This window comes from Paenibacillus mesophilus (assembly GCF_005938385.1).
Lineage (GTDB): Bacteria > Bacillota > Bacilli > Paenibacillales > NBRC-103111 > Paenibacillus_AB > Paenibacillus_AB mesophilus.
The window spans coordinates 1-55,775 of the sequence record NZ_VCRA01000042.1 but is presented as its reverse complement, the minus strand read 5'-3'; the positions used below and the strand labels follow the sequence as shown (position 1 = coordinate 55,775).

45 protein-coding genes, 1 rRNA gene, 1 other RNA gene, 2 pseudogenes and 1 riboswitch are annotated in these 55,775 nt (G+C 54.5%); of the genes and pseudogenes, 32 read left to right on the top strand and 17 right to left on the bottom strand.

All coding sequences use genetic code 11. The features are described from left to right. Nucleotides 1-288: 288 nt before the first annotated feature. Nucleotides 289-4,251 carry an FIMAH domain-containing protein gene (locus tag FE783_RS34805; protein ID WP_138884001.1) on the bottom strand — a complete coding sequence of 1,321 codons (3,963 nt, stop codon included), beginning with the start codon at nucleotides 4,249-4,251 and terminating at the stop codon, nucleotides 289-291. Between the two features lie 285 nt (nucleotides 4,252-4,536). Continuing rightward, entirely contained in the window at nucleotides 4,537-5,268 is a 732-nt protein-coding gene (locus tag FE783_RS34800) for a hypothetical protein (RefSeq protein WP_138884000.1), read from the bottom strand. 191 nt (nucleotides 5,269-5,459) lie between these two features. On the opposite strand from FE783_RS34800, the gene FE783_RS34795 reads away from it, so the two are divergent. Beyond that, nucleotides 5,460-7,016: an MDR family MFS transporter gene (locus FE783_RS34795; protein WP_238403365.1), complete on the top strand. Its 1,557-nt coding sequence runs from the start codon at nucleotides 5,460-5,462 to the stop codon at nucleotides 7,014-7,016. Nucleotides 7,017-7,085: 69 nt separating this feature from the next. Here FE783_RS34795 and FE783_RS34790 read toward each other — a convergent pair whose 3' ends face one another. Beyond that, on the bottom strand, nucleotides 7,086-7,424 hold the full coding sequence (locus tag FE783_RS34790) for an antibiotic biosynthesis monooxygenase (RefSeq protein ID WP_138883999.1): 339 nt from the start codon (nucleotides 7,422-7,424) through the stop codon (nucleotides 7,086-7,088). Nucleotides 7,425-7,477: 53 nt separating this feature from the next. Beyond that, complete coding sequence (locus FE783_RS34785) at nucleotides 7,478-7,924, bottom strand: DinB family protein (RefSeq protein ID WP_138883998.1); 447 nt, start codon at nucleotides 7,922-7,924, stop codon at nucleotides 7,478-7,480. 195 nt (nucleotides 7,925-8,119) lie between these two features. Here FE783_RS34785 and FE783_RS34780 point away from each other — a divergent pair, with 195 nt between their 5' ends. Next, nucleotides 8,120-9,391, top strand: coding sequence for a beta propeller repeat protein (locus FE783_RS34780; RefSeq protein ID WP_138883997.1), 1,272 nt, complete (start codon nucleotides 8,120-8,122; stop codon nucleotides 9,389-9,391). A 58-nt stretch (nucleotides 9,392-9,449) separates the two neighbouring features. Here the strand turns inward: FE783_RS34780 and FE783_RS34775 are convergent, their stop codons facing one another. From FE783_RS34775 to FE783_RS34745, 7 genes are all read right to left on the bottom strand, one after another. Beyond that, nucleotides 9,450-10,046, bottom strand: a complete 597-nt coding sequence (locus FE783_RS34775) for an ABC transporter ATP-binding protein (RefSeq protein WP_138883996.1) — start codon at nucleotides 10,044-10,046, stop codon at nucleotides 9,450-9,452. Beyond that, nucleotides 10,036-10,956 carry an ABC transporter ATP-binding protein gene (locus FE783_RS34770; protein ID WP_138883995.1) on the bottom strand — a complete coding sequence of 307 codons (921 nt, stop codon included), beginning with the start codon at nucleotides 10,954-10,956 and terminating at the stop codon, nucleotides 10,036-10,038. Before FE783_RS34770 ends, FE783_RS34775 begins: the two co-directional genes overlap by 11 nt. Before the next feature lie 109 nt (nucleotides 10,957-11,065). After that, nucleotides 11,066-11,926 carry an ABC transporter permease gene (locus FE783_RS34765; RefSeq protein ID WP_138884006.1) on the bottom strand — a complete coding sequence of 287 codons (861 nt, stop codon included), beginning with the start codon at nucleotides 11,924-11,926 and terminating at the stop codon, nucleotides 11,066-11,068. A gap of 11 nt (nucleotides 11,927-11,937) precedes the next feature. Beyond that, nucleotides 11,938-12,927, bottom strand: a complete 990-nt coding sequence (locus FE783_RS34760) for an ABC transporter permease (protein ID WP_138883994.1) — start codon at nucleotides 12,925-12,927, stop codon at nucleotides 11,938-11,940. A 52-nt stretch (nucleotides 12,928-12,979) separates the two neighbouring features. Continuing rightward, complete coding sequence (locus FE783_RS34755) at nucleotides 12,980-14,539, bottom strand: ABC transporter substrate-binding protein (RefSeq protein ID WP_420799796.1); 1,560 nt, start codon at nucleotides 14,537-14,539, stop codon at nucleotides 12,980-12,982. A 250-nt stretch (nucleotides 14,540-14,789) separates the two neighbouring features. Beyond that, a complete protein-coding gene (gene nikR / locus FE783_RS34750) occupies nucleotides 14,790-15,281 on the bottom strand; it encodes a nickel-responsive transcriptional regulator NikR (protein WP_138883993.1) in 492 nt (163 codons plus the stop codon). A 65-nt stretch (nucleotides 15,282-15,346) separates the two neighbouring features. Continuing rightward, nucleotides 15,347-16,897: an alpha/beta hydrolase gene (locus tag FE783_RS34745; protein WP_158302195.1), complete on the bottom strand. Its 1,551-nt coding sequence runs from the start codon at nucleotides 16,895-16,897 to the stop codon at nucleotides 15,347-15,349. 275 nt (nucleotides 16,898-17,172) lie between these two features. Here FE783_RS34745 and FE783_RS34740 point away from each other — a divergent pair, with 275 nt between their 5' ends. The 7 genes and pseudogenes from FE783_RS34740 to FE783_RS34710 all read left to right on the top strand — a co-directional run bounded on the left by FE783_RS34740 (nucleotide 17,173) and on the right by FE783_RS34710 (nucleotide 25,396). Next, on the top strand, nucleotides 17,173-17,340 hold the full coding sequence (locus FE783_RS34740; RefSeq protein WP_138883991.1) for a carbon storage regulator: 168 nt from the start codon (nucleotides 17,173-17,175) through the stop codon (nucleotides 17,338-17,340). Nucleotides 17,341-17,554: 214 nt separating this feature from the next. Then, a pseudogene (locus FE783_RS38520) lies at nucleotides 17,555-17,968 on the top strand (flagellin N-terminal helical domain-containing protein); the annotation flags it as partial. A gap of 3,594 nt (nucleotides 17,969-21,562) precedes the next feature. Continuing rightward, a pseudogene (locus tag FE783_RS39080) lies at nucleotides 21,563-21,838 on the top strand (flagellin); the annotation flags it as partial. Between the two features lie 148 nt (nucleotides 21,839-21,986). Then, nucleotides 21,987-22,196 (top strand): carbon storage regulator, encoded by a 210-nt coding sequence (locus FE783_RS34725; protein ID WP_138883990.1) that lies wholly within the window; start codon nucleotides 21,987-21,989, stop codon nucleotides 22,194-22,196. Between the two features lie 140 nt (nucleotides 22,197-22,336). Beyond that, a complete protein-coding gene (locus tag FE783_RS34720; protein ID WP_138883989.1) occupies nucleotides 22,337-22,585 on the top strand; it encodes a DUF7662 domain-containing protein in 249 nt (82 codons plus the stop codon). A gap of 191 nt (nucleotides 22,586-22,776) precedes the next feature. After that, on the top strand, nucleotides 22,777-23,340 hold the full coding sequence (locus FE783_RS34715; protein WP_138883988.1) for an NAD(P)/FAD-dependent oxidoreductase: 564 nt from the start codon (nucleotides 22,777-22,779) through the stop codon (nucleotides 23,338-23,340). Nucleotides 23,341-23,500: 160 nt separating this feature from the next. Then, nucleotides 23,501-25,396 (top strand): GON domain-containing protein, encoded by a 1,896-nt coding sequence (locus tag FE783_RS34710; protein ID WP_158302194.1) that lies wholly within the window; start codon nucleotides 23,501-23,503, stop codon nucleotides 25,394-25,396. A gap of 49 nt (nucleotides 25,397-25,445) precedes the next feature. On the opposite strand, the gene thrC is transcribed toward FE783_RS34710, so the two are convergent. Then, nucleotides 25,446-26,711, bottom strand: coding sequence for a threonine synthase (gene thrC / locus FE783_RS34705; RefSeq protein ID WP_138883986.1), 1,266 nt, complete (start codon nucleotides 26,709-26,711; stop codon nucleotides 25,446-25,448). Between the two features lie 127 nt (nucleotides 26,712-26,838). Between thrC and FE783_RS34700 the strand changes: the two genes are divergently transcribed. Next, nucleotides 26,839-27,741, top strand: coding sequence for a LysR family transcriptional regulator (locus FE783_RS34700; RefSeq protein WP_138883985.1), 903 nt, complete (start codon nucleotides 26,839-26,841; stop codon nucleotides 27,739-27,741). A gap of 232 nt (nucleotides 27,742-27,973) precedes the next feature. Here the strand turns inward: FE783_RS34700 and FE783_RS34695 are convergent, their stop codons facing one another. The 3 genes from FE783_RS34695 to FE783_RS34685 all read right to left on the bottom strand — a co-directional run bounded on the left by FE783_RS34695 (nucleotide 27,974) and on the right by FE783_RS34685 (nucleotide 31,565). Next, nucleotides 27,974-28,444: a C40 family peptidase gene (locus FE783_RS34695; RefSeq protein WP_238403363.1), complete on the bottom strand. Its 471-nt coding sequence runs from the start codon at nucleotides 28,442-28,444 to the stop codon at nucleotides 27,974-27,976. A 3-nt stretch (nucleotides 28,445-28,447) separates the two neighbouring features. Continuing rightward, nucleotides 28,448-28,584, bottom strand: a riboswitch (cyclic di-AMP (ydaO/yuaA leader). A 162-nt stretch (nucleotides 28,585-28,746) separates the two neighbouring features. After that, complete coding sequence (locus FE783_RS34690; protein WP_138883984.1) at nucleotides 28,747-29,568, bottom strand: hypothetical protein; 822 nt, start codon at nucleotides 29,566-29,568, stop codon at nucleotides 28,747-28,749. A gap of 14 nt (nucleotides 29,569-29,582) precedes the next feature. After that, nucleotides 29,583-31,565, bottom strand: a complete 1,983-nt coding sequence (locus FE783_RS34685; protein ID WP_138883983.1) for a M1 family metallopeptidase — start codon at nucleotides 31,563-31,565, stop codon at nucleotides 29,583-29,585. A gap of 127 nt (nucleotides 31,566-31,692) precedes the next feature. On the opposite strand from FE783_RS34685, the gene FE783_RS34680 reads away from it, so the two are divergent. Beyond that, a complete protein-coding gene (locus FE783_RS34680) occupies nucleotides 31,693-32,184 on the top strand; it encodes a YwhD family protein (RefSeq protein ID WP_138883982.1) in 492 nt (163 codons plus the stop codon). Between the two features lie 250 nt (nucleotides 32,185-32,434). On the opposite strand, the gene FE783_RS34675 is transcribed toward FE783_RS34680, so the two are convergent. Continuing rightward, complete coding sequence (locus FE783_RS34675; protein ID WP_138883981.1) at nucleotides 32,435-34,525, bottom strand: transglycosylase domain-containing protein; 2,091 nt, start codon at nucleotides 34,523-34,525, stop codon at nucleotides 32,435-32,437. Nucleotides 34,526-34,774: 249 nt separating this feature from the next. Between FE783_RS34675 and speE the strand changes: the two genes are divergently transcribed. From speE to argS, 4 genes are all read left to right on the top strand, one after another. After that, nucleotides 34,775-35,602 (top strand): polyamine aminopropyltransferase, encoded by an 828-nt coding sequence (gene speE, locus FE783_RS34670; protein WP_138883980.1) that lies wholly within the window; start codon nucleotides 34,775-34,777, stop codon nucleotides 35,600-35,602. A 103-nt stretch (nucleotides 35,603-35,705) separates the two neighbouring features. Then, complete coding sequence (locus FE783_RS34665) at nucleotides 35,706-36,977, top strand: AGE family epimerase/isomerase (RefSeq protein ID WP_138883979.1); 1,272 nt, start codon at nucleotides 35,706-35,708, stop codon at nucleotides 36,975-36,977. A 152-nt stretch (nucleotides 36,978-37,129) separates the two neighbouring features. Continuing rightward, complete coding sequence (locus FE783_RS34660; RefSeq protein WP_158302193.1) at nucleotides 37,130-37,543, top strand: YwiB family protein; 414 nt, start codon at nucleotides 37,130-37,132, stop codon at nucleotides 37,541-37,543. Beyond that, complete coding sequence (gene argS, locus FE783_RS34655; protein ID WP_138883977.1) at nucleotides 37,540-39,213, top strand: arginine--tRNA ligase; 1,674 nt, start codon at nucleotides 37,540-37,542, stop codon at nucleotides 39,211-39,213. The genes FE783_RS34660 and argS overlap by 4 nt, the downstream gene beginning before the upstream one ends. Before the next feature lie 22 nt (nucleotides 39,214-39,235). Here argS and FE783_RS34650 read toward each other — a convergent pair whose 3' ends face one another. Continuing rightward, nucleotides 39,236-40,396 carry a S8 family peptidase gene (locus FE783_RS34650; RefSeq protein ID WP_238403361.1) on the bottom strand — a complete coding sequence of 387 codons (1,161 nt, stop codon included), beginning with the start codon at nucleotides 40,394-40,396 and terminating at the stop codon, nucleotides 39,236-39,238. Nucleotides 40,397-40,956: 560 nt separating this feature from the next. Here FE783_RS34650 and rpoE point away from each other — a divergent pair. The 17 genes from rpoE to FE783_RS34565 all read left to right on the top strand — a co-directional run. After that, nucleotides 40,957-41,532: a DNA-directed RNA polymerase subunit delta gene (gene rpoE / locus FE783_RS34645; protein ID WP_138883976.1), complete on the top strand. Its 576-nt coding sequence runs from the start codon at nucleotides 40,957-40,959 to the stop codon at nucleotides 41,530-41,532. 215 nt (nucleotides 41,533-41,747) lie between these two features. Further along, nucleotides 41,748-43,382 (top strand): CTP synthase, encoded by a 1,635-nt coding sequence (locus tag FE783_RS34640; RefSeq protein WP_138883975.1) that lies wholly within the window; start codon nucleotides 41,748-41,750, stop codon nucleotides 43,380-43,382. A gap of 314 nt (nucleotides 43,383-43,696) precedes the next feature. Then, nucleotides 43,697-44,089: a response regulator gene (locus FE783_RS34635; protein WP_138883974.1), complete on the top strand. Its 393-nt coding sequence runs from the start codon at nucleotides 43,697-43,699 to the stop codon at nucleotides 44,087-44,089. Between the two features lie 180 nt (nucleotides 44,090-44,269). Continuing rightward, entirely contained in the window at nucleotides 44,270-45,124 is an 855-nt protein-coding gene (gene fba, locus FE783_RS34630; RefSeq protein WP_138883973.1) for a class II fructose-1,6-bisphosphate aldolase, read from the top strand. 91 nt (nucleotides 45,125-45,215) lie between these two features. After that, complete coding sequence (locus FE783_RS34625) at nucleotides 45,216-46,496, top strand: UDP-N-acetylglucosamine 1-carboxyvinyltransferase (RefSeq protein ID WP_138883972.1); 1,281 nt, start codon at nucleotides 45,216-45,218, stop codon at nucleotides 46,494-46,496. 72 nt (nucleotides 46,497-46,568) lie between these two features. Further along, complete coding sequence (gene rho / locus FE783_RS34620; protein WP_138883971.1) at nucleotides 46,569-47,846, top strand: transcription termination factor Rho; 1,278 nt, start codon at nucleotides 46,569-46,571, stop codon at nucleotides 47,844-47,846. Between the two features lie 29 nt (nucleotides 47,847-47,875). After that, nucleotides 47,876-49,129: a radical SAM family protein gene (locus tag FE783_RS34615; protein WP_138883970.1), complete on the top strand. Its 1,254-nt coding sequence runs from the start codon at nucleotides 47,876-47,878 to the stop codon at nucleotides 49,127-49,129. 115 nt (nucleotides 49,130-49,244) lie between these two features. Continuing rightward, nucleotides 49,245-49,442, top strand: a complete 198-nt coding sequence (gene rpmE / locus FE783_RS34610) for a 50S ribosomal protein L31 (RefSeq protein ID WP_138883969.1) — start codon at nucleotides 49,245-49,247, stop codon at nucleotides 49,440-49,442. Between the two features lie 79 nt (nucleotides 49,443-49,521). Next, nucleotides 49,522-49,914: an Asp23/Gls24 family envelope stress response protein gene (locus FE783_RS34605; protein WP_138883968.1), complete on the top strand. Its 393-nt coding sequence runs from the start codon at nucleotides 49,522-49,524 to the stop codon at nucleotides 49,912-49,914. 63 nt (nucleotides 49,915-49,977) lie between these two features. Beyond that, nucleotides 49,978-50,243: signal recognition particle sRNA large type (gene ffs / locus FE783_RS34600), an RNA gene on the top strand. 162 nt (nucleotides 50,244-50,405) lie between these two features. Further along, on the top strand, nucleotides 50,406-51,827 hold the full coding sequence (locus FE783_RS34595) for an ATP-binding protein (RefSeq protein ID WP_138883967.1): 1,422 nt from the start codon (nucleotides 50,406-50,408) through the stop codon (nucleotides 51,825-51,827). A gap of 154 nt (nucleotides 51,828-51,981) precedes the next feature. Further along, complete coding sequence (gene dnaX / locus FE783_RS34590; RefSeq protein WP_138883966.1) at nucleotides 51,982-53,712, top strand: DNA polymerase III subunit gamma/tau; 1,731 nt, start codon at nucleotides 51,982-51,984, stop codon at nucleotides 53,710-53,712. Between the two features lie 21 nt (nucleotides 53,713-53,733). Continuing rightward, a complete protein-coding gene (locus FE783_RS34585) occupies nucleotides 53,734-54,045 on the top strand; it encodes a YbaB/EbfC family nucleoid-associated protein (RefSeq protein ID WP_138883965.1) in 312 nt (103 codons plus the stop codon). 26 nt (nucleotides 54,046-54,071) lie between these two features. After that, nucleotides 54,072-54,671: a recombination mediator RecR gene (gene recR / locus FE783_RS34580; RefSeq protein ID WP_138883964.1), complete on the top strand. Its 600-nt coding sequence runs from the start codon at nucleotides 54,072-54,074 to the stop codon at nucleotides 54,669-54,671. A 149-nt stretch (nucleotides 54,672-54,820) separates the two neighbouring features. Next, nucleotides 54,821-55,096 (top strand): DUF2508 family protein, encoded by a 276-nt coding sequence (locus tag FE783_RS34575; RefSeq protein WP_138883963.1) that lies wholly within the window; start codon nucleotides 54,821-54,823, stop codon nucleotides 55,094-55,096. Between the two features lies 1 nt (nucleotide 55,097). Then, nucleotides 55,098-55,361, top strand: a complete 264-nt coding sequence (locus FE783_RS34570) for a pro-sigmaK processing inhibitor BofA family protein (RefSeq protein ID WP_158302192.1) — start codon at nucleotides 55,098-55,100, stop codon at nucleotides 55,359-55,361. A 312-nt stretch (nucleotides 55,362-55,673) separates the two neighbouring features. Continuing rightward, a 16S ribosomal RNA gene (locus FE783_RS34565) occupies nucleotides 55,674-55,775 on the top strand; the annotation flags it as partial.

The window sequence follows — 55,775 nt, the reverse complement described above, 5'->3', positions numbered from 1 at the left end:
CGATGTGTGCATGAACCTTGCGAAGCAGATGATTTTGCGGAACGAGGTCTTCCAAACAAACGAATTCGTAGCTGTTTTGTGCATGTGGATTGGAGCGAAGCATGCAATCACCGCCTAAATAGGATAGCTATATTATACCACATTAACGCGGTGAATAGATAAAGAAACCAAAAAAATAGCCTGTTGAGGTTAATCAACAGGCTGAAGCCGGGCGATGCCCGGCTTTCTTTTTAGGAAATTATACGAAGTCAATTGTGTGGATAACGGGGGAGCTGTTCCCCTATATCGTCACATCAGTCTTCGGATACTTTCGACCGCCTCGTTCAGCTTCGTCCTCGCCAACTCCGGAATAAAAGACCGCAGCGACGGGTTGTTCAAATGATCGAGAAACCTTTGAAGATGCTCTGCCGCCTCGCTGACAGAGCCTTTTTCCCATTGATGCAGCGCTTGGCGGATAGCGTTAACCAGCGGCTGTGCCATCGGTCCTTGCAAACTTTCGGCAGCAATTAGCGCGTCAGTTTGTTCAGCCAAAAAGACGAGACGTACGTCATGCCGCCCGGCGGCCAGCGAAATCTGGATCGTTCCGGATACCGGATCGATTGTGTAGCTTCCCGGCGCGAGCAGTTGGCCATCCACGATCACCATGGCATCTGCCGCAGGCGCATGGATGCGGATCATTTGCGCTGCAGGCGTTTCTACGACGCCATACGTCTCCATCGTCACGGTGTCGGTGTCGAACGAAGCGCTGAACGGGTTGCTGCCTGCAAGCATTACCTTTCCTGCGTATTGGAGCGAGGTGCCCCGGGTCATTTTGTAGCCGATGACCTCATTGGCCCCGGTCAAGCCGATGACCGCTTGTTCGGCGTCGCCCGTCGCCTGACCGACCGTGAATGGTGCGGCTCCGGTCCGGAAAGCGACCAAATCGCGGGTACCGCTGTCATCGTTTCTCTCGACGAGAGCTCCGATGCCGTTCGTACCGGTCACCAGCTCGGCATCCACTGTCAGCCGGGACGGTCCGTTCGAGCCGACAGGGAGAAGCTGTACGGCATCAAGCCCGATGTAGAAGTTGCCGGATTGGGCGTTTTTGCCGGTTATCTCGTAACGGATCGTATGCGATCCGGCCGTCAGCGGAATCGTCCCGTGCTCGAATGGCGCAGAGGCCGTTACCTCGGGAGCATACCCGTCGTACACGCCGCCGACCGCCTGACCGTCTACGTAAGCTTGTACCATCCCGTAAAGCGGGGATTTCAGGAAAAAGCTCTGAACTTTGTAATTTCCGGCTTCCGGTACATTGACCGTCACGGTCATATAGTCGCCGGTCTGAGCGCCGCGATAGAAAATGACCGTACTGCCGGCGAATTGAATGAGCTTCACCTCCCGACCGGAGCTGTCGGTCAGAGGCATCAGAGCGGTTTCCTCCAACAGGCCGATCGGCGTGTAAGGCTGCACCTTCATCGCGGTCAGGAACTGGTGCCCGGTTTTGGCCGTTCCGCTTCCTATCTTCGAATAATAGCCGTATTGTTCGGCGCCTGAATATTGGGTTACCGTCATTGGGAGCGGAGATGCGCTAAGAAACTTGGCTGCCAATTCCGCGCCGCCGCTTCGCAAATACAAGTCGTTGCCGGCCGTTGTCGCGCCGGCTTGGACCGGCTGCCCGTCGATTTCGAATTGCTTGAGCGCTCCGCTGTACAGAATCCAATCGTAGACATGAGGCGCATCCGCCTGAAGATCGTCAAGCATGACGAATGTATCCGGCTTCAAGTAGACGACATGGCGATCGAATTTCGTCAGCTTGGGATTGCCGTAAGCGCCGGCAGCCGAACCTTTTATATAGTCGTACGTAGGAGCGAGGAGCCCTTTCGTAAGCATTCCTTTGCCCAGTATGCTTTGTCCCTGGCCGTCGACTTGAATCGTGCTGTGACCCATACGTACCGTGAAATCGTGCTCCGGGCCCGCTACATAATCTTGATAGCCTGGGTCTGAGGCGATCCAAGTGCGGTTGGTCGCGATTTGGAAACTGTTCTGGTCGTAATGGTTGTGCCCCAGATTCGAAGAGTTGCTGACCATCGAGAATAGGACGTCGTCGCTTCCCCAGCCGCTGCGGAGCATAGCCCATCCGTTCTCATCCAATACGGTGGAGGCCGGCCATGCGTCCGGGGAGGTGACGGTCGCGTTCGGACGGAAGTACAGGAACCCGTTTACTCCGCCTGCCGCCGATTTGGTTTCCTTCAAATACCATCCGGCCTGTCCGTTGTTCAGCCAAGCGTTGATGACGTTCATCGTGAGCCCGAAATAATTGGCAACCCCCGAATCCGAGAAATTGGCCAGTCCTGCGCCGCCCGGCGCCAGCGCGTAGACGACCCAACGTACGAGGAAGTCGTTCAGAAACGGATGATCCGCCAGCTCGCGAACACCGGTTACGCGGTTGATGTGGTCGAACGCTTTGATCATATTGTCCGTAGCGTAGCTCGTATAGAGGAGTCCTTCTTGCTTGCCGGACGTCATGCGCTCGTCCAAATACCACTGATAGTAGTTCATCGCTCGGGTCAAGTAGGCATTCGCATTCGGACTATGGCCGAGCAGAACCGCCGCTCCGCTGCCGAGCGCCGCCGCGCGCAGCGACTGGATATTATGGTCGGTCTTGCTCTTTGAATCTTTGTAAAGAGGAATAAGGCCTTTGTTTTCCAGAGCGTTCATAACGGTCGTCCGTTCTTCCGCGGTCAACCGGTCGTACAAAATATCGAACGCCATGCTCGCCCCGAACGTTAGATGGGCTGTATCCAGACAAGTGTAGCCGCCGCACGAATAGGTCGGTTCCGTCCAGGAATTCCAGCCGGATACGGACAACAAATACTGCTTCGCTTTGTCCGCATAAGCGGTATCATCGGATATGGCATAGGCCAGACTAAGCGTCTCCAGACGATCTTGCACGGCTCTGGTCATCATCGTCCAATACGGATATGACGTGAAGCCGGGCGGACTCGGAATCGGTTCGGGCTGAACCGGCGGCAGCGGATAAGTGACGACTTTGCCCCCGTAGTAGGTGATCGAGAAGCTCGTTTCCGTCATATAGTTATTGGCGCTGGTTCTGATCGAATCCCACAGCTGCTTGCCGGTCGTGCCGAACGGAGCGTTTACCGTATCCGCCGCCCTCGCCTTCAAATCGGGCACGTCGGAGGAGGTAAAATAAAGCCGCGGATGGCTTGCCGTCAATAGCGGAAACTCCCGTACCGGCTCGGGCGGCACAAGCTTGAGGGAAGCGTCGTCGAAATAAGCTATCCCGATATTCGCTTTGTGCTGATACAGCAGCAGTGTTGCATAGGCGGCGCCCGCAGGAGCGTAGGCATCGATGGATATCGGACTCCATACGCCAATTGAAGAATTCGTACCGATCTTCGTCTCGATCCGGACGTTGGAGCTGTTCCAGAACTCCAGGTATAGCTGAGAGTTGCCGGACTCGTTATACGATCGTACAGTAGCCTGGTACGCTTGATCGGGAACGACCGGGATTTGCCCGCTGCGCAAGCCCGGTCCGCCGTTGGAGCTCGGATCCTCCATCCTCACGCTGTACGCGCCGCCGTAAACTTTGGAGGTGACCGAGGCGTACACGTCTGCGGCTCCGAGGCTGGTCCAGCCGACAGGCTTGCCGCCGGACACTTCTTCGAAGTCGCCGTTATACGGATAGGCCAGCGGAATTTCAGTCAGGGCGGCATCGTCGAAATAGGCTACCCCTACATTCGTCTGGGGCTGGTACAGCAGAAGGGTAGCATAGGTGGTGCCAGCCGGGGCTTCCCCGATAACGTTCACAGCTTGCCACTGCTGCCCGGCGGGAATCGTTCCCGTTTTTACACTGATCCGCGTGTCCGAAGCATTCCAAAATTCCAAATATAGCTGCGAAGAGCCTGACGCGTTCATTCCGTATACCGATGCTTTGTACAAATGCCCGGCTGCGACCGGAACATGGCTGCTTCGCAGGCCGTTCCCCGCCTGGGTGCTGGAATCGGTCAGCTTCACGCTGAATCCGCCGCTGCGAACAGGCTGATAAACCGATTCGTAGATGGTGTTCGCAGCCAGTCCCGTCCATCCGGTCGGCTTGCCGCCCGCGATCTGCTCGAACCCTCCGTTGACGATCGTTTCGACTGCCGACGCACTGCCGCCTTGATCGGCCAAAGCCGTTAAAGGAAGCAGGGACGAGAGCAAGCCGATCATGACCAGAAGGCTGAGCAACCTTTTGCGCATTGTTGCTTTCATTAATACGCTCCTCTCCAATGCTTGATTAAGACAGACGGGAGTGAATGTAGGCAGTATATACAAGGAGTATACCTGTATGTCCTTTGTATACTATAACAACACGGAGAAAGCGTTTCCATAATACTTTGGAACTATTTCCCACCCCTATCCCATTGTTTTTTTTGGCGAAGAAGCGGGAAATATGCAGGTTTTTGTTGGAATACCGACCCGAGTCGGTAAAGCTGTCTCGGAAGCGGCTGACGGGCTGCAGAAATTGTCGCTCGCGATGGGGAAGGCTAGTTCCGGCTACTTCACTTCGACCGAAAATTCGGTCCGCAACTTCATGGGCTCCATGCTATCACCTACAAGCAGCTGAGCAGAGACGCCCACAGTGTACATCCCTTTCTCTAACTGCCACGGTTTTTCAAAGGATTCCAGAAAAGCTTCCAAATCCATTCCACTTTTCAAGTAGTTCAGGCTAGTTGCTGTATCCCAAGAAAATACCGAAGTGTACTCCGCACCTTTACTCATCGTTCTTTTACGTAAGGAAGCCTCCGCGAAATCGCCCGTTTTATTGTCATGGGAATCGATGATATAGAACAACAGCACAGGATTTCCTTGCCCGACGACGATATCTTCCTCTCCCAAGTACGTAAGAGTTCCCCATATATCCAAAGGTTCATTGAAATGATACGTTTTTTTGGAGGAATGGATAGAAAGAACAAAATCGCCCTGTTTGTTCATCGAACTTTGCTCGGATTTTTTGTTGAACGCAGAAGGGATATGGATTTCGATTTTTCTTTTATCTTCCGTATAGGATACGATCCCGTTAATTCCATCAACCAGTTCTCTTACGGGCAAATAAGCTTTCCCCCCGTAGTTCAAGACCGGACTATTAGAGAAAGTCAGATCCTTATCGTTTACTGAGACGCTGACGGGAAACAGGCTGGCTTCAACTAGATTTGAAGTTCCGACTTTTTCAGGGAGCGATACGATCGAGAGCGCGATGATCGTGCCGGCGAGGAAGAGCTTTCTCATAAAATCCCAACTTTTCAAAATGGAATAGAAAGATAAGTATAATATATTCCTAAACTACCAATAACAGATAGAGTAAAGTAGCCGAGCTTCACTTTTGAAAATACAAAAAATGTTTTACATATTGACTGACATAGTGCTGTCAGGGGAGGCGTATACAATAAAGCTATACAAAATGAAGGAGAGGTAAACGGATGAGTACTGCTATGCAAAACAAAACCGGGGTAGTCGTGGCGGGGCTTCTGCTCGCGATCCTGATGGCCTCGATGGACAATACGATTGTCGCGACCGCAATGGGAACGATTGTCGGCGAGCTGGGAGGACTCGACAAATTCGTCTGGGTCACTTCCGCCTACATGGTCGCGGAAATGGCGGGAATGCCGATATTCGGCAAGCTGTCCGATATGTACGGACGCAAACGTTTCTTCGTCTTCGGTATTATCGTGTTTATACTCGGGTCGGTTCTTTGCGGAACCGCCGATTCGATCGTGGAATTGAGCATTTACCGCGCGATCCAAGGAATCGGCGGAGGCGCCTTAATCCCGGTTGCCTTTACGATTATGTTCGATGCCGTCTCGCCGGAAAATCGGGGCAAGCTTGGTGGATTGTTCGGAGCCGTATTCGGCATGTCGAGCATTTTCGGTCCGCTGCTCGGAGCCTACATTACCGACTATATTCGTTGGGAATGGATCTTCTACATCAATCTCCCGCTCGGATTGCTGTCCTTCGTCCTGATCGCGTTTAATTACAAAGAATCGCACGAACATTCCAAACAGCGGATCGACTGGTGGGGGGCTGTCACGCTGGTCGGAGCGATCGTCTGCCTTATGTTCGCAATGGAGCTCGGAGGCAAGCAGTATGCTTGGGGTTCGGTCCAAATCGTAAGCTTGTTCGCAGGCTTTGCCGTACTGGCCGTGATCTTCCTGTTCGCCGAATCGCGCGCGGCGGAGCCGATCATATCGTTCCGCATGTTCCAAAGCCGTCTCTATGCAAGCAGCAATGCGATTGCGATGCTGAGCGGAGCCGCGTTTATTATCGCATCGGTGTATATTCCGATCTTTATTCAAGGCGTGCTCGGCGGTTCGGCTACGAATTCCGGCCTCGTGCTGCTGCCGATGATGCTTGGTTCGGTTGTGACGGCGACCGCAGGCGGTTTCCTGATCACGAAATTCTCGTACCGGGCGATTATGATTCCGACGCTGCTGCTGCTTGTCGCGGGACTTGCGCTTCTGACCACCTTGTCGACGGATTCGTCCCGCCTGCACGTCACCCTGTATATGATCTTGGTCGGCTTGGGCATAGGGGCCTCGTTCTCGGTGCTGAGCAACGCGGCTATCCATTCGTTCCCGGCCAGACAGCGGGGAGCGGCGAGCTCTACGCTGAACTTCCTTCGGTCGCTCGGGATGACGCTGGGCATCACCGTGTGCGGGATTATCCAAAGCCATGCGCTGACCCGCAAACTGACGGACGCCTTTGCCGGAAGTGGGCAACCCGCCGCGGCACCGAACATCAGCTTCAGCGACCCGCATGCGCTTCTCGACCCGGCGACCCGTGCCCAAATCCCCGCACCGGTACTGGACAAAATAACGGAGGGACTTTCGTCCTCCATCAGCGCAACGTTCGCCTGGGGACTTGTCCCGGCCGTGCTGGCGGTAATTGCGGCCCTCGTGATGAGCAAAGAGAAGCTGGAACCGGCTGCGCATGCTTCCGCCGCCTCGACAGAAGCCGAGGGCTATGCGGCTTCGCACTAAAAGAACTTTGAAACCCCGTGTATCCGGTTGGATGCACGGGGTTTGTTTCGTTCATGCAACTACATTCCGCTAAACGCGATAGCCCGCCGACGTTCCGCCTTTGACCGTCTTTACTTCATACATATTGACGAGCGAGCTGATCACATAGTCCGGCTTCGGCTGGCCGCGGCTTTCCCGGTGCCCTTGGATGTGGGCGTCGCTCTTCTCCCAATTTTTCCATGCATCTGTCGATTCCCAACGGATCATGGCTACAATCTCTTCGGTATCTTCCTTCTTCGCTTTATTGACCATGACGGTAACATCAAGCAGTCCCGGCATGCCGTCAATCGGACTATCCTTGCTGAAACGCTCGACGACTTGGTCGGCATTGCCTTTCGTCACGATGATCGTTCTCGTTTGAACTAACAAGGCGCAATCCTCCTCCACTTTTCTCTCATTTTAATTGATAAAGATTATCATTGTCAATGAGAGACAAAAGCTTCGATCTGCGCCATGTGATGCCTGTCATGCTCTAAAATATACTTCCTGCAGTAAGTATCCGTGTCGAGCCGCGTCTTCCCGACGTAGAAGCGGACCTCTTTGTTGGATGCGGCTGCATACACTTCGACAAGCTCGTTTCGGGTTTCCGTTAGGTGACGGATCATTCCGGCTTTGCCGATTGTTCGCGCGAATCGTTCGGCGTTGCCGTTAATGGACGTGTGATTGGGAAAATGCAAGATGGCTCCATCTCTCATAAAGGGGATCATATGCTCCAGGCTGTACGTGTCCCATAGCCAAATGTGGCTGAGAATTTCATGTATCGACCATTTGCCGGGCCGGATCGGACGATGCCATTGATCGAAGCCCGTGCGCTCCAGCGAATGGACAAAAACAATAAGTTCGCGCAGCCGGACTGCAGTTTGCTCCACTTGTGTAACACCTCTTCTTCAGTTTAAAGTACGGTATTCGCGGAGTAATCGCCGCTTTCCTCTAAATCGCTGCTTAGGCCTAATGATCCATTTTCTGTAAGATGTGCATATGCCGGCAACCCTGGCGATTGATGCAACGTCTATTGGGTTATACAGAAGAAAGAGCCATCTCAGAACATTGAAGGAGTGACAGGAATGACACGCTCGCGATTTTTCAAATTTTTCATAGTACCGATTGTACTCGTAACGTTGATGGCGGGATGCCGCCAGCAGGGGGAAGAACCGAATCCGTCTGCGGGTAACGGGGGGAACGCGTCATCGTCCGCTACAGGAAATCAGCCGCCGAATTCGCAAAGTCCGACGTCGCCCGACCCTTCCTCATCCCAACCGTCGACTACTCCGCCAAAGACGGATAGCGGATCGGACTCGACTGTGAAACCGCCCGCTGCCGTTCGCATGGATAAAATTACAGCCGTCCGGCTGGCCGACCCGCAATCCGGCTGGATCGGCGGGAAAGGCTGGATCGCCCGGACCGACGATGGCGGTAAAACTTGGAATGCGCAGTACAGCGGTGAGGGTACCGTCGAGCAGCTATTCGCGCTGAACGATCGGGAAGCTTGGGCGGTTGTCGGCGATGCCGGGAACAAGTCCAAACCGCGCCAGCTGCTCGGCACTAAGGATGGAGGGAAAACATGGACGGCAGTCGGGACGATGCCGAATACCGGTTTTCTTCATTTCGTTTCGTCGGACGAAGCCTATAGCGGGAATGCGAAGACGACGGACGGCGGCAAGACTTGGGCGGCTTTGCCGGTTCCGGAGCAGACGGTGGGGGACGCGTACTTCCATGACCGGCATAACGGCTGGGCGGTAACGCAGGACAAGGACATGCTGCATGTGAAACGGACTACGGACGGCGGTGAATCGTGGCAAAATGTCATGTCGCGCAAAACGGTAGCCCAATTGACGGGGGCGCTTATCCGTTCCGCCGGGGCGAATGACGCCTGGGTTGAGTGGATCGGGGAATCCGGCATGACGCAGACATCCTACTCGCTGTTCCATACTTCGGACGGGGGAAAAGCGTGGCAGACGGTTATCGCCAATTCGACGGCCGGAGGCGGACCGGCGCCGGGATTCCCGATCGACCACTCGGACGGGCCGAAAAATACCGGCAGCAAGCCGGGAGCGCTGTACGTGGTCGACCCGAACGTCGCGTTCATGGGTGGTCAATGCATGGCGTGCGACAAGCCGAACACGATCGGCTGGACAATCGACGGAGGCAAGACGTGGGTAAACGGAGAAGCCGCGTTCGCCGGTTACGGACAGCAGTTGCTGGCGATAGCGGATGCCACACACGGGTGGTGGATCGTGACGGATACTACCGAGCCCGCAGTGATGTACACTACGTCCGACGGCGGGAAAAGCTGGCAGAAGGCGCATACGTTCGAGAAGCTGCTGCCGGGTACATGACGTGAGGAAGGGGAGTCCGTTGGCAGCATCAAAAATAAGGGGGCGCGGATGCGCCCCCTTATTCGAGTTGGATGATTGTGCCGCAAAGCCTCTTCAGCAGCCTGCGCTCATGGCTGACTACGAGCAAGCCGAGCTGCCGCTCGCGGACGACGTCCAGCACGGCTTGCCAAATTTGCGCCTGCGTGACGGCATCGAGCATCGTAGTCATCTCATCGGCGATCAAGTACCGGGTTTGCGGACCGAGCGCCCGCGCGACGCAAAACCGCTGAAGCTCTCCGCCGGACAACTCGCCCGGGTACCGGTTCAGCCATTCGTCGGCGATACCGAAGGAAGCGCGAAACGCCCGATCGGGCTCCCAGCCTTCGTTCAATATTTGCTGCATACGCAGCCGGGGGTTGACCGCTTTTTCCGGATGCTGGAACACGTGCTGAACCGGATGGTAGCCGCTGCGGGGGAGCGGGCGACCGTCCAAGAGGACCGTCCCCTCAAGAGGCTCGTCGTAACCGGATAGAAGACGTCCGATTGTCGTTTTGCCGCATCCGCTCGGTCCGGAAAGTCCGACGATTTCGCCCTGGTTAATCGCGATGTCGAAGTCGCGGAACACCCAAGGGCCCTTCCCGTATCGAAAGGCGAGATTGCGTCCTTCAAGTGGCATGAATGCACCTTGCCTTTCCGCCGCGCAGTTCCCGCATAACAGGTCTGTCCGTGCCGCATTCGGCGGTAGCTATGCCGCATCGCGGCGCGAACAGGCAGCCGGGGAGCTCACCCGGATGGGGCTGCCGGCCGGGAATCGGCTCGAATTCGTTTTGCGGCAAAGCTCTCCATAATGCCCGACTATAGGGATGCCTCAGCCGCTGGCCGTCTTGGGAGAAATCGCCGGCGGGCGCTATTTCGACGATGGTCCCCGCGTAGAAGACGGCAACGCGGTCGGCTACGTGCAAGGCGGACTCCAGGTCGTGGGAGATGAGCAGTACTCCGGCCCCACGGTCAGCCAGCTCCTTCAGCTGCAGCACCGTTTCGAGCACGATCGCGGGATCGAGCCCGGGAGTAGGCTCGTCGGCGATAAGAAGCTTCGCCCCGCTCACGGTTGCCGCGGAGACGAGCACCCGTCTTGCCATGCCGCCGGACAGCTGATGGGGATACCGCTTCTCCACATCCGGGGCGAGCCGGTACCGTTCGAACGCTTTTCTTTGCTCCGCTATCGGATCTCCGCTTTGCACCGAGCTTCTTACCTGAGCTCCTACTCGCATGAGCGGGTCCAAATAGTTGACCGATTGCGGCACAAGCGCGATATGTTTTCCTCTTAACGCTTCTTGCCTGCGAGGCGTAAGCGTCTCTCCGTCAAACCGGATCGCGCCTTCCACGACTGCATTGCCGGGCAGAATGCCCAGTATGGCGTGAGCCAGCAGGCTTTTGCCCGAGCCGCTTGCGCCGATCACGGCGACGATTTCTCCCTTGCCCACGTCGAGACTCATCCCTAGCAGCACTCGCATTGTCGTTTGACGGAAGCGACCGGTATATTGGGTAAATGAAACGGACAAATCGTCCACTTCCAGAATCGGCATTCGGTTCGTCCTCCTTGCGTCTTAGGAACTGTCACGTAATGATCCACCTTGCAGCAGACGCTCGCTCCGCGAGGCGCATCTCATAGGAGATACGTTATTACGCAGTTCCTTATTCGTGCGATTGCCGGGGGTCCAGCAGGACGCGCAGTTGTTCTCCGGCCACGTCGAAGGCGCGCACTACGAGAAGCAGGCACAGCCCCGGGAAGAACGCCAGCCACCACAAGCCGGTAGACAAGTAGCGCATCGATTCGGACAAAATGATGCCGATAGCCGGCTGATGCGGCGATAAACCCAATCCGATAAACGTAATCGACGCTTCGTGCAGGATGGCATGAGGGAACAAGAGCAGCAAGCCGACGAGCAGATGCGGCAGCAGGTGAGGCAGCATGTGCCGTGTCGTCGTCCACCAGCGTGATTTGCCGAGCCGGCGGGAGATTTGCACATATTCCGCCGTCTTCAGCTGCAGCACCTCGGCCCGGATGACACGAGCCAAGCTAGGCCAATGCGTCAAAGCGACTCCTACGATAACCCCTTTCATACCCCCTCCGAACACGAAGGCGATCAGAATAAGCGTTACGAGATGAGGGACGCTTAAGAACAAATCGATCAGCCAACTGACGATCCGATCGGCCGTTCGCCCCATTGAGGCGGCAATGCCCATCAGCGAGGCAACCACGACGCTGGACGCGGCCGCAGCCATCCCGACGCTGATGCTTAAGGCCAAACCTTTGATCGTGCGCGTAAACATATCGCGTCCGAGCCAGTCCGTGCCGAAAGGATGATCCGCGGAAGGAGCCATGTTGCGCAGTTCCAGCCGGGTCGATAACGGATCGGAGCTTAGCAGCAAGCCCGCCAGCCATACGGAAACGACCAGTAGCGCCGCTATCGAGGCCGCGATCAGCGCATACTGTCTGCGGTTGAAACGCAGCCGCGATATCGCGCGAACCGTCGTGTCGCCACCGGCATCCATTCTTCTCATAGTCACTGCAGCCGCCTTTCCCTAAGCCGCGGGTCTACGAGCCGGTACAGCACATCCGCGATCAGATTGCCCATGAATACGAACAACGCGCTGAACAATACGATGCCGAGCAGAAGGGGGACATCTCCGCGAAGCCCCGCTTCCACCGTTGCTTGGCCGAGTCCGGGATAGGAGAATACTTGCTCCGCCAGAACCGCTCCTCCGAACAATTCGCTGAACGAGGCGAAATGAAGCGTAACCGCCGGTAAGGCGATGTTGCGCAGACCATGCCTCCGGAACAGAAGGAAGCCGCGTTCGCCTTTCGCTCGCGCATACAGTACATAATCGCTGGCCAGCACGTCGATCAGCTTCTGCCGCGTATGCAGGGCGATCGGTGCGATGCCTACGATGCTTAACGTCATGGCGGGCAAGATCATATGTCCGATCCGGTCCGCCCAAGTAACTTGTTCGTCCAGGACGCCGACGGGAGTCCCGAGTCCGACCGGGAACCAGCCGAGCCATACGGCGAAAACCATCAGAAGCAGCAAACCCATCCAGAACGTCGGGGTGGAGGCGAGCGTATAGCAGTACCATTTAATGAGACGATCCGCCCATCTTCCTTTGTTCATGGCCGCGACGATGCCTGCCGTGAAGCCGAGCAATCCCGACATCACCCAAGAAAGGCTCATAAGAGCGAGCGAGCTCGCGAATCTCTCCCGGATCACGTCGGCCACCGGGAGGCGGTACATCATCGAAGTTCCCAGATTGCCCTGAAGCAGCGCCGCTCCCCATTGCGTGAAGCGCGTAAACGGGGATTGATCGAGCCCCCAATATTCGGCAATAAGCTGCCGCTGTTCGGGTCCGACGCGCATCATGTCCGCTCCGACATAAGCTTGGATCGGATCGATCGGGGAGGCGCTGACGAGGACGAACGAAATGATGCTGATCGCGAGCAGCAGCGTGGCGAGCCGAAATAGCTTCAGCCCGACAAGCGCGAATGCGCGTTGAATCATTGCAAGGACTCCTTTGGCGGCGTATAGCCGTATGTTCCGCAAACGCAATCCATCATTGGTTCCATTTCCATTCCTCGATGTTATCGGTCACCGGCCAACCGTGCCCGTGCGGGTGAATGAACTGCTTGCCGATATCGAGGTTGTCTTTGACCAGATACAGATGGTCGATGTTGACGAGCCAGGCCCAGGGCGCATCCCCTTGGGCGCTTACGCCTGTTTTGCCGTCCCATTGGGCTTTCTTCCAATATTCCAACGCGTCTTCCTCGCGTGTCGCCTTCAGCGCCTTGTTCATCCAGTCGTCCACCGTCGGATTGCTGTAGAAGCCTGCATTGTAATATTCCACGCCTCTATACTTGCTGCTGTACAGGTTGTACATTTCCAGAGGATCGTGACTGCCCCAGCCCATGAGCAAGGCGTTGGCATGCATGAGCTTCTCGATGTCGTCCCAGCTTTTGCCCTGCACGTCGATTTGGATTCCGATCGGCTTGATCATATCCGCTGCGGCCAAAGCGAGCGATTGCCGGGTTACGTCTCCGGACGGGTATAGGAGCGTAAACTGCGCTTTCAGCGATCCTTTCTCCAGAATACCGTCGCCGTTGCCGTCCTTCCATCCGGCTTCTTCCAGCAGCTTCTTGGCCCCGGCCGCATTGGCGTCGGCGGTTACCGAGCTCGGATTGTACCACGGTAAACCGTCGTTTACCGTATAAGCCGGCGTACCGTAGCCCTCGAGCACGCCTTGTACGAGCGCCTTCCGGTCGATCGCCGTATTGATCGCCTTGCGAATGGCCGGGTCGGCGGTAACGTCGTTCCCGATCGGGTAACCGTCTTTCGTCTTCGTCCCGGATTTCACGAAAGGAAACGATATTCCTCGGTTGTCGACCGTGCGAACGGCTTCCAGCCGCATGCCTTCCACTTTCTGTCTGCTGAAGGCCGCCGGGATGTAGGACAAATCGACCTTCTTCGCTTTGGCGGCGGCATAGGCGGCGTCTTCGCTGAGGAACAGGAAGGTCAGCTTCTTGAAGTAAGGCTTCTTTCCGTAATATTCCGGGTTCGCTTCGACGATGACCTGTTGGCCTTTATTCCATTGAACCAGCTTGTACGGCCCCGAACCGACCGGACGCTCCGCATAATCTTTGCCGTAAGCGTGCTTAGGAACAATCCCCGTTGTGACAAGCTGCGTTACGAAGGTGGACTGAGCTTCCTTCAATGTGAATTTGACCGTATAATCGTCGGGAGCTTCTACGCTCTTCATGTTCGTCAGGTCGATGATGGAGCCGTTTCCGGCTGCCGTTTCGAACGTAAATTTCACATCGGCGGCGGTTACCGGTTTGCCGTCGGAGAATTTGGCGTCCTTGCGGAGCTTGATCGTCCATACCGTTCCGTCTGCGCTCACTTCGTAACCGGACGCGGCAAGATCGTTCTCGATTTTCATCTGGGAATCGCGCTTCAGCAGCGTGCTTTGGAACAGCGGCGAGCCATACCGCCCCCAGCCTGTCGTCGGGTCGAATCCGGCCTCGGGCTCAGCGCTTACGGCGAGCACCAGCTCGTCCGCTTTGCGTTCTCCGCCTGTATTGTTGGAGGAGCAGCTCGCAACAATGCAGCATACGAGCAGCCACAGTAGTAGGATCGTATGAAATCGAGTACTATTTCCAAACACAAATACCCCATCCTTTTCCTGTAACACGTTTTTGTTTTATTGTAGCACGATTGTGGGCGGGAGGTAAGATGGTTAGGAAAAAACATACAATAATTGTGCAATCGAGCGGGGAGCAAAAAAAGAGATGCCGCCCGGCGAACGCCGAGAGGATCTCGTGTAAAGGCAATTTATTGCCGCCATGTGAGGTTGCGAGCGTTTCTTGTCATTATTCCGAATGATGGTGGTGGTGATGCCCGTGGCTATGATCGTGCCCATGGTCGTGAGAGTCATGCTCCCGCTGCTCGTCTACGTACGTCACCGACAGCTCGCAGTAGAGCACGCCCCGATGCACCTGAATTTGTTCCTGCAGCTCCCTCAGCTTGTCCATCCGGCCGCGAACCGCAATGATTTCCAAGCATTGCTCATGGTTCAGATGCACGTGCATGTTCGAGATAATATGGTGATGGTATTGATGCTGAAGCTCCATCAGCAGCAGCGGCAGCTCGCTCACATGGTGGTCGTACACCATGACGATCGTGCCGGCGACGAGCTGTTCCGGAACAATGCGGCCCGGCTGAAGCATCGCTTTGCGAACCAGATCCCGAATCGCCTCCGAACGATTCGTGTAACCTTGCTCGTTAATATATTGGTCGAACTGTTGGATCAGATCCGACGGCATCGATACACCGAATCGGACCAATTCGTCTTTGCCGGACATAAGTTCCTCCGCGTTGCGTTTTCCCAAAATTGTAGCACAATTGAGCCGGTTTCACGAGTGCGGTGCTAGGAGGCGTCGAACAGTCCCTTTTGCTTCATCCAGTACTCCTTATTCGATGTATCCTTGGTCCGATCGTAGCAGGCAATGAGCTTGTCGACGAGTGCTTCGTTCTTCGGCAAAATACGCAGCATTTGCTTGATATGAACGGATGCCTCCTGCGGATTGCCTTGTTGGAGGAAGTAATCCGCCATCCAGATTCCCAAGCTGGCCAAATTGTGCTCCCATTCTTCACGCAGCACGAGAAACCAATCGTCGTATAGGGACTGAAAAAACGTAAGGGGCATGGACTGCAATAGTTTGCCGCATAGTTCGAGCTTCTTCCTGTCGTCCTTCTCCTGCAAGGCGATCGTCATATCTTGGATAAAATCGAGCGCGTCGCAAACCACTTTTCCATAAAGGGTTACATCCTCCCGCTCCAAAATCAGAAACGCGGAGGCGGTACGGGACGGTTCGAGCAATTTCTTCAAGTGGGACAAATAGACTCGCAAATAACTGCGCGCTTTGCCGACCGGAAGATCGGGCCACAACGTCTCGCACAACTGCTCGCGGCTTACGGAACGATAGAGCAGTAAATAAAGAAATATATTTTTGGCAAACCGCTGGTTCCAGCCGCCCTTGATCTCCAGCCCGTTGGCGTACACATGAAATCCGCCCATCAGTTCCACACGCAGCTCGTCTGCCAGCGGGGCCGCCCCTTGTTCTTCATTAACCAACAGCTTCATGTATTGCTTCATGTCGCGGGAATTCGGTCTGGTTTCATCTGCGGCAGCAGTCCGGTCAAGCCTGTCCATAAAATTCATAATCCAATTCGCCGAAAGCTGGGGCTGGTCCAGGACGACTATGTGGGGGGAATCCGGCACCGTGTAGAGCTTGTACTCCGATAAGCAAAACGCTGCCATTAAAGACAAATAAACGGGAGACGAATGTTCCTCTTCCCCGCATAGAAGCAGGGTGGGAACCTTCATACGCGCCAGATCGTCCATCGGCCGATAGCCGATGCTTGCATCCGTAATCCGGCTGTAGGTGGAAGGCAGTGCGGAATAATCGATCTTTTCATGAGCGGGGTGATCCGGCGGGAGGCTGGCGAACAAGTCGGCTATGCAATCTGCTGAACCGACAGTTCCGTGAACTGGGGTCTCTATCCATTGCTTTTGCGCTTTCTCTGCCACTGTACCGGGATAGATTGGCATGGAGATGAGGACAAGGCTTTTCACAATCTCGGGATTCGATGCGGCGAACCGGGCGGCTATGATCGCTCCGAAGCCGTAACCTATTAAATGAAACGACCGCAATTCCAGGCTCCGTACAAGGTGCAACAGGTCCTCATGGTAGGTTTGGACGGTAAGAGGTTCATCGCCCAGATCGCTCTGGCCGAATCCGCGAAGATCGTATCGGATAGTAGAGAATCGATCGCTTAGGAAAGGAACCATCGAGTCGAAGCAAGCATGGGTAAACAAATTGCCATGAAGCAGAATAAGCTGCTCCGCACCGGGTCCGCTATGGGCCGGTTTCAGCTTATAAAATATTTTGCTGCTTCCTCTATGCAAAACCGTCATGGGTTCTGTCCCTCCGAGTATCGTGTGTGACTTTTTTCGAAAAAATTTGATAAAGGCTATAAACTTTTGAAACCGGTGCGCCGATATTGGTAGTAAGCAACAAAAATTGGGCATATAGTCCCGTAATTGAATAGATCAAGAACAAGTCAAGGATGGCTTAGTAGGGTTCGTCTCTTCTCCGCAGGATGCGGAAGGGAGACGGTCTTATTGGCCATCCTTATTTTTGTTTCCGGCAGCTGCGTAGTTGGAACGCAGCACATAGAGGAGGAGCACACATGCTGGTATTGGGCCGAAAACCCGGAGAATACGTAATGATTGGGCATGACGTGAAGGTTCAAGTCGTTCGAACCAAGGACGGAGATCTTAGACTTGCCATCGATGCACCGAAAAATATTCCGATACTTCGCGGCGAAGTGTATGAAGCGGAGTGCACCTCCAGGTAATTCCAATCACTTATTTTACAACAACCCCATATAGTGCTCAAGGACGAGTTTTGTCGAAGTTTGACGAATGGCAGGATGCCATGGCGCAGACGAGATTAAACGCGTCCTTTTTGTCTTTCTTTCGGTAGTAAACGTCCTTAACGGGGCGGTTTATTATACAGCATCAAAGGTGAAAAAGGATGTTCACCTAACCATTCCAAGGAGGAATCCAGCAATGAGAATTAATCACAACATCGCAGCACTGAACACCTATCGTCAAATGAGCACGAACTCGGCTTCAAGCGGCAAATCGATCGAGAAGCTGTCTTCCGGTCTCCGCATCAACCGCGCTGGCGACGACGCAGCAGGCCTCGCGATCTCCGAGAAAATGCGCGCGCAAATCCGCGGTTTGGACCAAGCGCAACGCAACTCGCAAGACGGCATCTCGATGATCCAAACGACAGAGGGTGCTCTTAACGAAACGCACTCCATCCTGCAGCGCATGCGCGAGCTGGCTGCTCAAGCGGCGAACGACACGAACGTATCCGTCGACCGCGAAGAAATTCAGAAAGAAATCAACCAGCTGACCTCCGAGATCAACCGTATCGGTAACACGACCGAGTTCAATACCCAGTCGCTGTTGAAGGGTAAGAATGCGGCTGTTGTAGAGTCGGCTGCCACGATCAACACCGTAACCGACGGTGTGAAAGGCGTAGCCCAAGGTACGGTAACCGCTCTGAAAACGGTAGCGAGCAGCGTGAAAGTGGAATCCTCTTCGACATCGGTTCAAGGTTCCACCAGCAAAGCAACCGGCAGCGTGTCGGAAATTACCGAGAACACGCAAAGCATCAAAGGCGAGAAAGCATCGATTAACCTGACGGTTGGAATCGGTGTACAAGCGTCCGAGAACGGTACGGACCTGAACGGCAAAACGATTACGGTACGCCAAGGCACGACGAAGAGCGAAGGATCCCGCCTGGAAATCGACGGACAAGGCAACTACATTTTCACGATCGGACAAACTTCGACAGGCGACTCGCTTGCTAAAAACTTGGGTCAGCTGTACAACGAGATGAACTCGTCCATCAAAAACTATGATGCGTCCACGGGCTTCACGGCAACGAACCGGATTTCCGTTGTTGAGCCGGCTTCGCAAATTACGGGTCAAGCCGTAAGCGTACCGGTCGCTGGTGACACGGGTACATTGGCTGGCGGCGTGAAAGAGCAAAATGGCGAATACGAGTTCCAATTGAAAGAAGCCTTTGAAGAGGCGGGCGATTCGGTCACTATCGGCGGTCAGAAGTTTACGGCTGTTCTGTCCGGTGCTGATGCTTCCAAAGGCGAGTTCAATGTCGGGAACATCGAAGCTAGTTTGACGGCAGGAGAATCCAGATCCGCTGAAGACGGCGCTGCCGGTACTGTTTTAACCGGTCTGACGGATGAAACAGTAAAAATTAATGTCGGCGGAACGGACTATACGATCAGCACAGCGAACTTGCAAACTTATGACGGGACTGCGGGCGACGATATTAATGATCTTGCAGATCTTGTTAAAAATGCGGCTAACGGTGCTGCGAAACTGTCGGATGTTGCTAATGTAGCCGTTTCTTCAGATGGAAAAATATCCATTACGGCAAAAGATCCGCAAACGCAGCCGATTACTTGGACCGCTGCAGGCACGGACACGAAGAAAGTCAATGATACCTTCGGCATGAATACGACAGCTCAGATTACGGGCGGTGCGGTCGTAAATGTTGCTGATGATCTTAATGGCCGTGCGGCAAAATGGACGTTAACGGCTACAGCAGCAGTTGGTGACGGTTTGACCGATACGCTTACCTTTAACGGCGTTAGCATCACACTCAATTCCGGAGCAGCCGCCGTCGGCGCTGCGGCAGCAAGCGACACTGCCGCTTCCGTAACCGTGGTAGACAGTGCGGGTGCGGATGTGAATGGAACAGCAGACGCGCTGCGAGACGCGCTTATAGCAGCGCGGGATTACAACGATGGCGACTTGACGGATAACGCGCTGTACGGTTTTAATTTTTCTTCTGCCGGAGGCGTTTTGACGATAACAGGGCCGGCCGGAACGACAGCATACAACACGGATCAGTTAGCAATAACTACCGCCAATGGTCTTGCCATAACTGGGGCAGGCGCCGTTCCCGGTCAGCTTGGCGCTGAATCAATTCATGCCGATACCAATATCGCTATATCGGTGGATGGCAAAGATTTTGTAATCAGCAATAGCCAGTTGAAGACGCTTGATACTGACGCCGGAGCCTATACGCAAGCGGATGTAGAAGCTCTAGTAGAAAATGCTGTCGACAAGAATGGATACAAGCTTTCCGATTATGCCAATGTTAGCCTTAGTGGTGGTAAGCTTGTCATTGAATCCAAGAATGGTCAGCCGACTTCCAGCGTGCAATTTGTTATTAATGCAGGTCAAGCTGCCGACGTTACACGTCTTCAGACAACATTCGGTGTAACCAATTTCTCAAGCGATACGGGTGCCGATGCTGTATCCAGCAGCCGTTCCGTTGAAGATCAGGCGAAGAGCTTGGCAGCCGCTATCGAAGCTAATGCAACGTTAGGTGCGAGATTCGAATATGCCAGCGTCGCCAGCAACGGGACGATTACGCTAACGGAAACAAACAACAAAGCTACAGGGCAAGTTTTGGAAGATTTGTCCGTAAAAGGTTCTGGCTCCGACGATAAACTTTTGATTACCAATAAAGGCGGACAAAACCTGAACACGGTTACCATTGTACGTGCTCTGGCTCAAACTGCTTCTGCTGCAAGCTCGCAGGTTCAATCCAATGGCGAAACCCTTACAATTTCCTCGGGTACGGCAGATAATCAGTCTACACGGGCTAATGGTGTTAAAGTCGAATTGAAGGCTAATGGCACGGATGAACTGAATGTTACCTACAAAGATGGTATTCTGACCGTAAACATGGCCAGTACAACGGCTTCAAAAAACACGGCAGCCAATATCGAAACTGCTATTAAAAATCTTGGAACAATTGATGGTGTCGATTTCTCCGGATGGTCTGCAGCTGCAGGGGGCACATGGGATACGACTAATGACGCTTCCGACATTGAAGTTGGAACTGCTACTTTGTCCGGGGGTAAAGCCGCAGTTGTTGAAAACCAACTGAACGTAACAGTCGATAAAGGCAATCTGACGATTCATCTGTCGGCTGAGAATGCACGTGAAAACACGGCCGAGAAAATTCAAAAAGCGGTTCAAGAGCTTGGCGAGTTCAAGTTCTTCAATGAGGACGGCGAATGGGATTCTATCGACTTCAGCCAATACGAGTTCACAGCTCAAGGCGATTGGGATACCAAGACGTTGGGCAACTCCATTGCAACCGCGTCCAACACGCTGGTTGGCGGTACGGAGGCTGTTCAAGGCACCTACTCCTTCAGTGTCGATAAGGCTTTCGCAGCTGGCGACAAGGTTGAAATCAATGGTTCCGTATTCACTGCTGTTGATGGCGTAGCATCCGGTGCGAAAGGGCAGTTCTCCGTAAGCGGCGGCAATTTGAACAACCAAGCAGCTAGTCTTATGGCAGCTATCAACTTGTCTTCGCTGAAAGACAACTATAGCGCTTCGATCAGCGGCAACGAAATTACGATCACGGAGAAAGTCGCTTCCGGTACCGATCTGAAAGCAACTGACCTCGATGTTCGCGCTACTGGAACGAAAGGCGAGTACACGATTAAGCAAGAAGAACTGCTGACCAACGGCTCGAAGTTCATCGTGGACGGTCAAGAAATTTCGATCAGCAACAAAAATCAACATGTCGGATACGGCAACGGCACGGCGATCAAAGAAGCGGCTACGGTTGCCGATCAATCCAAGGCTTTGGCCGATGCGATCAACAGCAACGCCAAGCTGAAAGACAAGTACACAGCTTCCGTAGAAGCGGACGGTTCCCTGAAGCTAACGCAAACGGAAGACTTCGCTTCCGATAAAGCACCGGAAGTGTCGACGAAAAACTCGCCGCTGGGTGACTTCCAAGCTACTTTCCAAATCGGCGCTAACAGCGGTCAAAGCATGACGATTACGGTTGGTGACATGCGGGCAAACGCACTGAGCATCAGTGGCGACGGTTCGGTTGGCACGGTGAAGGCAAACAACGGTGCAGTTGCTTCCTATACGGCTGTATCGAACGTTAATAGCGGTTCTGACAACAAAAATGTTGAGTTCGCGCTGGACGTTACTACTAGTGAGAAAGCTTCGGCTGCGCTGAGCGTAATCAACGACGCAATCGAGAAAGTATCGGCACAGCGTTCCCAATTGGGTGCTTTCCAAAACCGCTTGGAGCACACGATCAACAACTTGGGTACTTCTTCCGAGAACTTGGTTGCTTCCGAATCCCGGATCCGCGACGTAGATATGGCGAAAGAAATGATGGAGTTCACGAAGAACAACATCCTTTCCCAAGCCGCTCAAGCGATGTTGGCTCAAGCGAACCAACAACCGCAAGGCGTCCTGCAATTACTCCGTTAATTTATCCGTCTTCTCACCCGGAGGGTTTGGTTTACGCCAAACCCTCTTTTCCTATATCGCAGCGTTACGTTAGTGTTACGCTCGGGTTGCTATAATCCATATATCAACTATCGAGTTAGTCGGAGATACTGACTCAGGGGGGATCCATATGTTGGTGGTGGGCAGAAATCCCGGAGAATATGTCGTAATCGGGGACGGGATTATGGTTCGCGTAGTCAAAAGCAATGACGGGGACTTGCGTTTGGCCATCGAAGCGCCTAAAGATTTGCCGATCTGGCGAGGAGAGCTGTACGAGGAGCTATTCCCAAGCAAGGATGCGGCATCGAGTCAAGCAGCGGAAAGAAAACCTAAACGATAATGAAATCGGGGGTAAAAGTAGGTTGCGGTATTTAATCCGGAGCCTTCTTTTGTTTGGGGAAACGCTGAAATTCACCACGCGAAGGAGTTGTTCAGTATTTGTTCAGCGCCAAGCGTTACACTGGAGTGGGGTGATGCGCGATGAACAAGTACAAACAACTCGAACAATTTCTCTATGTTCAGAAGAGCACGAAGGTTACGCTCGCTTTCGAGCAGATCGAAGAAATATTGGGCTTCCCTCTGCCTAAGATAGCGAAGACGCAGTGCCAGTGGTGGAGCAACACGATTAGCGACTCCGGATCTCCGGCGATCGCCTGGTTGAAGACGTTCCGCAGGGTTTCTCATGTCGAGCCGGGTAAATCCGTCACGTTTATCCGATCTGTCATCTAGTCATATTTCCATCGCCACGATCCCGTGCTCCGAACGGATACGGGATTTTTCGTGTTTCCTTCACGAGATGCAATAATTAGTCGGCCTTTCCCACATACTAAATCGTGGTTTCCAGAAACATTTCCTTTTTAATGAAACTTTTTGTATACTAAAGTATAGAAATTCATCCCATTTTCGAGGAGGACAAGATCATGTATGACATTCTCATCGTAGGAGCCGGTCCGGCCGGATCGAGCGCCGCTATTTTCGCTGCCAAGGCAGGCAAAAAAGTGTTGGTCGTGGACAGCGATCAAAGCGTTACGAAACGGGCATGGGTCGAGAACCATTACGGAGTTCCGCAAATAAGCGGACCGGATTTGCTGGAGACCGGCAAGAAGCAGGCCGCCAAATTCGGCGCCGAATTCGTTCAAGGCAAAGTGAGCGGTATTTCCCGAGGGGAAGACGGCTTCAAGGTGCAAGCGGACGAGACTTCTTATGAAGCGAAGCATGTGATCCTGGCGACCGGATTCCTCCTCGATTTGGCGGAAGCTTCCGGATTGGAAACAGTGCCGGGTACGGAACCGCGCGTCAAAACCATATTCAAGACAGACAGCGCCGGCAGAACGAACATTGCAGGAATATGGGCAGCCGGTACGTGCGCCGGTGTAAGCGTCCATACGATCATTACCGCCGGAGACGGTGCGAAGGTGGCTATCAACGTCATCAGCGAGATTAACGGCGAGCGTTATGTTGATCACGATGTCATGAAGGCTTAATCCGTCTAGCCCTAGCGATCAAGTATGCCTCAGCAGCGGGAATTCCCGCTGCTTTTATTTATTTGTTCCCAATTAACATAGAGGAAGAATTGTGCGGAATGTCGAATACATATTTGTAGAAACGCTGATGTGCGGATATTTGAAAAGGAGTTTGCAGGTCATGAGAAAAGCGTCGTTCTTGGCATCGCTATCCTTGCTCTGGAGCATTGTGACGCTGTTCGTTTTCCCTACTACACTACTTGCAGAACAGACATATGCTTCCTGTTGGGAAATCCGTTCGGCTAACCCGGGAGCGCAGGACGGGGTTTATTCGATATCCCCGAACGGAAAAACGTTTCAGGTTTATTGCAGCAACATGTCTTCGTCACCCAAAGAGTATTTGGAGCTTATGAATACGGGGGGCCATTATAATTTTTCCACGTATGCGCCAGGAGGGGCCTCGCCAGGGCCGGGTGTCAAAACTTCATTCGCCAAAATCCGCCTCAATCCGCAAACGTTGAAGCTGGACACGGGAGATTTCACGTTTTCAACGAGCGAAGGCTACATCATACACGGCTTCACGCGGACACAAATTCCGTACGGTGTCGCACGTGGCTGTACCGGCTATATGGTATCGCCGCAAGGCACGGCCAATATCGATTTGCGGGGGACGCCGTTTGCGGTTGCGCCGAATCAATTCTATACTGACGGATTTGGACCTAGCGGGACGGTCTTATACTCGGATAACGGACAAGTCATTCAGCTCACCGGAGACGGGTACTGCGGGTGGACTTCCCCGTCGGAAGCGGGCCATGATGCGCCTGGCGGGGAGTTTTTGCAATTGGAGTACAAGGCGCTGTCGATTCAAGCCGTGGTGAGCCCATCTTCCTCGAACGGGTGGCACAAAACCGACGTATTGGTCAGCTACGTATGCTCCTCCGCTTTGGGTGTAATCTTCACATGTCCTGATCCGCTGCTAAGAACAACGGAGGGTTTTCACGAAACGGTACAAACCGTTACATACGGCGTATATTCGGCCAGCGCCAGCGCCTCGTTCTATATCGACAAGACGGCTCCCGTCATTACGTTGAACGGCAACTCGGACATTACTCTTTCCAAGAACGGTTTGTATATAGAAAACGGGGCGACCGCGACGGATCTGCTGGCCGGGAATTTGAGCAGCGCGATTGCTGTAGAAGGCACGGTCGACTCTACCACTCCCGGCACGTATCCGATCCGGTATGCGGTGCAAGATTTGGCGGGGAACAAAGCCGAAGCGATTCGGACCGTACGGGTCGCCGGTGATACCGAAGCACGCCTGGCGGCATTTACGGTATCCGAGGGGCTGCTTTCGGCCAAAACGGACGGATCCGGATACTCGCTAACGATTCCGCAATCGGTCAATCGCATTGACGCAAACATAACGACAAGGAGCGAGCTGGCTTCTTACACCGTCACGGGCGTTACTTACCAGGCGGACGGTTCATCCGTGGCATTGACCGTGCCCTCAGGTAGCGGACCGTTTGCGTTTACGATAACAGTTACCGCGGAGGATGGAGCGACCAAGCAGTCGTATACGGTAGACGTAGCACGCGTTCCCAGCTTGTTCGGGTATGCGAAGGCGGACCCGGATGGTCTCGGGCTTGTCGTATCATTCAGAATGCCGCTGTATTCCGACGGCAACGAAGCTTTGCAGAACTTAAGACTCGTGACTGGGGACGGGGTCGTTCCGGTCATAGCCGACTGGGACTATTCGGATCCTGCGTATTCTACCGTCCGACTGCGGTGGATTACGCCGCTGGCGGAGAACGCGGAGCTGTATATCGGTACGACGCGGGAAGGCATCAGGATGCGGGATGGAGGATACTTGTCCCTGGCGAGCTACCCGGTCTTGACCAGCCGTCATATAGCGGCGTTGAAATCGGCATTGGACACTTCTACGCCGAAGGACGGGGTACACATCGACGATATCGTAAAATGGCTGCTTCTCTCTACACCGGATAAGGACGTAACGCAGGACGGCGTTTTCGACTCATATGATGTTAAGGTGCTGCTTTCTTTAATCCATCCATCTTGAAAAAAGATCCCCTGAAGCCTGCTAAGCAGGAGCGTCAGGGGATTTCCGTCTACATAAGCACGTGCCGTATATTCTCGATCGTGAGCTCTACGGGATTCAATGGCCCGGCCAGATTCGGCGAGTCGAATCGCAACGAAAGTTCAATAGCGTCTGTATCTTTCAGCAAGCTTCCGGTCAACAGGCAGGCCGCCGTTTCGTCCTTGCCGACCGTGCCCGCGGCGACAAGCTTGCGAAGCCCGGCGAGCGTCGCAGCCGAAGCGGGCTCGCAACCGATACCGCTCCGGTCGATAAGAGCCTTGGCTTCAAGAATCTCCTCGTCACTTACGGAAGCGGTTACGCCGTCGGCAAATTCGATGGCGTAGCGCAGCGCCTTCGGCCAATTCGGAGGATTGCCGATATGGAGCGCGTTGGCGATCGTATCCGGTCTGGATGCCGGTATTAGCGACCGCTGTCCCGATTGGATCATCCGGTGGAACGGAGAAGCGCCTTCCGCCTGGACAACGGCAATTCGGGGTACGGTATCAATGAAGCCGATGTCGCGAAGCTCGGTCAGTCCCTTGCCGAGGGCGGAGGCATTGCTTAATGCGCCTCCCGGCACGACGATCCAATCCGGCAGCTTCCAGCGGAGCTGATGCGCAAGCTCGAAAACGATGCTCTTCTGTCCCTCGATACGCAGCGGATTAATCGAGTTGCATATATACAGCCCGAGAGAATCCGCGTACCGATCCAGGAAACGGAGGCCGTCGTCGTATCCTCCCGTCGTCCTGAACATCCTAGCCCCATAAGCTTCCGTTTGTAGTGCTTTGTTGCGCGATACCGCTTCCGAAGGAAGAAAAACGACGGCTTCCGCGTTCGCCAGTGCCGCATACATCGCCATAGAGGATGACGTATTCCCGGTCGAGGTGCAGGCGAAGCGGTCGTAACCGAGCCAGCGGCCGTGCGAGACGGCGACCGTCATGCCATTATCCTTAAACGAGCCGCTAGGGTTCTCGCTCTGAGCCTTTATCCATAACCTCCGTACCCCCGCAGCAGTCCGCAGCGCCTCGCTGTCGTACAGCCCCGTGTTTCCTTCGTACTTTGTCACGATCCGCTCGATCGGCAGTTCGGGATGGATCAGTTCCTTATACCGCCATACTCCGCCGGCAAGAGGCGTGTTGCGCTCCGCAAGCCGCGAATCGAACAACCATTTAAGACGCTGTGCATCCATATTTTTAAAGTCGTGGATCGTATCCAGCAGCCCTCCGCATACGCAGCGGTACAAGCCGCGTTCCGAAACAAGGGCTTCCTTATGGCATTGTGTGCAGACGAATTTCATTCGATCGATCCTCCTGTGCCCTGTGCTTGTCGTCGCGGCGCCGCAGCTATAGAATAAGGGAACAAGAAGCATAAATCTAATATATATTCATTCATATATCATAAAATAAATTGATGGGACGATACGCATGAATTTGCACGCATTTCGCATGTTTTACGAGGTGGTGGAAAGCGGAGGGGTCACGAAAGCGGCGGAACGGCTGTGCATCAGCCAACCGGCGGTGACCGCGCAGCTGCGCAATCTGGAGCGCGAGCTGGGACTTATCCTGTTTCGCGCGCAAGGGCGAGGGATGTCTCTGACGGAGGCCGGGGAGAGACTGGCCGAGCAAGGAAGACGGTTGTTTGCGCTGGAACGCGAGATCGAACGCGATGCCGAGCGAATCCGGACCGGCGAATGGGGACGGCTGCGGATAGCGGCTACGTACTTGCCGGCCCATATGCTGCTGCCTGGATGGATTGCGTCGTTCAAAAAGCGGTATCCGAACGTGGACATCGTTCTGACGACGGTTAATTCGCGCGAAGCGTTCGACCGGCTGCTGCATTATGAGGCGGATTTGGCCGTTGTGGGAGGCAGGAGAGAGCTGCCGGCCGGATTGGAGCAAGAACCGATCATGCACGATGAGCTATGGTTTATCGTACCGGCCGATCATCCGCTGGCGGGCCGGGAGTCGACGCTCGGGCAGCTGCTGGCCGAGCCGTTCGTCGTACGGGAAGAAGGGAGCTACGGAAGGGAGCTGCTCGAAGCGTTGTGCCGGCTGCACGGTATAGCCGCGCCCGGAATCGGCTTGCAATGCAGCGGAACGGGCGAAGCGATCAAGGCGGTGGCCGCCGGATACGGAGCGTCCTTGGCCTCGGCTCTGGAAGCGGGGGAGAGCATCGAGCGCGGCGAGGTCGCCAGAGTGAAGGTAGAAGGGGTCCGGCTGGACAATCCGATAGGGCTGTATGTGCGCACAGGCGATCCGATGCCGCCACCGGCCGGAAAGTTTGCCGAGCATATCGCCACCGTCAGTCAAGCCGCAATCCCGGAATAGTACGTCGTCAACATTGTGCGGGGAGCGGGGGCTTCGCCTGATCCGACACGCGGTCGAATCGGCGCACGCGTGAGGGAAGCGTGTCGGCGTCTGCGGCGAAAAGGCCGGAGATCCGTCAGCCGTGCCGCTTCTTGTCGGACCGGACGTGAGCGGCTCCGTTACAAGTAACAAGCCCGGCAAGGCGGAATATCCGCGCTTGCCGGGCTTGTGCTTGTCCGGTTGTTCCCGCATCTTACTTAGCGTCCGCTACCAGTTCATTGTAGAGGTCGTCCCAGATGACTCGGCGGGCGGACACGTAACGAGTTTTGTAATACTTCTCGTTCATGTTGTTCTTCACAACGCCATCGTCGGTCGCCGAGTGGATGAACTCGTCGTTGCCGAGATAGATGCCGACGTGGGAAATGCCTTTGCCGTCGGTGTTGAAGAACACCAGATCTCCGGGTCTCAGATCTTTTTTATCGATCCAATACCCTTTGGTTGCTTGCGATTTCGATTGGTGGGGCAGCTCGATGCCAATCTTGTTGAATATGAACATCGTGAAGCCGGAGCAGTCGAATCCGCTCGTGGTCGTTCCCGCGCTCTTGTACTTGGTGCCGATATATTCGCTGACCGTCTTGTCGAGGACGGTTTCCGCGAAAGCGCTACCAATCTGAGCACAGAACAGAACGACCATTGTTGTCAATACAATAGCTGCCTTTTTCAAAGAGGCGACTCCTTCCGGTGCCTACGAGGTTAGCTGAGGGTTCGGTTGAAGGTGCCCTATGATCACTTTCATGCGAGATCAATTCACCCGGAATGGTTCCCCCGTTTCCTGCTCGCGCAGAAATTCGGCATGTTTCGATTATTTTGTTTCCGGGTAATTATAATTCGCCTTTTCCGATAGATTTCCTGCTTTTTTCCTACAATTTTTTTGATGAAATCAAATTTTTTTTAAAAAGAACTAAAAAACAAGAAAAAGAACCTCTTTCCGCGAAAGAAAGGAGGTTCTTGCTCATTTGCTTGACTTCAAACTTCACCGGCCTCGCCCGCATATACGTGGTACTGTGTCGCGATCGTCCAAAGCTTGAACAGCATGTTCACGATATGAAACAGCTGCTGAAGTATGAGGGCGGAGATGCCGGCCCAAATCAGGGAGGCGGATAAAGCGGCGGCCGTTACGACTCCCGACATGGCGATAAGGATCAGGGCGAGTACCGCGATGACGGGAAACCTGCGCACGAATAGCCAGAGCGACTTGCCGAGCCCTTCCTCCGCCGTTCTGCCGAGCTGGATATAGACGAAGCATAAGCGGAGCAGAAAGCCGTACAGGACGTATCCCGCGGCCCAAGGCAGCAGCGCGAGCCCCAGCGCCGTGTAATCGCTTTGCTTCGCAAACGCTTCTTTCGCTATCGGATACAGCCAATATAACGGGGCGAGCGTTAGCAGCATTTGAATCAAATAATAGCCGAAGAACGGTTTGCCAAGCTGCCGTATTCCTTGCAGAAACCGGTAGCCCGAATTCAAATGGGCGTTATGGATCGAATAATAGACGCCTGCGTTCAGAAGCGGGGTAATGAGCATCCGCGCGGCGGCGAATCCGAGCATCAGCCACAAGTATGTGTGGCTGATGTCGGTTTTCATCAGGCGGAACTGGCTCTCCGCCATGAACAGATGGGAGGCGCCCGGAGACAGATGCTGGCCGGGGAACCGGTGCATCAGCGGGACGACGACCGATTTCACGAGCAGGAGAAGCAGGAAGCCCCACGCGAAATGATACAGCCATAGGACGAGAAGGAGAAACTTCTGCGATGTCGTCGTTTTGAATCCGTTCTTCAAATAGCCGAGCATAAGCGGCCCTCCCCTCACCAGGCGACCCCGTTCAACAAGGTCTCGATCAATTTGACGATTCCGATATTCCAGCGTACTTTCCATTTGTCGTCGACAGACACCTGCATGAAATTGTTGATCCGTTTCGTTTCCAAAATCATCGTCTGCTGCGGATCGATCGCCACCCATTCGATCGGCGATTCGCTCGTAATCGTGTACAGCACCTGAGGATCCTTGCCGTCCCAGCTTTTGTCCACATCGGAGCCGTCCGTGAAGTGGAAGCGGATCGGCACGTCCATATAGTGGCCGCCGTATTTTTTGATCAGAACGGCATTCTCGTACACCGTCTTGTCATCCTGCTTCACTTTGCGCGTCTGGATTTGCTCAACCGCGTAGTCGGTCATGCTGCCGCCGTATACGAACTGCTCGAAGTATTCGCTCCAGCTCGTTTTCGTGACACTTTCGAGTACGGTCTGGAAATCGCTTGTCCCCGGATGTCTGAATTTCCAACGCTCGAAATACGTTTTCAGCACGCGGAGCATCTGCTTCTGTCCGATCTGCTTCTCGATGCCGGTCAAGACGAGCTTGGCGCGGGTATAGACGTTATCGGCGTAACGGCCGTGTCCGCCGTACAGCCAGGAAGCTTGCTTGAGAGGCTCCGGACTTGTGACATAGGTCGATTCGAGCGGGAAGTTCGATTTCACGCCGAATTCGCTCGCCATGAGCAAATCTTCCGCGTAGGAAGTAAACCCTTCGTCCAGCCACGCCTCCTCGAATTCGTTGCTCGCGACCATCCCGTACCAGTACTGGTGGCCGATTTCGTGCACGATCACCCGCTCGAGCTCGAAGCTGTCGGTATTTCCGGCCGCTTCCCAGCCCGTAACGAGAGTGGGGTACTCCATGCCGCCGGCACCGTTTCCGCCCGGGGGAGGAATGACAATGGACAACGTCGAGTACGGGTAGGTGCCGAACCATTCGCTGTATTTGGCCAAAGCCCGCTTCGCCGCGTATAAATAGCGGTCCTTCAGCGTTTTGTGCGCGGGATCGAGGTACAGCTTGATTTTGACGCCGGGTACGTGAGGAGTGGAGAACGGTTCCTCGAAGTACAGGAAGTTCGGAGAAGCCGCCCAGGCGAAGTCATGAACGTCTTCGGCGTAAAACTGGTACGTCTTCTTCGTTCCGTCGTCCGAAGCCGGCTTGGTGGGGAAGCCGGTAGCCGCCACTGTGTAATTGGTCGGAACTTGAATGCGCACGTTGTACATGCCGAAATCGGCGTAAAATTCCGAGTTGCCGTGATACTGATGGAGGTTCCAGCCTTCCTCGGCTCTTCCGCGCGTGTCCTTCTTCTCATAGACGGCGACTTTCGGAAACCATTGGCCGGCCATGACGAAATCGTCCGTATAGCCCATACGGGCGAATACGCGGGGGAGCTTGACCGAGAAACGAATCTTGACGGTCGCCTCGCCGCCGGGATTGACCGGTTGAGGGAGCCGTACTTTCATCAAAGTCTGATCCTGCTTGTTGCCGTCGTCGGGCTGCACGAATTGCATCGACGGAGCCAGGTCGGCGCCGTCCTGGGTTGTAATCGATTCGATCGTCATGTGGCCGAAGCTGTCGCTCTTCATCTCGTCCTGCCGCAGCTTCCCTCCGGATTCGCGAAGAAAGGTCGTCTTCTTCGACTGGAACGCGTTCGGATACAAATGGAAGTAAAGCTCGCTGACGGGCTGCGTTCCCGGATTTTTCCACGTCAATGCTTGAGCGCCGGTCAGCGTCTTCTGTTCCGCGTCCAACTGGACGGTAATATGATATTCCACGATCCGGTTGCTCAGCGGCTTCGGCGTATCCTTGACGGTCGGCGACGGAGGTTCCAGCGGTTGGGGCGCGGGCCCGGGCTCGTTCAGGAAGGACAACGATGCAAAGGACCCGGGGCGTTCCGCGATTAGGACGGTAATCGTCGCGGCAAGCAGTGCAAGGAGGACAAGCCATAGTGTGCTGCGTTTGAACAGGCGGTTGATCATAAACGAATCTCACCCCGTTGACAAGCATCTACAGCATGTATATGTTTGCTTTTCGCGGAATATTAGCTAAAATGAATGCAAACGGAATGATTTTTCGCGAGTCGGATAATGGAAGGTGAAGCGGAACATGGAAACCAATGAGAAGAAGAAGCTGGCGCTGAACGTTGTCAGCAGCAAAGAACATAAAGGCTTCGGCGCGGGTGCGCTCGACTTGTCCAATTTATCCAGTGTCATCATAGACGGAGACGAAGCATACATCGATTTGGGCGCGATTCATGCGAAGAGCAAAGTCGAGCGGGGCGTCAAGTTCTCCATGAACAAGGACGACGTGCCGAACGGCCGCAAATGCTGGATCGTATGGGTGTACGTCGGCAGAACCGAGGAAGGGCCGTTTTACTCGGGCGCTACGGCCTGCGAAATGCTCGTCGATTCCGAAGCGAGAAGAGGCTGGAAAATTCTCGCCGATCACGTCAACAAGATGGATTACGCCTTGAAGGGGCGCATCATTTTGGACGGCCTGAGCGAGACGGAGAAAGCGGCTTTGCGGAACGTCCTCATCGGACATAATGCGGAATGGTGGGAGAGATCGGGAGAGGCTTTGAAGCAGGGACTGGCATAAGGGTACGGAGCTGGCGCGTGATAGTTGTGTTCATTTATAACGCTCGTATCGTGAATAGTCGCCGGCCGTTTTCATATTTGTGTCGATTGTGTGTCACCCGTTGTGGGATTGAAGCTTCTCGGTTAAACTAATTGGAGTATATTTGCACAATATACTAGGACAGCAAAAAGGCAGACGAACTTTTCGTCTGCCTTTTTGTGCTGCCGCGGGAGGAACGAACCGTTCGCGCACGTAATGACGCGACCGTTCCTTAATCGTTCCACCAACGCTTCAAATCGTCCCACCACGAGCCGCCGCCCTTTTTCTGCACGTTTTTGCCGTCCGCAGCCGGTGCCGTGCCATGCTCCGAGCAGTACTCGGTCGGCTCCGTTCCTTTGACGAATATTTCCGCGCGGGCGCCCTGGCATTTGTCCGTTGCCAGCTTGCCCGTGGCGGGGTCGATGTAGACGCTGACCACGTTGTCCGGCATCGGGAACAGCTTCGGGGGCACGGCCTCAAGCGCATGCTCGGTGAAGTCCGCGAAGATCGGGGACGCCTTGTACGATTCCACCGAGCTGATGACGCGGTCCCGGTCGTAGCCGACCCAGACGGCGGTCGCGAGCTCGGGCGTGAAGCCGACCATCCAGGCGTCGGTGTTCGTCGTGCCGGTTTTGCCGGCCACCGGACGCTTGATTTGCTCCGCTACGCGGCTGGCCGTGCCTCCCGGGTCAAACACGCTTTTCATTAAATTGGTGAGGGTATAGGCGTACTCCGGCTCGACGACCCTTACCTTTCCGGGCTTAGCCTCGTACAGTACTTTGCCGCCCGAGGAAATGATTCTCGTGATAACCGTAGTCTCGACGTGTACGCCCTGATTCGCGATAACCCCGAAGGCGGCCGCCATCTCGAGGGGACTGACCGGGAACGTCCCGAGCGCAAGCGACGGGAGCGGCTCGAGTCGGCTCGTCACCCCCATTTTGCGGGCCGTCTCGATTACTTTGTCCGCGCCGACCTGCATGATCGTCTGCACGGCGTATATATTGTCCGACTTGGAGATCGCTTCCCGCAGGTCGATAAAGCCGTTCGGGTATTTGCCGGCGAAATTGTTGGGCGTATACGTTTTCCGTCCGTTGTCGTAGGTGAACACGGTAGGCTCGCTCTTGAACCGGCTGACCGCGGAGAAGCCCGGCTGCTGCAGCGCCGTCAAATAAACGAACGCCTTGAACGCGGAGCCCGGCTGCCGGCTGTCGGAGATGGCCCGGTTGAACTGGTTGTTGCCGTAGTCTTTGCCGCCGACCATCGCCTTCACGTAACCGGTGCGCGGATCGACCGCTACAAGCGACGCCTGCAGCTCGTCCTTGTCGTCGAGCTGCTTGGCGACGGCTTCTTCGGCGACCTTCTGCATATCGAGATCGAGCGTCGTATAGATCCGGATGCCGCCTTCGTCGAACTCCCTTTCGTCGATGCCGAGCTTTTCGATCGCCACATGGCGCACGTAGTCGCGGAAATACGGCGCTTGAACGACCGTGTTTTTTTTGGCCGCGGGCTGAATGGCCAGCTTCTCTTGCTTCGCGCTCTCCGCTTCCTGCTGCGTAATATACCCTTGATTCGCCATCTCGGTCAAAATAAGCTCTTGACGCTGCTTCGCGTTCTCCATATCGAAATAAGGCGAGTAGTAGCGCGGTCCTTTGGGCACGCCGGCGATCAGCGCACTCTCGGCGAGCGACAGCTCGCTTACGTCTTTGCCGAAGAACAGCTTCGATGCCGCCTGTACGCCGTATGCGGAATTGCCGTAATAGGTCGCTTCGTTCAAATATTTCTCCATAATCTGATCTTTGCTCAGCTGCATTTCAAGCTGGACCGCGTACATCGCTTCTTTGATTTTCCTCGACCAGGTGCGGTCCTGGGTCAAATATAAATTTCTTGCCAGCTGCTGGGTCAGCGTGCTCGCTCCCTGCACCCGGTCCATATGCTGGACGTTCACGACGGCGGCGCGCGCGATGCCGCGCAAATCGACTCCGACATGGTCGTAGAACCTTTTGTCCTCGATGGCAAGCGTCGCATCGATCAACGACTTCGGTATATGGTTCAGCGGCACGAATTCGCGGTTTTGGCCGGATTGGAAAGAAGTGATCAGCTCGCCGTGCATGTCGTACATTTGCGACGGCTGGGTGAACGTACCTGCCGGGAGCGCCTGGGAATGCAAATATAACGCAAGCACGACAAGCCCCGAGACGCCGAGCAGGCCGCAGCTGAACAAAAACGTCATGAATTTGCGGAACCGTCCCTTTCTAGGGCGGCGCTCCTGCCTGGAGCGGCTTCCCCCGCTGCGGCCGTTAGCGCTACGATCGGTTTCCTCCATAGCGGCTCCTCCTTCGATGGGCATCTTTGGAAACTACTATTAGTATGGGGTGCGAGAAGGCCCGCTATTCAAGGAAATCGAAGAAAAAGCGCAATTGTATCCGTTTTCGCCCGGTTCCTATTAAATTTTTATGAATGGCGGCGCATTTTGCATCGGCCCGTTGCATTTTTGCGGTGTTTTACTATAATACAATTTGTGCCTTGTGGTACAATGAAGGAAGCGAATTAAGGGAAGGAAGGGATGACCCTCATGGAACTGTGGTATACCGAGAAACAGACCGAGGAATTCGGCATTACGGCCAAAATCAAAGAAACCCTCGTTAGGGAGCAGACGGATTTTCAAGACTTGGCGATCATCGATACGTTGGAATGGGGCCGCATGCTCGTATTGGACGGCATGGTCATGACCACGGTGCGCGACGAGTTCGTCTACCATGAGATGGTGGCCCATCCCGCGTTGTTCACGCATCCGAATCCGAAGCACGTGCTTGTAGTCGGCGGCGGAGACGGCGGGGTCATACGCGAGGTGCTGAAGCACCCCCAAGTCGAGAAAGCGGTACTGGTCGAAATCGACGGCAAAGTGATCGAGTATTCCAAAAAATATTTGCCCGAAATCGCCGGCGAGCTGGATAACCCGCGCGTGCAAGTCATCGTCAATGACGGATACATGCATATTCATGATCATAAAAATACGTACGACGTTATCATGGTCGATTCGACGGAGCCGGTCGGACCTGCGGTGGAATTGTTCAGCCGCGGCTTCTACCAAGGCATCTACGAGGCGCTCAAGGAAGACGGCATTTTCGTTGCGCAGACGGACAACCCATGGTTCAAGGCGGATTTGATCCGCACCGTCAACCGGGACGTTCGCGAGATTTTCCCGATCGTTCGCGTGTACGGAGCCAACATCCCGACATATCCGAGCGGGTTGTGGACGTTTACGATGGGAAGCAAATCGTACGATCCGCTGCAGGTGGACGAGGCGAACATTCCCGAGATCGAGACGAAGTATTACACGCCGCGCCTGCACAAGGCCGCGTTCGCACTGCCCAAGTTCGTCGAAGACTTGATCAAATAACCTTACACCACGTCAAACCCGAAAGATGAAGGTCGCCCTTCATCTTTTTTTTCAGCTAATAAATTCCGGTGCGCATGCCGGGAAAGATGGAGGAGAATTGCCGATGCCGCGGTTGGAAACGATTGGACTGCTCGACGATTACAAACGTCATTTGTCGGATACTTTGCTGCCTTTCTGGTGGAACGATAAGGCGCTTGACCACGAGCTTGGGGGTGTGTTCACCTGCTTCTCCAACGACGGGAAGAACCGGACCAGCACGGACAAATATGTATGGTCCCAAGGAAGATTCGTATGGGTGCTCGCTCGGCTCGCCGATGCGGTGCGGCGGGGCATGCTGGAAGGCGATGCGGATGCATATTTGGCCCACGCGGCGAAGACGGTTGGCTTTCTGCGGCGTCACGCTGTCATGGATAACGGCAACTGCGCTTACTTGCTTACGCGGGAAGGCGACAAGAAGGAAGTGTACCCGGGCAAAGGGTACGACATCAGCTTGTTCGTCGATTGCTTCTTAGCGATGGGGTTTGCGGAATATGGCCGGGTAAGCGGAGATGCCGGGACGATCGCCGAAGCGCTCAGGCTGTTCGACCGCCTCGAGAAACGGATCGCGTCCGGAGATTTGCGCAGCGAGCCGTACACGCTGCCGGACGCGTTCAAATCGCACTCGATCCCGATGATTATGCTGAACGTGGCGCAGGCTGTCCATGAAGCGCTGCAAGCTTCCGGACATCCCCGGTCGGGCGAGCTTTCCTCCAGACGGGTGGCGTACGCGAATGAAATTCTTACGACGTTCTTCCAACCGGACGATACGGTGGCGGAGGTGCTTCGAGCCGACGGCAGCCGCGACGAGGATTGGGTCGTATCGCGCCACCTGAATCCGGGTCATACGCTGGAGGATATGTGGTTTGTACTGCATGAAGCGGAGAAGGAGCGGAATCCGGTCTGGATCGACCGCGTATCCCGGGCGATCAAGCGGGCTTATGCGATCGGATGGGACGAGACGTTCGGAGGACTTCTCCACTATGTCGATTGTGAAGGCGGGCCGCCGAGAGGGGCGGACCGGGGGACGGCTTTCGATGCCAACGTACTGAACACATGGGATAGCAAGCTGTGGTGGGCGCATTCCGAGGCGCTGTATACGACGCTTCTTGCGTACCGTCTGACGGGCGATGACGATTTCGCCGCTCTGTACGAGAAGACGCACGAATACGTGTTCCGGACGTTCCCGAACCCGGATGCGTCCGTCGGCGAATGGATTCAGATCCGGGACCGCGACGGACAGCCTCTCGATAAAGTGGTAGCGCTGCCGGTCAAAGATCCGTATCATATCATCCGTAATGTGCTGCTGATCATCGAACGGCTCTCCGCCGAAGCTTGACTTCTTTGGAGAGATGCTTGTTTTCGGCATAATTCGTTGAATTTCGGGACGCGGTGCGATACACTTAGGAACTGGTGCATAATGGCGCATTTATCTCCTCCATTGTGTACCAGCGTTAAATTCCAGCAAGGAAACGGGAGCGCTCGATGGCCATGAAACGGAAAGTCCGAATCCGCATCGAAAGCAAACAAGCGGGGCAAGCCCATATCCAGCACGCGCAAGGCGAGCTGTACCATATGAATGATTCGTACTACTTGCGCTATGCGGAGCCCGACTCGGACATGGGGAGGACGACCGCTACGGTGAAGTGGGACGATGAGCAGGTGAAAGTGATTCGCCATGGCGATGTCGAGTCCGATCTGACTTTCCGCTCCGGGACGCGGACGGCGGGCACCTATGCCCTTCCGCAGGGACGCATGCAATTGGAAGTGGCGACTCACGGGATCGAGCGCAAGCTGTCGGATGGAATCGGCTCGCTTGCTTGGAGCTATGACATGTATGCCGACGGCGTCCATGCAGGCAGAATTCGGTTGAGGCTAGTGATTGAGGAGGATCGTACGGAATGAACGTAATCGCACGGATTGAAGCTTTATTGCAGGAGACGATCACGCAGGCGGTCGCCGAGGCGGGCATTGCGGAACGGTCGCAAATGCCGAATATTGTGCTGGAAGTGCCCAAGGAAAAGGCTCACGGCGATTTATCCACGAACATCGCCATGCAGCTTAGCCGCGTGGCCAAGCAGAACCCGCGTCAAATTGCGGAGCGTCTCATAGAGCGTCTCGATACGAAGAAGGCATATATCGCCAAGGTCGACATTGCCGGACCGGGATTTATCAACTTTTTCATGGATCGAAGCTATTTGTACGATGTCGTCCATGAAGCGCTGGAGGCGGATGCCGATTACGGACGGGTGCCGGCAGGCGGAGGCAAGAAAGTGCAAGTCGAATTCGTCAGCGCGAACCCTACGGGGAGCCTTCATCTCGGTCATGCGAGGGGAGCGGCCGTAGGCGATGCGCTCTGCAATGTGCTCGACTTCGCCGGCTATGACGTCTCCCGAGAATATTACATCAACGACGCGGGCAATCAAGTCGACAACTTGGCGCGATCGATTGAAGTCCGGTACTTGCAGTCGCTCGGCCGCGACGCGGAGATGCCCGAGGACGGCTACTACGGCGAAGATATCAAGCAATTCGCCCAAGAGCTGATGGACAAGGAAGGCGACAAGCTCGCCGCATTGTCCGAAGCGGAACGCCGCGCCTATTTCAAATCGTACGGACTGGAGAAGGAGCTTGCCAAAATCAAGCGGGATTTGGCCCGTTTCGGCGTAAACTTCGATGTTTGGTACAGCGAAACATCCTTGTACGACACCGGCAAAATCGCCCCCGCCTTGGAGCAGCTGCGGGCGAACGGACACATTTTCGAGGAGGAAGGGGCGACCTGGCTTCGGACGACGCCGTACGGCGACGACAAGGACCGGGTGCTCATCAAGAACGACGGTAGCTATACGTACTTGACCCCGGACATCGCCTACCACCGTACGAAGTACGAACGGGGCTTCGACGAGATGATCAACATCTGGGGAGCGGACCATCACGGATATATTCCGCGGGTGAAAGCCGCGATGGCCGCACTCGGCTTCGATCCGGACAAGCTGACCGTACTGATCGCCCAGATGGTAAGTTTGTATCAGAACGGCGAAAAAGTAAAAATGTCGAAGCGTACGGGTAAAGCGGTTACGATGGAGGATCTGATGGACGAAGTCGGGGTAGACGCCATCCGCTACTTCTTCACGATGCGCAGCAACGACTCCCATCTTGATTTCGATATGGATTTGGCTATTTCCAAATCGAATGAAAACCCCGTATTTTATGTCCAATATGCCCATGCGCGGATTTGCAGCATTTTCCGTCAGGCGGAGGAACAGGGCGTAACCGTACAGCCGCACGGCCAAGTCGATCTGTCCGCCCTGCAGACGGAGGCCGAGTTCGACCTGCTGCGCAAAATGGGAGAGCTGCCGGCCGAATTGGCCGAAGCCGCCGCCCAATATGCCCCGCACCGGCTTATCCGGTACGTGTACGAGCTGGCGTCCCAGTTCCACAGCTATTACAAGGCGGAGCGGGTCATTACCGATCGTCCGGAGCTGACGCAAGCCCGTCTTGCCCTGCTTGCCGCGTTGCGGATCGTCATCCGCAACGTGCTCAAGCTGGTAGGCGTATCCGCGCCGGCAAGCATGTGACGGTGTCCGTCCGGGCGAAGCTTTACGAACCGAGGTGACGCAGCACCCGGGCGGCGTCGATTTCGCCGCCCTTCGTTCCGGCGCGGGATTTCAAGCCGGACACGGGATTCGACGTTTTTTGCAGCAGCGATTTGATTTCGCTGGGCTTCAGTCCCGGCTTAACGGCCAGCATGAGGGCGATCACGCCGGAGACGTGCGAGGTGGCCATCGAAGTACCGCTGAGCTCCATATATTTGTGCTGCAGCCAGGTCGATTTGATTTTCTCGCCTGGCGCGTACAGATCGATCGATCTGCCCCAGTTGCTGAACGGGGCTATTTTTTTGTTCGCCGCCGTAGCGCCGACGGAGATGACTTGGGAAAACCGCGCAGGATAGTCGATCGACGAAGTTTTACCTTCGTTGCCCGAGGAGGCGACCACGACGATTCCCATCCTGTTCGCGTTCCGGACGGCCTCGTGCAGCGATCTGCTGCGGTTTTTCATGCCGAAGCTCATATTGATAATATGCATACGGTTGCGGACACACCAGTCGATGCCGAGCACGATGTCCGACACGTAGGCGGTTCCGTTCTGGTCGAATGCTTTGACGGGATGAATGACGGCATGAGGCGCCACGCCGACAAGGCCCGAATCCTGGTTGGAGGCGGCGATCGTTCCGGAAATGTGAGTGCCGTGGCCGTTGTCGTCGACAGGCAGCAAGCTGCGGTGCAGCAAATTGATGCCGCGGGAAATACGTCCCCTCAGATCCGGATGCAAATAATCGATGCCGGTATCGATGACGCCGACCCGGATGCGGCTGCCGCGCGTTTCTTTCCATGCTTCCGGAGACTTGATCTGGCGAACGCCCCAAGGAATGGACGGCCCGGTTTGACGCAGCGCCGCCGACTGCTGCATGTATTTGGCATGCGGCGCATGCACGCGGAGTGGAATATCTTCTTCGATGAGGCGAATGCTCGGGTGTTGAAGCGGCGCGAATCCCGATTTCAACGAGCAGGATATCGCATGAATGATTTTAATCGGCTGGATCGTCGTTTTGACGGGGAACAGTTCGTTGGCCTTTTCGAATGCAGCCAGAAAGCGGCCGTACGCCAGCTTGTTTTTGAAATGGATAATGTGGCGCTTCGCCGATTTCGGGGACGCCCCGATCGCTTCGCGCAGCATATGCAGCAGCGCCGATTCGCTCAAATGAATTCCCTCCCCTACTCCTAAAGGAACTTTAACGGAATTACCGCCTGACTGACGACTGTGCTTTGTGGACCGGCAAAAGTCCCGGTCGTCAGAGAGCAGGTACGTTATTCCGTTAAAGTTCCTAAGTCCGTTACGTGATATGATATGAACCTGTACGATCCGCCCGTATGAGATTAGCGCCTTTTTTCGCAAAAGTTAGGCTGGCGGTTGTGTCAACGATACGAAGTACTCATAGTATGAGTTAAGGGCACCTCCGGGCGCTCTTGTCGCATGCAAGGTGATGAATGGTCGTCATCGGCCTTGCGGATACAGTCCAAGCGGAAGCCGTTTTTGGCTTCCGTTTTTGTGTTTGGGCGAAATCGGACCAAGCTTCGGAGGCATTCTTCACTTTTGGGGGACTTTTGGGGCGGGCGCAGTTGCATTTTTGTATAAAATAGGTTTTACTTAATGAAGATAATGGGCATTTTAGTGAAAGGGTCATCTCTTGGCGGCTCGATCAGCCAGGGAGATACAGGATCGGTTGTCATCAGACCACGTTGGAAAGGAAGTGTCAGGCCATGAGCAGCCCCTATACGCTGAAAATCGATGCGGAACAGGCTAAAGAAATGCCGATGGTCGATCTTGCGTTCGAAGTGTTGAAAGCGTCAAAAAACCCGTATTATTACCGGGACCTGATGCAGGAAATAGCCAAAATCAAAGGCTTGACCGACGATCAAGTGATGCAGGTCATCGCGCAGTTATATACGGAGATTAATATAGACGGAAGATTCGCGTGCGTAGGCACGAACCTGTGGGGCCTGAAGCGCTGGTACCCGGTCGAGAAGTCCGAGGATTCGGTCGGCAATTCCAAGCATCCGAGAATCATCAACGACGACGACGACGACGATTATTACGCCGAGGAAGAGGAAGCCGAAGAGGAATACGAGTCCTACGAAGGCGAAGACGAGTTCAGCGGCGAAGAGGAAGAAGACTTCTATCAGGACGAAGAAGCGATCGACGACACCGAGATGGAGGAAGTCGAAGGAGAGATCGCCGAAATCGACGAAGAGGCGGAAGAGGAAGAAGACTTCGAGGACGGCGAAGAAGGCGAAGAAAGCGAAGAGGAAGAAGACGACGAAGACGACGATAAATAACCGGCGTTCCCGATCGGAATTATGGATTTGGCGAGATAATCGCCGTCCCTTGACAGTCTCCCGGCTACCGGGTAAACTATGTTTTGGGCTATAGATTTACAATTCGTCAACGAATCCGACTAAAGTGCCCCGTCTCGGCGGGAGTCACTTTTATTTTTTTTGCCCGGGGCTGTCGGGCGTACTTGCTTTCCAGACTTGAACGGAGGTTTACAAACGTGACCAAGTATATTTTCGTAACAGGCGGCGTCGTTTCTTCGCTCGGTAAAGGGATTACCGCTGCGTCCTTGGGGAGACTGCTCAAAAACCGGGGGCTCAAGGTAACGATTCAAAAGTTCGACCCGTACATTAATGTCGATCCCGGCACGATGAGCCCATACCAGCACGGCGAAGTATTCGTTACCGACGACGGAGCGGAAACGGACCTGGACCTCGGCCACTACGAACGTTTTATTGATATTAATTTGTCCAAGACGAGCAACGTAACAACGGGGAAAATTTACTCGTCCGTCATCACGAAAGAGCGCCGCGGCGAATATTTGGGCGGAACCGTTCAAGTCATCCCGCATATTACGAACGAAATCAAAGACCGCGTATTCCGGGCGGGCCGCGAGACCCAATCCGACGTCGTCATTACGGAAATCGGGGGTACCGTAGGCGACATCGAGAGCTTGCCGTTTCTTGAGGCGATCCGCCAAATCAAGAGCGACATCGGCCGCGATAACGTGATGTACATTCACGTCACGCTTATTCCTTACTTGAAGGCGGCCGGGGAAGTGAAGACGAAGCCGACCCAGCACAGCGTTAAAGAGCTGCGGAGCATCGGCATTCAGCCGCAGGTGATCGTGTGCCGGACGGAGCATCCGCTCGCCGAAGACATGAAGCGCAAGCTGGCATTGTTCTGCGATATCGACCCGGAAGCGGTCATCGAGTGCCAGGATGCGAGCACGCTGTACGAAGTGCCGATGATGCTCAGGGAGCAAGGGCTGGACGACATCGTCGTCAAGCATCTGAAGCTCGATGCGTTCAAGAATCCGCCGAATATGACGGAGTGGGAACGTCTCGTAGCCAAGGTGAAGTCGCTTAAGAATCGTACGGAAATCGCCATAGTAGGCAAATACGTCGCTCTTCACGACGCTTATTTGAGCATTGTGGAGGCGCTCGGACATGCCGGTATCGACTGCGACACCGAAGTGGAGATCCGCTGGGTCAACGCGGAAGATATATACGAACATAATGTCGCCGAGCTGCTCAGGGGCGTGCAAGGCATTCTCGTACCGGGAGGGTTCGGGGACCGGGGGATCGAAGGGAAAATTTCGGCGATCCGCTATGCCCGCGAGAACGGCGTACCGTTCTTCGGCATTTGCCTCGGCATGCAGGTAGCGGTCGTGGAATATGCCCGTTCCGTAACCGGCTTGGACGGAGCGAACAGCTCGGAGATTCATCCGACTACTCCGTATCCGGTCATCGACTTGCTTCCGGAGCAAAAGGATATCGAAGACTTGGGCGGTACAATGCGCCTCGGCTTGTATCCGTGCAAAATCGCCGAAGGCTCTCTCGCGATGAGATGCTACGAGGACGAGCTCGTGTACGAGCGTCATCGCCACCGGTATGAATTCAACAACGAGTACCGGGAAGTTTTGGAGTCCGCGGGGCTGAAAATTTCCGGCACCTCTCCGGACGGACGACTTGTTGAAGTGATCGAGCTGCCGGGCCACCCGTGGTTTTTGGCGGTGCAGTTCCATCCGGAATTCACTTCCAGACCGAATCGGCCGCAGCCGTTGTTCAAGCATTTTGTACGGGCCTCCATGGAGATTGGGGTACGGAAGCAGGAAGAATCGGCAGTCAAATAAAAGGAAATATCTACGTTCGAAGCATCGGGCCGCCCGCCCGGTGCTTTTTTCGTTCATTAACTTTTTTGTAAATCCTTACAACTTTCTTCGCGAAGCAGCAGGATTCTTGTAATCGGTATCGAATTTGAATTAAGAACTCGAAAGATTGGCGTATGTGGATGGATGTTTCAAGGGCAGAAGACCGCCGAATAGCGGAAGCATGTCCGGTTTTCGAAAATCCGGGTTTCGATGCCGATGAACAGGCGGATGCCGAGGCGGGCACGGGCGTTTTCTAAAAGGCTTTGTTCAGGCAAAGTTGTGAGGAGGTTTGATGATTGGATAAGAAGAAAGTGTTGATTGTCGACGATCAAAACGGCATCCGGGTATTGCTGGTTGAAGTGTTCAGCAACGAAGGATACAATACGTTTCAAGCTCCCAACGGCAAATTGGCTCTCGAAATCGTCCGCAAAGAATCCCCCGATCTGGTGCTGCTCGACATGAAAATTCCGGGCATGGACGGCTTGGACATTTTGAAGCATATCAAACAGATCGACACGAGCATCAAGGTCATTATGATGACCGCGTACGGAGAGCTCGACATGATTAAGGAAGCGACCGATTTGGGGGCGCTGACGCATTTTACGAAACCGTTCGATATCGATGACCTGAGAATGGCAGTTAATAAAGAGCTGCGCTCCGGTTCGCCGAGACTCGCGATAGGATCCTAGCAGGATCCTTTTTTGTTTCCCCGCTCACCGGTTTCGCGGGGGACTTTCGGAGCCCGGAAAGCCGGAAGCCATCGGGGAAGCCGGCGGGGAGCAGGTTACCATTTCACGGACGAGTATGCTATAATAGATCAGTATTGCACTCGGATCTCAATTCATGAAGAACGTTTAGGAGGAACGACAATGCCACTTGTTTCGATGAACGAGTTTTTGCCGAAAGCGAAAGCGAATAAATTCGCGGTCGGTCAATTCAACATGAACAACCTGGAGTTTGCACAAGCGATTACGGATGCGGCCATCGAAGAAAATTCGCCATTCATTTTCGGCGTGAGCGAGGGCGCCCTGAAATATATGGGCATGGAATATACCGTAGCGATTGCTGAAGCGGCGGCCAAGAAATCGGGATTGCCGATCGCGCTCCATCTCGACCACGGCAGCAGCTTCGAAGTAGCAATGAAATGTATCCGCGCCGGCTTCAGCTCCGTTATGTTCGACGGCTCCCATTACACGCTTGAGGAGAATATCCGTTTGACCAAGGAAGTGGTCAAAGCCGCTCGCGCCATGGGAGTTTCCGTCGAAGGCGAGCTGGGTACGATCGGCGGCGTCGAAGACGATATCAGCGTCGACGAAGAGCATGCCAACTTGGCCAAGCCTGAGGAAGCGATCCGCTTCTACGAAGAAACCGGCGTTGACTGCCTTGCCATCGCGGTAGGTACGGCGCACGGCATGTACAAAGGCGAGCCGAAGATCCACTATGACATTATCGAGAAGGTAGCCAAAGCCATTCCCGTGCCTATCGTGCTTCACGGCGGTTCCGGCGTGCCGGACGAAGCGATCCGTCTGTCGATCACGGCCGGCGTAGGCAAAATCAACGTGAACACCGAGAATCAGGTCGCATGTACCGATGCGATCCGCGAAGTGCTGGCGAAAGACTCGAACGTATACGATCCCCGCAAATATTTGACGCCTGCGCGCAAAGCTATGGTTGAGGTCGTTAAATCGAAAATTCGTTTGTTCGGCAGCAGCAACCAAGCGTAAATTTTGCGAAGGCGGGAAATTCACCGACATGTGCCTTCCGGTGGGTTTCCCGTTCTCTTCTTGCGCAACAGGTAAGGGGGAATTGACGGGAATGACAGGAAAACTCATGGTCGCAGGGGGCCGTCCGCTTCGCGGAACGGTCACGGTCAGCGGGGCAAAAAACAGCGCGGTTGCATTGATTCCTGCGGCGATACTGGCGGAGACGACGGTAGTGCTGGATAATCTCCCGATCATCAGCGATGTCGGCATTTATACGGAATTGCTTACGGAGCTGGGAGCGAGTGTGGAACGGAGCGGCGATCAGATGATCATCGATCCGAAAGCGTTGAAATCGGTACCTATGCCGAACGGCAATGTCAAGAAGCTTCGCGCTTCGTATTATTTGATGGGAGCGCTTCTCGGAAGATTCGGGGAAGCGACGATCGGACTTCCCGGAGGCTGCAATTTCGAGCCAAGACCGATCGATCAGCATATGAAAGGCTTTGAAGCGCTCGGAGCGGAAGTGCGCAATGAATACGGCAGCCTCCACATTCGGGCGAAGCAGCTTCGCGGAGCGAAAATTTATTTGGACGTCGTCAGCGTTGGGGCGACGATCAACATCATGTTGGCGGCTTCCCGCGCCAAAGGTATCACTTTGATCGAAAATGCGGCCAAAGAGCCAGAAATTATAGATGTAGCCACTCTACTCAACTCGATGGGAGCCAAAATCAAAGGAGCGGGCACCGAAACGATCCGGATCGAAGGGGTCGACTCGCTGCAAGGTTGCAGGCATTCCATTATTCCCGACAGGATTCAAGCAGGCTCTTACATGATCGCGGCAGCGGCCACCCGGGGAGATGTCGTTATCGACAACGTCATCCCGAAGCATTTGGAGGCTTTGACTGCCAAGCTCCAGGAAATGGGCGTCCACATCTACGAGATGGACGAATCGATTCGCGTCGTCGGTCAGCCGGAATACGAAAGCGTCGACGTGAAAGCGCTCGTCTACCCCGGATTTGCCACTGATCTCCAGTCCCCGATGACCAGTCTCCTCACGCAAGCGAAAGGCGTCAGCATCTTAACCGATTACGTGTACAACAACCGCTTCAAGCATGTTCCCGAACTGATCCGGATGGGTGCCAAAATCAAAGTCGAAGGACGCTCGGCCATTATAGAAGGCGGCGTACTATCGGCTGCGAAAGTAAGAGCTACCGATCTTCGCGCGGGAGCGGCATTGTTTACGGCGGCTCTGACGGTGCCATCGGGTGTGACCGAAATTAGCGGAACCGAGTACATACACCGGGGTTACGAGAATTTGGTGCCGAATTTGCGCAATTTGGGAGCGGAAGTATGGGAAGAAGAGAGCACGGAGCTGACGGCAGCGCGAGAATAGATTGAAAGAAAAACGGAAATGCTAGATTTTAATGCCCTTCCGAATTAAAGAATAGTGTGGTGGATGAATAATATGGATATGCATCTGGCGCAGCTGGAGCAGTTGAAGTTGACCGACTTGTACAAGTTGGCGAAAGAACATCAAATTACGGCTTACGGCCAAATGAAGAAGAAAGAACTGATTTTTGCCATTTTACGAGCCCAGGCCGAAAAGGGCGGTTTGATGTTCATGGAAGGCGTGCTCGACGTTTTATCGGAAGGGTATGGGTTTTTAAGACCGATCAACTATTTGCCCAGTGCGGAAGATATTTATATTTCGCAGTCGCAGATTCGCAAATTCGATTTGCGTTCCGGTGATAAAGTATCGGGCAAATGCCGGCCGCCGAAAGAAAACGAACGGTACTTCGGCCTGCTTCAGGTCGAAGCGGTTAACGGCGAGAAACCGGAAACGGCCGCGGAACGGCTGCACTTTCCGGCTCTGACCCCCCTTTATCCTCAAACGAAGTTCGTACTCGAGACAACGCCCACAAATCTTTCAACCCGAATTATGGATTTGTTGAGTCCGGTAGGCATGGGTCAGCGCGGCTTGATCGTAGCTCCTCCGAAAGCGGGGAAAACGCTTCTTCTGAAAGAGATAGCCAACAGCATCTCGCTCAACTATCCCGAGGTGGAACTGTTCGTGCTGCTGATCGACGAACGTCCGGAGGAAGTGACGGACATGCAGCGATCGGTCAAGGCGGAAGTGGTCGCCTCCACATTCGACGAGCTGCCCGAGAACCATATCAAGGTAGCCGAGCTGGTGCTCGAACGGGCGCAGAGGATGGTAGAGCACAAGAAAGACGTCGTGATTTTGCTGGACAGCATCACCCGGCTGGCGCGGGCGTACAATCTTGTTATTCCTCCATCGGGAAGAACGTTGTCCGGGGGTATCGATCCGAGCGCTTTCCACCGTCCGAAGCGGTTTTTCGGAGCGGCGCGGAATATCGAGGAAGGCGGAAGCTTGACCATTCTCGCGACGGCGCTGGTCGAGACCGGCTCCAGAATGGATGACGTTATCTACGAGGAGTTCAAAGGAACCGGCAATTTGGAGCTGCACTTGGACCGCAAGCTTGCGGAACGCCGTATTTTCCCCGCGATCGATATCCGCCGTTCGGGTACGCGGCGTGAAGAAATGCTGCTGACCAAAGAGGATCTCGATAAAATTTGGGCGATTCGCAAAAATATGAACGATTCGCACGATTTCGTCGACGCATTTCTCAAAAAGCTGGGCGATACCAAAACGAACCGCGAATTTCTCGATACGCTGGAGGCGAAGCCTGACGGCAAACGCGTCAAAAATTCCGCTTCCTGACCAATTTTGCGATAAAAGAGGGACATCTCATGCATCTGGTATATGCGGACGAAACGGGCAACGTATTCGACCATCCGGAATGGACCGGGCTCGGCCGCAGCGGCGACATGATAACGGAGATTTGGGAGGACGAGCTGATTCCGCTGCCGGAAGGGGCCACTTTGGTCAGCTTGCCGAATACGCGGGCTATCGGCTGGAACGAGAGCACGGAATCGATGGAGCGGCTGGACGGGGCTTATTCGGCGGTCGGCGCTCTTCTCCCTCAAGGTTATACGAGATTGCTGCTTCCCGGCTATGTAAAGACCGATAAGACGCAGCTGCTGCCTTTGTTCGGCTATACGGCAGTCGTATGGAAGGACGGACAGTTTTTCGTAGCGGCCAGACAGTCCGATAACCCGGAGCCATGGAATCCGAGAAATTGCGACACCCGCGAGCTCGGCTTAGGAGTCGAGCGGCTGCTGCAAACGTATCCGGATAACCGGCTGTATCAGCATTTGTCGAAATGCGCCCTGGAATATGAATGCTTGACCGCGTCCAACACGTTCCTATCCCGATTGGAAGGTGCCGTTCCGGTATCGTTCTCCTGCAATGCGGGATGCTACGGCTGCATATCCGAGCAGCCCGACGACAGCGGATTTCCGGCACCCCAAACCCGGATGAATTTCAAGCCGACCGTCGACGAGATCGTGCAAGTGATGCTGGAGCATCTTCGCACTCCGGAAAGCATCATCAGCTTCGGCCAAGGCTGCGAAGGGGAACCTTCCACTCAAGCGAAGCTGATCGTGGACGCGATTCGCCGTGTCCGTGAGCGGACGGACATCGGTTACATCAACATCAACACGAACGCCGGACTATCGGATCATATCCGGGCTATCGTCGATGCGGGGCTTGACTTGATGCGGGTCAGTACGATCAGCGCGCTGGACGAGCACTACAATGCGTATTACAAGCCAAGAGGATATACGCTTGCGAATGTCGAGAAATCGCTCACCTACGCCAGCAATAAAGGCGTTTATACGTCTATCAACTACTTGGTGTTTCCGGGCGTAACCGACCGGGAGGAAGAAATCGAAGCGATGCTCGGGTTCGCCAAGCGGACCGGCTTGAAATTGATTCAGCTGCGCAATTTGAATATCGATCCGGAAGGATACTTGAAGCTCATTCCGAAGCCGCAGGGCGATCTGTACGGGATGAAGAAGATGATCGAAATATTCGAATCGGAGCTGCCTGACGTAGTAATCGGCTCTTATACGCATGTGCCGCCTCAGCCGGCGGCCAAATAACGGGAGTACAACAATTCAGTTGCACAAAGCGCGACGAGCATGATATAATGCCGTCATATGTCCATATAACTCTGGGTCACCAATGAGACTCAGGGCGGAAAGAGGTGAAAGGATCATGAAAACAGAAATTCAACCGAAATATTTCGTGACGAACGTAACTTGCGCTTGCGGAAATACGTTCGAGACGGGTTCCATCAAGCAAAATCTCCGTGTGGAAATTTGCTCCGCATGCCACCCGCACTTTACCGGCAAACAGAAGTTTATCGATGCCGGTGGTCGTGTCGATAAATTTAAGAAAAAATACGGCATCTAAGCTTAGCAAGTGCCGTGATAATGACGTGAATACAACAACCTCTCTTGGTCATCCTATACCCAAGGGAGGTTGTTTCTTTATGACATACAAACCGCTGCGACTTGTCGCGGCCGCGCTGCTGCCCGTTCTGCTGGCTGCGGCTTGCGGAACCGCGGGCGGGGGAACGACGAATATGAAATCGTACGGCAATGACGGTTACTTGGGCATAACCAATACGAATCCGAATTTGCAAACGGGGCCTTCTTACCATACGTATCAAGTCGATACGGATATGATGCGGAGTGCGGTCGTACCGATCCCGGGGGTACGCAAAGTGCGTATCACGACACACGGCACCAATGCGACCGTGCGAATAACCGCTCCGCAAGGAGCGTCGGATGGGGAGCTGGAGCGGATCCAGAGCGAAGCGCTGCAAGCTCTTCAGCACGCGGTCCCCCGGTACGATTTTAAAGTGACCGTTCGAAACGAATGATTGGATGGCGTGCCAAATGATGAAGGTTGCGGATTGAAGGACAATCCGCTATACTAAGTATTACCGTGCTAGACGGGGAGGTAGCGGTGCCCTGTACCCGCAATCCGCTATAGCGGGGTTGAATTCCTGTTCTCGGTCTTGTCGATGTGAGGTCTGACTTCTATACGAAGCGTTGACGGTCGGGTCCTCCGCAATGGGCGCTTGTGAACCCGGTCAGGTCCGGAAGGAAGCAGCCGTAAGCAAGATTGCTCATGTGCCGGAGGGGCGCCTGACTCGAGCTAACCGGTAGAGGTTCCGCTCGGATCGCAAGGTCAACGACAGGTGCACGGTTTTAAACCATATCGCTGAATATTACCAACATACACCGGGTGAACGAATGTCGTTCATCCGGTGTTTTTTTCTGGAAGGAAAAAACAGTTCCGAGTAGAATTGTAATACTAAGGGGGGCCGGGCTACAGGCGTCTGGTACAAAAAATAAAAGGTGGTATTGCATGGACATGTTCCGGATCACGATGCCGTCTCCGCAAAGCTATATCCGAAGTCTTGGTGCGGTTTCGGCCGCCGTCTTTGATGAATGCGGTATAATTGTCGATTGCAATCGGCAGTTTTCCGTATTGTTTAACGGGAATTGCGATTTAGGCAAAACCTCCTTATCGGAGCTGCTTCCCGAGGAAAAGAGTCCGGAAGCTCTGCGCCTCCGCTGCGAGAACGGTCCGGAAGCGGGCGAAATGACGGAGGTTACGGTTAATTCCGGCCACGGCCATACGACCGTAATGCGGTGTTCGTTTCTGAATGCCGAAAACGGGCAGCGGAAATGGTACGTACTCGTTCTGCACGATCGGGAGGTGTCCGGCGAGTTAAGTCTTCTGCAGCAGTTCTCGGGTACATTCGTTAAGGACGTCAACCTGGGTGTGCTGCTGGTAAACAACGAGTTTCAGCTGGTGGACATAAGCGAGCTCGCCTGCTCCATTCTCGGGATCGATCGGCAAAGTTCCATTAACCGCCCGATGGAAGACATTTTTCAATCGGTACCCAAGGAGCATCAGCTTGTTCAGCGCACCCTGCTCGATGGCGTGCTGGTGCGCAACCACGCCGTTTCATGGACGAACAACCGGGAACGGTACGAGCTTCTGATGGACTCCAACCTGCTTCGGGACGAAGCGGGGAACGTCGTAGGGGCGTACGTCATCTTCAAGGACGTTACCAATCTAAGGTCGCTCGAGATGCAAGTGCAGCGCAGCGACCGGCTGGCGATGATCGGGCAGATTGCGGCCGGAACCGCTCACGAGATCCGCAATCCGTTGACATCGATCAAGGGCTTCCTGCAGGTGTTGAACCGTACGTTTTATCAGAACGGGATGGAACGGGAACAGGGCTACACCGATTTGATGCTGGGTGAAATCGACCGGATAAACGAATTGGTCAACGAATTTTTGCTGCTAAGCAAGCCCAAGAACGTAACTTACGACAAAATTGACATGTCCTCCGTGATCCGGGATATTTTGCCGATCATTAACAATCAGGCCGTTCTGCACAATGTGACGATCCAATACCAGTCCGTCTATCAAATACCGAAAATCGTCGCGGACCGCGAACTGCTTAAGCAGGTATTCATTAATTTATGCAAAAATGGAATCGAAGCGATGGTGCAGGGGGGGACATTGACGATTATTGAAAGGGTCGAATACCGCGAACGTAAAATTCACGTCGAGGTGCATGATGCGGGACCCGGCATTCCGGCGTTTCTGATCGATAAAATATTCGATCCTTTTTTCACCACGAAAGAAAGCGGCACCGGGCTCGGCCTTTCCGTATGTCAGCGCATTATCCACGATATCGGGGGGAGCATACGCGTTTCTTCGAAAGGATACGGTACCACGTTTACGGTAAGTATGCCGTTCTCTCCTAGCTGACGGGTCCGTTGGTCAAATACGAGCGGTATGGTGTATAATAAGAACAGCTTGGATCGAAGTTTATCGGGGATGCGATGTTCTTGTTTGACCTTAACTTACAGTAAACGATAAGTAGAATGCCAAGCCATAACGCGAATACGGTGGGAGAGACGGAATGGCGCACATTGCCTTATACCGGACGTGGAGGCCGCAGGCTTTCCGCGATATCGTCGGACAAAAGCATATTACCCAGACGCTGCAAAACTCGCTGCGCGAAGGACGGCTTACTCACGCCTACTTGTTCAACGGTCCGCGGGGAACGGGGAAAACCACGGCCGCCAAAATATTGGCCAAGGCGGTCAACTGCGAGAGAGGGCCTTCGGAAGAGCCTTGCAACGAATGCTCGGCATGCCGGCGCATTACCGAAGGGGCCGTCATGGACGTAGTGGAGATCGACGCCGCCTCGAACCGCGGTGTGGAAGAGATCCGGGACATTCGGGAAAAGGTGAAGTACGCCCCGACCGAAGTGCGGCAGAAGGTGTACATTATTGACGAGGTGCACATGCTCACAACGGAAGCGTTCAACGCGCTGCTGAAAACGCTCGAGGAGCCGCCCGCACACGTCATGTTCATCTTGGCGACGACGGAGCCTCATCGTCTGCCGGCCACGATCATTTCCCGCTGCCAACGTTTCGACTTCCGCAGAGTGCCGCTGGACGAGCAGGTATCGCGCCTTACGTACATATGCGGGAAGGAGAACGTTACGGCGGAGCCGGAAGCGCTCCAATATGTGGCCCGCTTGTCGGACGGAGGCATGCGCGACGCGCTCAGCCTGCTTGATCAGATTATCGCCTATACCGGGAATCACGTTACGCTGGAGGAAGTGCTGGGAATTACCGGCGGGATCGGACTGGAGCAGTTCGGACGTCTTGCGGAAGCGGTCGTAAACCGCGATGCGGGAGCGGCGCTGGCGTGTATCGAGCTCATGATGCAGGCGGGCAAGAGTGCCGAGAAAAGCATGGAGAACCTGCTCTATTATTTCCGTGACGCGCTTATGCTCAAGCTGGTGCCGAACGCGGAGGAATGGACCGACCGGATTACCGATGCAGGCGCTTTCCGGAATATGATCGGCTCGTTTTCCACCGAACGGCTGTTCCATATTATGGACGTATTGAACCATTACCAGGCGGAGATGAAATATTCCGCGCAACCGCAAACGATATTCGAAGTAGCGATACTTAAGCTATGTACTTCGCCGGAATCCGCCGCTCCGCAGCAGGCTCAGTCGTCTGGCGCGCCGGATAAGAACGAGAGTGCGGAGATCGCTTCTCTGAATCGGAAGATTTCACAGCTGGAGCAGAAGCTGGATCAGCTGCTGAAAAACGGAGCCGCCGCTTTACCGGGCAAGGAAGCGCCTGCGAGATCGGCATCGCCCGGTCCGCGCGCTTCGTCGGGGGCCGTAAGCATCAAGACCGGAATCAAGCTGGATCCGTATGTGCCTCACGCGAATTCGCCGGATTTGAAGCAAGCGCTTGGGAAATGGGGGCAAGTGCTGCAGCAGGTCAAGGAGCGGCGTATTACCGTTCACGCGTGGCTGGTCGATGGCGAACCGGTCGCAGCTACCGATGACGCTTTGCTGCTCGTGTTCAAAAGCGCCATGCACAGAGAAACGACGGAGAAGCCCGCTCACAAGGAGCTCATCGAGCAGGTGATGCAAGAGCTGCTGGGCAAACCGTACAGGCTTGTCACGGCGATGGCGAAGGATTGGAAAGATGCGCAGGCCGGCTCCGTCGAGCAGCCGGAAGTGATGCGGATGGAATCGCCCGACCCGGCACAGCCGGGAGACGACATTGTGGAAGAAGCGATCAAATTATTCGGAGAAGATTTGGTCGTCGTTAAAGAATAATTCGGAGAGGATTGATTCGACATGAACAATATGCAGCAAATGATGAAGCAAGTGAAGAAAATGCAGGAGCAAATGCTGAAAGCGCAAGAGGAGCTGGCCACTAAAACGGTCGAAGGAAGCGCAGGGGGCGGAGTCGTTACCGTAACGGCAACCGGACAACGCAAAATTACGAATATCGTCATCAAGCCCGAAGCGGTTGACCCGGAAGACGTTGATATGCTGCAGGATCTCGTGCTTACGGCCGTCAATGACGCGCTGACGAAGGCCGAGCAGCTTGCGGAACAGGATATGGGCCGTTTGACGGGCGGCATGAAGCTGCCCGGCATGTTTTAACTTGAACGCAAAGGAGTCGTTCGCTTGTGTTTTACCCGGAACCTATCGCCAAATTAATAGACGCCTTCTCGCGGTTGCCGGGGGTAGGACCCAAGACGGCCGGCCGGCTGGCTTTTCACGTGCTGCGGATGAAAGAGGACGACGTACTTGATTTTGCCAAGTCGCTCGTAAGCGTCAAACGGAACCTGCATTATTGTTCGGTCTGCTGCAACATCACGGATGTCGACCCTTGCCGGATATGCCAGGACAAAACCCGTGACGGTTCGGTCATTTGCGTCGTGCAGGAGCCCAAAGACTTGGTTGCGATGGAGCGGATGAAGGAGTTCCACGGCTACTATCACGTGCTGCACGGTGCAATTTCGCCTATGGAGGGTATCGGACCCGACGAGATCCGGATTGCCGAACTGTTGAGGCGGCTCGGCGACGAGAAGGTGCAGGAGCTCATTTTGGCCACCAATCCGAACGTTGAAGGCGAAACGACGACGATGTATATATCTAAGCTCGTCAAGCCGTTCGGTCTGCGGGTTACGAGAATAGCCCACGGACTTCCGGTAGGCGGAGACTTGGAGTACGCCGACGAAGTGACCCTTTCCAAGGCGATGGAAGGGCGCAGAGAGTTATCCTGAATATAGAGCCGGGCGGAAGAGGTTGCGATTCCGCTCGGCTTTTTTCGTTTTGTGGAGCTGTGTTTTGTTCTAATTGTTCTAATCTTCGTCTCATCCCCATATGTTTCAAATAAGCTGAACGCTGTTATTGGAATAGGGATGAGGGAGTGATGGACATGCTATGGCGAATGTTTTGGCGGAAACGAAAAATGGATGACCCGCTGTTGAAGGACAAGCAGGCACTGCTGGAAGAAATTCGCGTCGCTCAAATCGAATGGCAGCATGCGCTGCAAAGATTGGATTACGCGTCCGACCAGGATCAGATCGATTACGCCATCTTTGCCCTGGAAGCGGCGGAGAAGCGATACGAGATGCTGCTGAAATGCGCCAAGCGCATGAACGTTCATGCGCTTCACATCGGCATGGGCAGAGCGGCGGGAGGCTGACATGCATTACGTTTGGCTCGGATTGCTCATTGCTTCTTCCGTCTTCCTGGCCATTACGCTCTTGCGTCACAGATGGTCTTGGCATTGGCTGGGATATGCCGTCATGCATGTAGTCGTGGCCGCATTTTTGCTATATTTTATCAACTTGGCAGGTTCCTATTTCGAATTTAAGATTCCGGTCAATGTCCCGACCGTGGCCACGGTGCTTATACTTGGCGCGCCCGGACTGCTTATGCTGATCGGCTTGAAAGTCGTCTTGTTCTAGAGGCGGCGGTCCGTGTGGAATGTTGTAAAAAATTCCACTTGTTTCGGGCCGCCCGGCGTGGTATATTGTTATTCCGCCCATGCGGCGGTGTACCACTAGAAAGAGTCGTTGAAACAAAAAAGCAAAAAAAAGCTTGCAGAAAAGTAGGCGGTTGTGGTATATTAAAGAGGTCGCCGCAAAACGGCGAAAAATGACGAAAGTCATCGATTGCTCCTTGAAAACTGAACAACGAGCGTGCAAGTGAAGGTCTCGTTAGAGACCACAACAAGCTAGTCAAGTAATGAGCAATCAGCTCATCTAATAAGCAACACCTTATTGGAGAGTTTGATCCTGGCTCAGGACGAACGCTGGCGGCGTGCCTAATACATGCAAGTCGAGCGAGGCCTTCGGGCCTAGCGGCGGACGGGTGAGTAA

What these genes read in the sequence shown, in the direction of transcription:
- FE783_RS34615 (WP_138883970.1), top strand. Translation starts at nt 47,876, where the DNA reads ATGCATCTGGTATATGCGGACGAAACGGGCAACGTATTCGACCATCCG.
- nikR (WP_138883993.1), bottom strand. Translation starts at nt 15,281, where the DNA reads ATGTCCGGCAAAGACGAATTGGTCCGATTCGGTGTATCGATGCCGTCG.
- fba (WP_138883973.1), top strand. Translation starts at nt 44,270, where the DNA reads ATGCCACTTGTTTCGATGAACGAGTTTTTGCCGAAAGCGAAAGCGAAT.
- FE783_RS34605 (WP_138883968.1), top strand. Translation starts at nt 49,522, where the DNA reads ATGACATACAAACCGCTGCGACTTGTCGCGGCCGCGCTGCTGCCCGTT.
- FE783_RS34775 (WP_138883996.1), bottom strand. Translation starts at nt 10,046, where the DNA reads ATGCCACTTGAAGGACGCAATCTCGCCTTTCGATACGGGAAGGGCCCT.
- FE783_RS34800 (WP_138884000.1), bottom strand. Translation starts at nt 5,268, where the DNA reads ATGAGAAAGCTCTTCCTCGCCGGCACGATCATCGCGCTCTCGATCGTA.
- rho (WP_138883971.1), top strand. Translation starts at nt 46,569, where the DNA reads ATGGATATGCATCTGGCGCAGCTGGAGCAGTTGAAGTTGACCGACTTG.
- FE783_RS34795 (WP_238403365.1), top strand. Translation starts at nt 5,460, where the DNA reads ATGAGTACTGCTATGCAAAACAAAACCGGGGTAGTCGTGGCGGGGCTT.
- dnaX (WP_138883966.1), top strand. Translation starts at nt 51,982, where the DNA reads ATGGCGCACATTGCCTTATACCGGACGTGGAGGCCGCAGGCTTTCCGC.
- FE783_RS34765 (WP_138884006.1), bottom strand. Translation starts at nt 11,926, where the DNA reads ATGGATGCCGGTGGCGACACGACGGTTCGCGCGATATCGCGGCTGCGT.
- FE783_RS34585 (WP_138883965.1), top strand. Translation starts at nt 53,734, where the DNA reads ATGAACAATATGCAGCAAATGATGAAGCAAGTGAAGAAAATGCAGGAG.
- FE783_RS34625 (WP_138883972.1), top strand. Translation starts at nt 45,216, where the DNA reads ATGACAGGAAAACTCATGGTCGCAGGGGGCCGTCCGCTTCGCGGAACG.
- FE783_RS34575 (WP_138883963.1), top strand. Translation starts at nt 54,821, where the DNA reads ATGGACATGCTATGGCGAATGTTTTGGCGGAAACGAAAAATGGATGAC.
- rpoE (WP_138883976.1), top strand. Translation starts at nt 40,957, where the DNA reads ATGAGCAGCCCCTATACGCTGAAAATCGATGCGGAACAGGCTAAAGAA.
- FE783_RS34805 (WP_138884001.1), bottom strand. Translation starts at nt 4,251, where the DNA reads ATGAAAGCAACAATGCGCAAAAGGTTGCTCAGCCTTCTGGTCATGATC.
- FE783_RS34740 (WP_138883991.1), top strand. Translation starts at nt 17,173, where the DNA reads ATGCTGGTATTGGGCCGAAAACCCGGAGAATACGTAATGATTGGGCAT.
- speE (WP_138883980.1), top strand. Translation starts at nt 34,775, where the DNA reads ATGGAACTGTGGTATACCGAGAAACAGACCGAGGAATTCGGCATTACG.
- FE783_RS34745 (WP_158302195.1), bottom strand. Translation starts at nt 16,897, where the DNA reads ATGACGGTTTTGCATAGAGGAAGCAGCAAAATATTTTATAAGCTGAAA.
- FE783_RS34675 (WP_138883981.1), bottom strand. Translation starts at nt 34,525, where the DNA reads ATGGAGGAAACCGATCGTAGCGCTAACGGCCGCAGCGGGGGAAGCCGC.
- FE783_RS34725 (WP_138883990.1), top strand. Translation starts at nt 21,987, where the DNA reads ATGTTGGTGGTGGGCAGAAATCCCGGAGAATATGTCGTAATCGGGGAC.
- FE783_RS34700 (WP_138883985.1), top strand. Translation starts at nt 26,839, where the DNA reads ATGAATTTGCACGCATTTCGCATGTTTTACGAGGTGGTGGAAAGCGGA.
- thrC (WP_138883986.1), bottom strand. Translation starts at nt 26,711, where the DNA reads ATGAAATTCGTCTGCACACAATGCCATAAGGAAGCCCTTGTTTCGGAA.
- FE783_RS34780 (WP_138883997.1), top strand. Translation starts at nt 8,120, where the DNA reads ATGACACGCTCGCGATTTTTCAAATTTTTCATAGTACCGATTGTACTC.
- FE783_RS34595 (WP_138883967.1), top strand. Translation starts at nt 50,406, where the DNA reads ATGGACATGTTCCGGATCACGATGCCGTCTCCGCAAAGCTATATCCGA.
- FE783_RS34665 (WP_138883979.1), top strand. Translation starts at nt 35,706, where the DNA reads ATGCCGCGGTTGGAAACGATTGGACTGCTCGACGATTACAAACGTCAT.
- FE783_RS34770 (WP_138883995.1), bottom strand. Translation starts at nt 10,956, where the DNA reads ATGCCGATTCTGGAAGTGGACGATTTGTCCGTTTCATTTACCCAATAT.
- FE783_RS34720 (WP_138883989.1), top strand. Translation starts at nt 22,337, where the DNA reads ATGAACAAGTACAAACAACTCGAACAATTTCTCTATGTTCAGAAGAGC.
- FE783_RS34715 (WP_138883988.1), top strand. Translation starts at nt 22,777, where the DNA reads ATGTATGACATTCTCATCGTAGGAGCCGGTCCGGCCGGATCGAGCGCC.
- rpmE (WP_138883969.1), top strand. Translation starts at nt 49,245, where the DNA reads ATGAAAACAGAAATTCAACCGAAATATTTCGTGACGAACGTAACTTGC.
- FE783_RS34760 (WP_138883994.1), bottom strand. Translation starts at nt 12,927, where the DNA reads ATGATTCAACGCGCATTCGCGCTTGTCGGGCTGAAGCTATTTCGGCTC.
- FE783_RS34660 (WP_158302193.1), top strand. Translation starts at nt 37,130, where the DNA reads ATGAAACGGAAAGTCCGAATCCGCATCGAAAGCAAACAAGCGGGGCAA.
- argS (WP_138883977.1), top strand. Translation starts at nt 37,540, where the DNA reads ATGAACGTAATCGCACGGATTGAAGCTTTATTGCAGGAGACGATCACG.
- FE783_RS34685 (WP_138883983.1), bottom strand. Translation starts at nt 31,565, where the DNA reads ATGATCAACCGCCTGTTCAAACGCAGCACACTATGGCTTGTCCTCCTT.
- FE783_RS34570 (WP_158302192.1), top strand. Translation starts at nt 55,098, where the DNA reads ATGCATTACGTTTGGCTCGGATTGCTCATTGCTTCTTCCGTCTTCCTG.
- FE783_RS34690 (WP_138883984.1), bottom strand. Translation starts at nt 29,568, where the DNA reads ATGCTCGGCTATTTGAAGAACGGATTCAAAACGACGACATCGCAGAAG.
- FE783_RS34680 (WP_138883982.1), top strand. Translation starts at nt 31,693, where the DNA reads ATGGAAACCAATGAGAAGAAGAAGCTGGCGCTGAACGTTGTCAGCAGC.
- FE783_RS34710 (WP_158302194.1), top strand. Translation starts at nt 23,501, where the DNA reads ATGAGAAAAGCGTCGTTCTTGGCATCGCTATCCTTGCTCTGGAGCATT.